Consider the following 55252-nt stretch of genomic DNA (forward strand, 5'->3'; position numbering starts at 1 on the left):
CGATGGCGGCTACCTTGTCGATCCGGTGACCTCGGAGACGGTGAAATCCGTGCTCGAGAGTGCCGCGTCGATCCGCGCAATTGCCGCCGTGGTGACGGTCGAGGCGTCGTCTTTCGACGTTCTGGTCGATCAGGGCGACACCGGCGCGGGCTGGTCCGACGAGGTCAACGATCCGGGTGAAAGCGAAACGCCCACCATCGACCGCATCCAGATCAAGCTGCACGAGCTTTCGGCCATGCCAAAGGCTTCGCAGCGGCTGCTCGACGATGTGGCCTTCGATCTCGAGGCTTGGCTGGCGGGGCGTATCGCTGACCGTTTTGCCCGCGCCGAGGCTGCGGCCTTTATCACCGGAGACGGCATCGACAAGCCCATGGGGATCCTGTCCCACGACATGGTCGACAACGAGATCTGGGAGTGGGGCAATATTGGCTACGTGCCCTCGGGCGTGGCCGGGGCGATCGGCGACGGCGATGCGATCATCGATCTCGTCTACGCGCTGGGCGCCGAGTACCGGGCCAAGGGCGCCTTCGTGATGAACTCCAAGACGGCCGGTGCACTGCGCAAGCTCAAGGATGCCGACGGGCGGCACCTGTGGTCGGACGGGCTGGCGGCGGGCCAGCCGGCGCGGCTGATGGGCTACCCGGTGCTGATCGCCGAGGACATGCCGGACATCGCCGCCGACAGCACGCCCATCGCCTTTGGCGATTTCGGCGCGGGCTACACGATCGCTGAACGCCCGGACCTGCGCGTGCTGCGCGATCCCTACAGCGCCAAACCGCACGTGCTGTTCTACGCCACCAAGCGCGTCGGCGGCGACATCAGCGATTTCGCGGCGATCAAGCTGCTGCGCTGCGCGACGAGCTGAACGGGCTGAGGGCGGCGGCGGCCCGCCGCTCTCATGCCCAGCGGGCACAGGTACGGCAGGGACAAGCGGAGAGTCCTGATGATGGTGATCGAAGAAACCCAGGTGCCCGATGCGGCGCTGCCCCTAGCGGCGCTGAAGCGGCAGCTGCGGATGGGCAGCGGCTTCGAGGAGGACGGGCTCCAGGATGATGTTCTCTTTTCGTTCCTGCGCGCGGCGCTGGCCGCCATCGAGGCGCGCACCGGCAAGGCGCTGCTCACCCGGGGCTTCCTCTGGACGCATCACGGCTGGCGCGACGCCGAAGCGGCAGTGCTTCCGCTCGCGCCTGTCGTGGCGGTCTCGCGGTTGACCCTGGTGGACCGCTACGGCGTGGCTCAGGACGTGGCGCCGGAGCGATACCGGCTGGAGACCGACGCCTTCGCGCCCATGCTGCGCCCGCAGCGTGGCACGCTGCCCGACGTGCCGAGGGGCGGCTCTGCCGAGGTCCGTTTCACCGCAGGCTACGGCGAAGGCTTCGACGAGCTGCCACCCGATCTGGCTCAGGCGGTGCTGTTGCTCGCCGCGCATTACTACGAGTACCGCGACGAGACCGCGCTGACCCAGGGCTGCATGCCCTTCGGGGTGACCGCCTTGATCGCGCGTTACCGCCCGCTGCGCCTGGGGTTCTCGGCATGAGGGGGGTGCGGCTGACGCAGAACCTCGTGCTCGAGGCGCCGCTGCAGGTGCCCGACGGCACCGGCGGCTTCACGGCCGGTTGGCGGGTGCTGGGCACGCTCTGGGCCGAGCTGACCCCGCGCTCGGGGCGTGAGGTGATGGGCGAGGCGGGGCCGATGGCGCGCGGGCGGTATCGGATCACCGTGCGCGGGGCGCCGCAGGGGGCCGCGCGCCGCCCTGTGCCGGGGCAGCGCTTCCGGCTTGGCGCGCGGGTGTTCGACATCCTCTCGGTGGCCGAGCGCGATCTCTCGGGGCGCTATCTTGCCTGCGAGGCGCAGGAAGAGGTGGCGTCATGAGCTATGCGGTTTCTGGCGCGCTTCAGGCTGCCATCTATGGCGCGCTGCAGGGGGATGCCACGCTGACGGGACTTGTGGGCAGTGCGATCTACGACGCGCCACCTTCGGGCACGCTGCCGGGGCTTTATGTCACGCTCGGCGCCGAGCGGGTGCGCGATGCCTCCGACGGCTCTGGGGCGGGGGCCTGGCACGACCTGACCGTCGCCGTGGTGACCGGGGCAGCAGGGTTCTCGGCGGCAAAGGCTGTGGCGGGCGCGGTCTCGGACCTGCTGCATCAGGCCGACCTGCCCCTGGCGCGCGGCCGGCTGGTGAGCCTGCGCTTCCGCCGCGCCGAGGCCCGGCGCGAGAGCGGCGGCCTACGCCGCATCGACCTGACATTCCGCGCCCGCGTCGAGGACGCATGAGGCGCCACAGCAAGGAGGTGCAGACATGGCTGCGCAGAACGGCAAGGATCTTCTGATCAAGCTCGACCTCACCGGCGACGGGCAATTCGAGACGCTGGCGGGGCTGCGGGCCACGCGCATCAGCTTCAACGCCGAGAGCGTCGACGTCACCTCGCTGGAAAGCGCCGGGGGCTGGCGCGAGCTGCTGGCGGGGGCCGGGGTGAAATCGGCAACTCTGTCGGGGTCGGGGGTGTTTCGCGACGCGGGCACGGACGAGCGGGCGCGCCAGATCTTCTTTGACGGTGAGACGCCGGATTTCCAGGTGGTGATCCCCGATTTCGGCACGGTCGAGGGGCCGTTCCAGCTGACCTCGATCGATTACGCGGGCAGCCATGACGGCGAGGCGACCTACGAGATCGCGCTCTCCTCGGCCGGGGCGCTGAGCTTCGTGCCGGCGGCGGCGGCGTAAATGGCCAACCCCTGGCGCGGCGAGGTGGAGCTGGTGCTTGACGGCGAGCGGCGGGTGATGCGGCTGACGCTGGGCGCGCTGGCCGAGTTGGAGGCGGCGCTCGAGGAGGGCTCGCTCGTCGATCTGGTGCGCCGTTTCGAGGGCGGCGCCTGCTCCAGCCGCGACGTGCTGGCGCTGATCGTGGCGGGGCTGCGCGGCGGCGGCTGGCAGGGCTCGGCGGCGGACCTCGTGAGCGCCGAGATAGGCGGCGGCCCGGTGGCGGCGGCAAGAGCGGCGGCGGAGCTTCTGGCGCGGGCCTTCGCGCTGCCGGGGGACACCGGGTGAGCGGGTTCGACTGGCCGTCGTTGCTGCGCGCCGGGGTGCAGGCGCTGGGGCTGCGCCCGGCGGAGTTCTGGGCCCTGACCCCTGTAGAGCTGCGGCTGATGCTGGGCGAGGATCGCGGCGCGCGCCCGATGGGGCGGTCGCGGCTCGAAGAGCTGATCGCGGCCTTCCCGGACGCGACACAGGGGGACGGCGCATGACCGATTTCGACACATTCGACGAGCTCGACCGCGCCATGGGCGCGCTGGAGATGGGGCTGGGCGGAGCCGCGAGCATGGCGGCGAGCTTCGACGCCGAACTTAAGCGCATCCACCAGACCTTTGCCAGCACCGGCAAGGGTGCGGCGAAGCTCGAGACCACGCTCAGCCGCGGGCTGGCACGAGCCTTTGACGGCATGGTCTTTGATGGGATGCGGGCCTCGGAGGCGCTGGAGCGCGTGGCGCGCGGCGTGCTCAACAGTGCGTATCGCACGGCGGTGCGCCCGGTGACCGACCAGCTGGGGGGCGCGCTGGCGGCGGGGATGTCGCAGCTTTTCGGGGCGTTCTCGCCCTTTGCTCAGGGCGGCGCCTTCAGCCAGGGCCGGGTCATGCCCTTTGCCACCGGCGGCGTGGTCAGCGGGCCAGTGCGCTTTGCCATGCGCGGCGGCACCGGGCTGATGGGCGAGGCGGGGCCCGAGGCGATACTGCCGCTCTCGCGCGGTGCCGATGGCCGCCTCGGCGTGCGTGCCGAGGGGCGCAGCCCGCCGGTGAGCGTGGTCATGAACATCCAGACGCCTGACGTGCAGGGCTTCCAGCGCAGCCGCTCGCAGATCGCCGCGCAGATGAGCCGGGCGCTCAGCCAAGGCGCGCGCAACCGTTGAGGAGGCACCATGAGCTTTCACGAGACACGCTTTCCCGCCGACCTGAGCTTCGGCGCCATGGGCGGGCCGGAGCGGCGCACCGATGTGGTCGAGCTGAGCTCGGGCCACGAGGAGCGCAACACCCCCTGGGCGCAGTCGCGGCGGCGTTTCGACGCCGGGCTCGGGCTGCGCTCGCTCGACGATATCGCGAAGCTACTGGCCTTCTTCGAGGCGCGGCGTGGGCAGCTTTACGGGTTTCGCTGGAAGGATTGGTCGGACTACAAATCCTGCCTGCCGTCGGGCACGGTGTCCGCCGGGGATCAGGTGATCGCGCATGGTGACGGGGTGACGTGCGCCTTCCAGTTGACCAAGACCTACCGATCGGGCGGCGCCAGCTATACGCGCGCCATTGCCAAGCCGGTGGCCGGGACGGTGCTGGCGGCGGTGCAGGACGTCGAGATGCGCGAGGGGGTGCATTTCACCATCGATCCAGGCACGGGGCTGCTCACCTTTGCCGAGCCGCCGCTCGCCGGCGTCGAGGTCAGCGCGGGCTTCGAGTTCGACGTGCCGGTGCGCTTTGACACCGACCGGATCAGCGTCTCTGTCGCCAGTTTCCAGGCCGGACAGGTGCCCGATGTGCCGGTTGTCGAGGTGCGGGTCTGATGGGCGCGACGGAGCTGCATACCCACCTCGCGGGCGGGCTGACCACGGTGGCGCGCTGCTGGGCGCTGACCCGGGGCGATGGCACGCGCTATGGTTTCACCGACCACGACCGGGACCTGTGCTTTGACGGGCTGGTGTTCCGCGCAGGCAGCGGGCTCAGCGCGATGGCGCTGCAGCAGGGCACCGGGCTTTCGGTCGACAACAGCGAGGCGATGGGGGCGCTGTCGGATGCGGCGCTCTCCGAGGCGGAGATCGACGCCGGGCGCTTCGACGGGGCGGCGCTGGTGGCCTGGCTGGTGAATTGGGCCGATGTCTCGCAGCGCCGGGTGATGTTCCGCGGCACGCTCGGGGAAATCCGGCGCGCAAACGGGGCTTTTCACGCTGAGCTGCGCGGGTTGACAGAGGCGCTGAACGTGCCGCTGGGGCGGGTCTACCACGCGCCCTGTTCGGCGGTGCTGGGGGATAGCGCCTGTGGTTTCGATCTCGCCACGCCTGGCTTTGTCTTCGAGGGGCCGGTGCTGGCCGCTGCAGAGGGCCGGCGCTTCCGGCTTGGACCGCTGACCGAGTTCGAGCCGGGGTGGTTCGCCCGCGGGCGGCTCGAGATGCTGGGCGGCCCGGGCAAGGGGCTCGGCGCGGCGATCAAGCGCGACCGGGACGATGGTGGGCAGCGGGTGATCGAGCTTTGGGAGCCTTTGCGCGCGGCGCTTCAGCCCGGGGACCTTTGCCGGGTCGCGGCGGGCTGCGACAGGCGCCCCGAGACCTGCCGGCTGAAATTCGACAACCTGCTGAACTTCCGGGGCTTCCCGGACATTCCCGAGGATGACTGGATGTTGGTCCACGCCAGCCGCGCGGCGGTGACCGGCGGGGGCTCGCGGCGATGAACGGGGCGCGGATCGTAGCGGCGGCGCGCAGCTGGATCGGCACGCCCTATCTGCACCAGGCCTCGGTCAAGGGGGCGGGGTGCGACTGTCTGGGCCTGTTGCGCGGTGTCTGGCGGGAGGTGATCGGCGCCGAACCAGAGGTGGTGCCGCCCTACAGCCGCGACTGGTCGGAGCCGCAGGGCGACGAGGCGCTGTTGCGCGCGGCACTGCGGCATCTGCGCGCAAAGCCGGTGCATGCCGAGGTCCCCGGCGACGTGCTGCTTTTCCGCATGCGCGAGGGGGCGGTGGCCAAGCATCTCGGGCTGCAGGCGAAAGCGGGCGAGGCGGCTTGCTTCATTCATGCCTACAGCGGTCACGGGGTGATCGAGAGCGCGCTCAGCGCGCCGTGGCGGCGCCGGCTGGTGGCGAGATTTGCCTTTCCGACGGGGAGAACCTGATGGCGACGATCCTTCTTTCCGCTGCCGGGGCGGCGCTTGGCAGCAGCCTGGGCGGCTCGGTGCTTGGGCTGTCGATGACGGCCGTGGGGCGGTTCATCGGCGCAGGCCTGGGCCGGGCGGTTGACCAGCGCCTGATGGGGGCGGGGTCCGAAACCGTCGAAACCGGCCGCATCGAACGCTTCCGTCTGGCCGGGGCAGGCGAGGGGGCGGCGATCCCGCAGGTCTGGGGCCGCATGCGCGTCGGTGGTCCGGTGATTTGGGCCACCGAGTTCACCGAACACGTCCGAAAGGAGAAGGTCGGAAGCGGCAAGGGCACCCCGAGCAGCGCGACGACGGTGAAGCAATACAGTTATTCGGTGAGCCTCGCGCTGGCGCTCTGCGAGGGCGAGATCAGCGGCGTGGGGCGGGTCTGGGCCGACGGCGCCGAGATCGCGCCGCGCGATCTGAACATGCGCGTCTACACCGGCAGCCGCGAGCAGCTGCCCGATCCCAAGATGGAGGCCGTGGAGGGCGCCGGGCAGGTTCCGGCCTATCGCGGCACTGCCTACGTGGTGATCGAGGACCTGATGCTCGAGCGGTTCGGCAACCGCGTGCCGCAGTTCAGCTTCGAGGTTACGCGGCCCGAGCTTGGCGATCCGCAGGACGTGCCGCTGGCGATCCGCGGTGTGGCAATGATCCCCGGCACCGGGGAATACGCGCTGGCGACGCGGCCGGTGTTTCTCGACGACGGCAGTGGCGGGCAGCGGGCGGTGAACCTCAACACGCCTGCCGACCTGCCGGATTTCCTCGTCTCGCTGGGCCAGCTGCGCGACGAGCTGCCCGAGTGCCGCGCTGCCTCGCTGGTGGTAAGCTGGTTTGGCGACGACCTGCGCTGCGGCGACTGTTCCATTCGTCCGAAGGTCGAACAGGGGGACTGTGACTCGGCGCAGATGCCTTGGCAGGTCTCCGGGCTGGGGCGCGGCGCGGCCCAGCTTGTGCCGCGGCTCGAAGGACGCCCGATCTATGGGGGCACCCCCGCCGATGCGTCGGTGATCGAGGCGCTGCGGGAGATGGCGGCGCGCGGGCTGGAGGTGGTCTATTACCCGTTTGTGCTCATGGACCAGATGGCGGGCAATGCGCTGCCCGACCCTTGGACCGGGGCCGAGGGGCAACCCGCGCTGCCGTGGCGGGGGCGGATCACGACGAGCCTTGCGCCCGGGGTGAGCGGGTCGCCAGACGTGACCGTGGCAGCCGAGGCCGAGGTGGCGGCGTTCTTCGGCACGGCCTCGGCGGCGGATTTCGCGGTGTCCGGCGGCGCGGTCAGCTATTCCGGCCCGGACGAATGGACGTTCCGACGCTTCATCCTGCATCAGGCGGCGCTCTGCGCGGCGGCGGGCGGGGTCTCGGGCTTCTGCATCGGCTCGGAGATGCGCGGGCTGACCCAGATCCGCGGCGCGTCGGGCTTCCCGGCGGTCGAGGCGCTGCGGGTGCTGGCGGCGGAGTGCCGGGCGCTGCTGGGGCCGGAGGTGAAGATCGGCTATGCCGCCGACTGGAGCGAGTATTTCGGCTACCACCCGCAGGACGGTTCGGGCGATGTCTATTTCCATCTCGACCCGCTGTGGAGCGACCCGCAGATCGATTTCATCGGCATCGACAACTACATGCCGTTGGCCGACTGGCGCGACGGCCAGGACCACGCGGATGCCGGGTGGGGCGCGATCTACGCGCCCGAGTACCTGACGTCCAACGTCGAGGGCGGCGAGGGATACGACTGGTACTATCCCACCGCCGAGGCCCGTGAGGCGCAGCGCCGGGTGCCGATCACCGACGGCGCGCATGGCGAGCCTTGGGTCTATCGGTACAAGGACCTGCGCGGCTGGTGGAGCAACCTGCATCACGAGCGCATCGGCGGCGTACGGCAGGCACAGCCCACAGGCTGGGTGCCGCAGAGCAAGCCCATCTGGTTTACCGAGCTCGGCTGCGCCGCGATCGACAAGGGCGCGAACCAGCCCAACAAATTCCTCGATCCGAAAAGCTCGGAGAGCCTTCTGCCGCGGTATTCCAATGGGTTGCGGGATGAGCTCATGCAGCGGCAGTACCTTCGGGCCGTGCATGCCCACTGGACCGACCCGGCGCACAACCCGCTGTCGGAGGTCTATGGCGCGCCGATGCTCGACATGTCGCGGGCGCTGGTCTGGGCCTGGGACGCGCGGCCCTACCCATGGTTCCCGGGGCTTTCGGATCTGTGGAGGGACGGCGGCAACTACCGGCGTGGGCACTGGCTGAACGGGCGCGCGTCGGGGCGGACGCTGGCCTCGGTGGTGGCGGAGGTCTGCGCCCGGGCAGGGGTGCAGGAGCTGGACGTGAGCCGCCTCTGGGGGTGGGTGCGCGGCTACCACGTCCACCGGGTGAGCGACGCACGGAGCGCGCTGCAGCCGCTTCTGCTCGCGCATGGGGTGGATGCGATCGAGCGGGACGGTGTGCTGCGCTTCCTGCCGCGGCGCGGGCGGGCTCCGTTGACGCTCGACCCTGCGGCGCTGGTGCATGACCCGTCGGAGGAGGGCGACCTGCTGCGCATCCGCGCCGCCGAGGCGGAGATGGCCGGGCGGTTGCGGCTGCGCTTCGTCGAGGCCGATGGTGATCACGCGGTTCTGGGCGAGCAGGTGGTCTTGCCGGACGCGCAGAGCCATGGCGTTGCCGAAACCGAATGGCCGATGGTGCTGACCCGCGCCGAGGCGCGCATGGTGCTCGAGCGCTTCCTGGCCGAGGCGCGGATCGCCCGCGAGACCCTGCGCTTTGCTCTGCCGCCCTCGCAGATGGCGGTCGGTGCGGGGGACATCGTCGAACTGCCCGGGGCCTCGGGACGCCTGCGCGCGCGCGTCGACCGGGTGGAGAGCGGCGCGTACCAGAAGATCGAGGCGGTGCGCATCGAGCCCGACACCTATTTGCCCGCCGACCTCGCCGACCTGGGAGAAAGCGATCCGTTGTTGCGCCCCGTGGCTGCGCCTGTCCCGGTGCTGCCGCTGTTTCTCGACCTGCCGCTGCTGAGCGGCGAAGAAGTGCCGCATGCCCCGCACCTGGCCGTGACGGCGACGCCCTGGCCGGGCAGCGTGGCGGTCTATGCCAGTGCCACGGATGCGGACTACGGGCTAAACGAGATCCTCGCCGCGCGGGCGACGGTCGGCGTCACCGAGACGCCGCTTGTCGCGGCGCCTGCCGGGCGGATCGACCGCGGCGACGGGCTGCAGATCAGCCTGCGCTCGGGCGCGCTCGAGACGGTCTCTGACGCGGCGCTGCTCGGCGGGGCGAACGTCATGGCAATCGGCGACGGCACGCCGGGAAAGTGGGAGGTGTTCCAGTTCCGCGATGCCGAGCTTCTGGAGCCCGGACGCTGGCTGCTTTCGCACCGGCTGCGCGGGCAGGCGGGCAGCGACGGGATCATGCCCGAGGTCTGGCCCGTCGGGTCCTGGGTGGTGCTGCTCGACGGGGCGCCGCAGCAGATCGCGCTGACCCCGGCGCAGCGGCGGCAGGCGCGGCACTACCGCATCGGGCCGGCCAAGCGCGGCTACGACGATGCCGCTTACGTGCACCGCGAACTGGCCTTCGACGGCAATGGCCTCCGGCCCTATCGGCCGGTGCATCTGCGCGCGGCCATGGCAGGGGGCACGGCGCGGACCCTGAGCTGGATCCGGCGCACGCGCCTCGAGGGGGACGATTGGGAACTGCCGGAGGTGCCCATTGGCGAGGAGAGCGAGCGGTATCTCCTGCGCGTCGTGCAGGGGGGCGAGGTGATCCGCGAGGTGTTTTGCGACGCCCCCGTATGGGGTTACGATTCTGCTCAGGACGGGCTCAAGGGGCTTTACGAGGTGCATGTGGCGCAGGTCTCGGCGCGCTACGGGGCGGGGCCCTTCGCGCGGCTCGTGCTCACTGCCTGAGCGTGGGGCGTGGGGGCTTTCATCTCGGGCCGCGATCCCCTAGATCACGGTTTTGCATTTCGACCCGCAGCGGCTATCTGCTAGAGTGGGCGGCAACTCACGGAGGACTCCTATGGCCAAGACCCGCGCCAAGATCGCCGAACTGGATCCCGTCTGGGCCCGCATCGTCCGCGAGGCCGAAGAGGTTGTCGCCGCCGAGCCGCTGCTCGGCGGGTCGGTGCACATCTCGATCCTGCACCACCCGACCATCGAGCGGGCGCTGGCGTATCGCATCTCGCTGAAGCTGGCGAATGGCGAGATGTCCGAGCAGATCCTGCGCGAGATCTGCGACGAGGCCTATAGCTCCGACTCCTCGCTGGCGCTGAAGGCGCGGGCCGACATCCAGGCGACCTTCGAGCGCGACCCGGCCTGCCACCGCTACCTGCAGCCCTTGCTCTACTTCAAGGGCTTCCAGGCGGTGCAGAGCCAGCGCGTGGCGCATTGGCTGTGGAACCAGGGACGGCGCGACCTGTCCTATTTCTTCCAGATGCGCTCGTCCGAGGTGTTCGGGGTCGACATCCACCCGGCGGCGAAGATCGGCAAGGGCATCATGATCGACCATGCGCATTCCATCGTCATCGGCGAGACGGCGGTGGTCGGCGACGACGTGTCGATCCTGCATTCGGTCACGCTTGGCGGCACCGGCAAGGAGGACGAGGACCGTCATCCCAAGATCGGCAACGGCGTGCTGATCGGCGCAGGCGCGAAGGTGCTCGGCAACATCAAGGTGGGCGACCGTTCGCGCATCGCGGCGGGCTCGGTGGTGCTGGCCGAGGTGCCGCCCTGCAAGACCGTCGCCGGGGTGCCGGCGAAGATCGTCGGCGAGGCGGGCTGCGATCAGCCCTCGCGCTCGATGGACCAGAAGCTCACCGGCTGCAACTGCAGCGACTGACGGCGCGATCCCCCTGACTATTGGCTGAGGCGCGGTCCCGAGGGGCCGCGCCTTTCGCCGTCTTTGGTGGGATGTGCTTCCGGCCGGGTGTGCTGCAGCGGCCCCAAAGGAAAACGGCCCCACCGCGCGGTGGGGCCGTTCTGTTTTCCAGCGATGCGCCCGGATCAGGCGAGCATCACCATCGGGTTCTCGAGGTTGTCGGCAATCGCCTGCAGCAGCTCGGCCCCGAGTGCGCCGTCGATCACCCGGTGATCGACCGAGAGCGTCACGGACATCACCGTCGCCACGGCCAGTTCGCCATCAGCACCGACGATCGGCTTCTTGACGCCCGCGCCCACGGCGAGGATCGCGCCATGCGGCGGGTTGATCACCGCGTCGAAGTTGTCGATGCCGTACATGCCGAGGTTGGAGATCGCGAAGCTGCCGCCGATGTATTCATGCGGCGCGAGCTTCTTGTTCCGGGCCCGGCCCGCAAGGTCCTTCATCTCGGCGGACAGCGCCGAGAGCGACTTCATCTCGGCATCCTTGAGTACCGGGGTGAAGAGACCGCCCTCAATGGCCACGGCCACCGCCACGTCGGACGGCTTGAGCTTGAAGATGCGATCCCCCGCCCAGACGGCATTGGCGTCCGGCACCGACTGCAGCGCCAAGGCACAGGCCTTGATGACGAAGTCGTTGACCGAGAGCTTCACGCCGCGCGCCTCGAGCTGCTTGTTCAGCTGGCTGCGGAATTTGAGCAGCGCGTCGAGCTTGATGTCCTTGCGCAGGTAGAAGTGCGGGATGGTCTGCTTGGCCTCGGTGAGGCGGCTCGCCACCGTCTTGCGCATGCCGTCGAGCTTGACCTCTTCGAACTCGCGCCCCTCGTACATCTTGCGCACCGCGTCCGAGGACGGGCCGGCGGGCATGACGGTCGCATCGGCGGCCTTCTTCTCGGCTGTTGCCGGAGCTGCGGCCTCGGACTTGGCAGCCTTGTCTGCAGGCTTGGCAGCCTCGACGTCGGCCTTGACGATGCGGCCGTGCGGGCCGGTGCCCTTGACCTGCGCGAGGTCGAGCCCCTTGTCCGCCGCGATGCGGCGCGCCAGCGGCGAAGCGAAGATACGCTTGCCGTCCTCGCCCTTGGGGGACGCGGGGGCAGGGGTTGCCGAGCCGGCTGCGGGGGTGACCGCCGCCGCCTTGGTGTCCTCATCCTTCGGCTCGGGCGCCTCGGACTTGGCTTCGGTGGGCTTTTCCTCGGACTTGGCGGAAGCGCCATCCGAGGAGCCGCTGTCGATGTCGTCGGCGCTCTCGCCCTCTTCTAGCAGGACCGCGATGGGGGTGTTGACCTTCACCCCCTCGCTGCCTTCCTCGATGAGGATCTTGCCGATCGTGCCTTCGTCGACGGCTTCGAATTCCATCGTCGCCTTGTCGGTCTCGATCTCGGCGAGGATGTCGCCGGAGCTGACCGTGTCGCCCTCTTTCACCAGCCACTTGGCCAGCGTGCCTTCCTCCATGGTGGGGGACAGCGCGGGCATCAGGATTTCCGTGGGCATGACGCTCTCCTTACCGGTAGGTGACTTGCTTCACGGCGTCGATCACCTCTGCGGTGGTGATCAGCGCGTGCTTCTCGAGGTTCGCCGCGTAGGGCATGGGCACGTCCTTGCCGGTGCAGTTGATCACCGGGGCGTCGAGCCAGTCGAAGGCGTTCTGCATGATGTAGGCCGACAGGTGGTTGCCAATGGAGCCCACCGGCCAGCCCTCTTCCACGGTCACGCAGCGGTTGGTCTTCTTCACCGACTCGATGACGGTGCCGTAGTCGATCGGGCGCAGGGTGCGTAGGTCGATCACCTCGGCCGAGATGCCCTCGTCCGCCAGCTTGTCCGCCGCCTCGAGCGCGTAGGTCATGCCGATGCCGAAGGAGACGATGGTCACATCGCTGCCCTCGCGCCAGATGCGGGCCTTGCCGAAGGGCACGGTGAAATCATCCATGACCGGCACGTCGAAGGAGCGGCCGTAGAGGATCTCGTTCTCGAGGAAGATCACCGGGTTGGGATCGCGGATGGCGCTCTTCAGCAGGCCCTTGGCGTCGGAGGCCGAGTAGGGCATCACGACTTTGAGGCCGGGCACCATGGCGTACCATGCGGCGTAGTCCTGCGAGTGCTGCGCGCCGACGCGGGCGGCGGCACCGTTCGGGCCGCGGAACACCATGGGTGCGCCCATCTGGCCGCCGGACATGTAGAGCGTCTTGGCTGCCGAGTTGATAATCTGGTCGATCGCCTGCATGGCGAAGTTGAAGGTCATGAACTCGACGATGGGCTTGAGCCCGCCGAAGGCCGCGCCGACGCCGATGCCGGCAAAGCCGTGTTCGGTGATCGGCGTGTCGATCACGCGCTTCGAGCCGAACTCGTCGAGCAGCCCCTGGGTGACCTTATAGGCACCCTGGTACTCGGCCACTTCCTCGCCCATGACGAAGACGTTGGGATCGTTGCGCATTTCCTCGGCCATGGCGTCGCGAAGCGCTTCGCGAACGGTCTGGCTCTTCATCTCGGTGCCTTCGGGCCAGTCGGGTTCAACCGCCTTGGCCTTGGGGGTTGCCGGGGCGGAGGCGGGGGCCTCCTCGACCGGTGCCGCGGGGGTCTCTTCGGTCTTCGCGGACTCGGCGTCGTCGCCGCCGCCCGAGGAGACCTCGATGTCATCGGCGCTTTCGCCTTCCTCGACCAGCACGGCGATCGGGGTGTTGACCTTCACGCCCTCGGTGCCTTCCTCGATGAGGATCTTGCCGACGATGCCTTCATCGACGGCTTCGAATTCCATCGTCGCCTTGTCGGTCTCGATCTCGGCGAGGATGTCGCCCGAGCTCACGGTGTCGCCCTCTTTGACCAGCCACTTGGCCAGCGTGCCCTCTTCCATGGTCGGCGAGAGCGCGGGCATGAGAATTTCGGTTGCCATATCCGTCTAGTCCTTCTGCCTCAGGCCTCTACCGCGTCGCCTTGCGGCACTTCGTCGGCGTAGATGTCGGTCCAGAGTTCCTCGAGCGCCGGCTCCGGGCTCTCCTTCGAGAACTCGGCCGAGGCGTTCACGATGTCCTTGATGTTCTTGTCGATCGCCTTGAGGTCATCCTCGGTGGCGTGCTTGCCCTGCAGCAGCAGGTCGCGCACGCTCTGGATCGGATCGCGCTCGTCGCGCATCTTCTGCACTTCCTCGCGGGTCCGGTACTTGGCCGGGTCCGACATGGAGTGGCCGCGGTAGCGGTAGGTCTTCACCTCGAGGATGTAGGGGCCCTTGCCGGCGCGGCAGTGGGCCACCGCCTTCTCGCCGGCTTCCTTGACCGCCAGCACGTCCATGCCGTCGACCAGCTCGCCGGGAATGCCGAAGGGCGCGCCGCGGGTGTAGATTTCCTCGGTCGAGGTGGAGCGCTTCTGCGAGGTGCCCATGGCGTACTGGTTGTTCTCGATGACGAAGATCACCGGAAGCTTCCAGATCGAGGCCATGTTGAAGGTCTCGTAGACCTGGCCCTGGTTGGCCGCGCCGTCGCCGAAGTAGGCAAAGGTCACGCGGTCGTTTTCCAGGTAACGGTCGGCAAAGGCGAGGCCGGCGCCGAGCGGTACCTGCGCGCCGACGATGCCGTGACCGCCGTAGAAATGCTTCTCGCGGCTGAACATGTGCATCGAGCCGCCCTTGCCCTTGGAATAGCCGCCCTCGCGGCCGGTGAGCTCGGCCATCACCCCGTTGGGGTCCATGCCGCAGGCGAGCATGTGCCCGTGGTCGCGGTAGGAGGTGACGCGCTTGTCGCCTTCGCTCGCCGCGGCCTCGAGGCCGACGACGACCGCTTCCTGGCCGATGTAAAGGTGGCAGAACCCGCCGATGAGCCCCATGCCATACAGCTGACCCGCCTTCTCTTCGAAGCGGCGGATGAGCAGCATGTCATGATAGTATTGCTTGAGCTCCTCGGGCGAGACGTTCGGCTTGGCGGATGGTTTCCGAGCGGCCATGGGGACTCCTCCCAACTAGTTTAGTGTTAAACTTTCTCCCACAGTAAATCGGCGGCGACTGAGTGTCAAAGGGCCGGGGCGGGAGTTTCGCTAAAAAGTGGCGCGGCGGGACGTTAGGGCAAGCCACCGGCAGAACCCCGCCGCTCCGCGCCCTGGCGCCAAGGCGCCCGGGAGGCGCTCAGAAGCGGATCGGCCTCAGAGGGGCGGCAGCGCTCAGCGGAACCTTGGATGGCGCGCGGTCGGCGCGCTGCGGCACTGCGCGCGTTCAGCCCACGCCGCATTGCACGCGCTTAGCGCGTTGCGATACTGCGCGCGCTCAGCGCACGACGATCTCGTCCGAGCGGATCATCCCCAGAACGTCGCGCGCCTGCTGGTCCAGCAGGTCAAGATCGAGATAATCGTCCGACAGCCGCAGGGTGACGTTTTCCATATGCGCGACCTCGGCGTTGATCCCGTCGAGCTCGGCGGCCAGCCGGTCGGCCTCCACCTCGATCTCGGCGCGGCGGAAGAGCCCGTAGTCGCCCTGCACGGCGGCAAAGGTGAAATAGCCCGACAAGCTCAGCGTGATCACCGCGAAGACGAGGCCGCCGAGGGCCGGTTTGCGTCTGCCAGTCATATGCGTGGGTCCTGATGCCTGTATGCCGTTTGGTCTGCTCTGCGCCGCGCTCCCTCATTGGGTGGGGAGCCGTCCGACGTCGGGGAAACCATGCCACAGGGCAGGGGGCATGGAAATCCCCCGTAGCCTAGGTCGCTGAAAAATCGGTGCGATTGCGCGCCGATTGTGGCCGATCGGCCCGACGAGGGGCCGATCGGCTTGTGGGGGCTCAGCCGAGCGCCGCGACGCCGGGCAGGGTCTTGCCTTCCATCCACTCGAGGAAGGCGCCGCCGGCAGTCGAGATATAGGTGAAGTCGTCCGCCGCCCCGGCCTTGTTGAGCGCCGCCACCGTGTCGCCGCCGCCGGCGACCGAAACCAGCTCGCCATGCGCGGTGCGCTTGGCGGCAAACTTGGCGGCCGCGTTGGTGGCGGCATCGAAGGGGGCGATCTCGAAGGCGCCGAGCGGCCCGTTCCAGATCAGCGTCGCGGCGCGGGAGATGGCCTGTTCCACATGCGCCACGCTGTCGGGGCCGGCGTCGAGGATCATCGCGTCGGCCGGGCAGGATTCGGCCGGGACCACTTCCGAGGGCGCGTTCTCGCGGAACTCGCGCGCCACAACCACGTCGCGCGGCAGCAGAATCTCGCAGCCCGCGGCGGCGGCCTTCTCGGCGATCTGGCGGGCGGTGCCGGTCATCTCGTGCTCGCAGAGCGACTTGCCCACGTCGACGCCCTGCGCCGCGAGGAAGGTGTTGGCCATGCCGCCACCGATCACCAGCATGTCAACCTTCTCGACGAGGTTGCCCAAAAGGTCGAGCTTGGTCGAGACCTTGGCGCCGCCGACCACCGCCAGCACCGGGCGCTTGGGCGCGCCGAGCGCCGCCTCCAGCGCCTCGAGCTCGGCCTGCATCAGCCGGCCCGCGCAGGCGGGCAGCAGCTGCGCCAGCGCGGCGGTGGAGGCATGGGCGCGGTGCGCCGCCGAGAAGGCGTCGTTGCAATAGATATCACCAAGCGCGGCGTAGCGCTTTGCGAGCTCGGCGTCGTTCTTTTCCTCGCCGGGCTCGAAGCGGGTGTTCTCGAGCAGCACGACCTGGCCCTCGGCGCAGCCGCCTATCACCGCCTCGGCCTCGTCCAGCGTGGCGAAATTGACCTTGGTGCCGAAGGCGGCCTCGAGCGCGGGCACCAGCATCTTGAGCGACATCTCGGGCACGACCTTGCCCTTGGGACGGCCGAAGTGGGCCAGCAGGACAGGGGTGCCGCCGCGCGACAGGATGTCCTGCACGGTGGGTGCCACGCGCTCGATCCGGGTTGCGTCGGTGACCACGCCGCCGTCCACTGGCACGTTGATGTCGACACGGGTGAGCACGCGCTTGCCGGCGAGTTCCATGTCGTCGAGGGTCTTCCAGGCCATCTCGGTCCTCCTGATCCTTGGGTTGCTCAATGGTCTGCCCCGAGCCGGGCGCAAGGTCAATGCGGCAGCGGTCCGCGCTCAGGGCCAGAGGGACGCGCATCTTGGCATTCGGGCGCAGGCGGACTAAATCTCGCGCAACGAACGCCATAGGGAGTATCGACATGGCCGAGATCAAGGACCCCGAAAACACCATCCTCATCGAGCTGAAGGGCGGCACTGTCACCATCGAGCTGCTGCCCGACGTGGCGCCGAAGCACGCCGAGCGGATGAAGGAGCTGGCGCGTGCGGGAGAATATGACAACGTCTGCTTCCACCGCGTGATCGACGGTTTCATGGCGCAGACCGGCGACGTCGAGCATGGTGACATGGAAGACGGCTTCAACCTGCGCCGCGCCGGAACCGGCGGCTCGCAGTTGCCCGACCTGCCCGCGGAATTCTCGCGCCTGCCGCACGACCGCGGCACGCTCGGGGCGGCCCGTTCGATGAATCCGAACTCGGCCAACTCGCAGTTCTTCATCAACTTCAAGGACAACCATTTCCTCAACGGCCAGTACACCGTCTACGGCCGGGTCATCGAGGGCATGGAGCATGTCGATGCGATCACCCGCGGCGAGCCGCCTGCCGAGCCCGACCGGATGATTTCGGTGAAGGTGGCTGCAGATGCGTAAGCTGGCGCTGTTGCTCTCCGTCATGGCTTCGCCTGCACTGGCGGCGGGGCTTGACGTCGAGGTCGCGGGCGAGGGCGCCAACGGCACCTTCCACATCGAGCTCTTCGACGATGTCGCGCCGCAGCACGCCGCGCGGCTGACCGAGCTGGCGGAGAAGGGCGAGTATGACGGCGTGGTCTTCCACCGCGTGATCGACGGCTTCATGGCGCAGACCGGCGACGTGCAGTTCGGCCGCGAGGGCCACGACATGCGCATGGCGGGGACCGGCGGCTCGGACCTGCCGGATCTCGCGGCGGAATTCTCCGAGAAGGATTTCGCGCGCGGCGTCGTCGGCATGGCGCGCTCGCAGAGCCCGGACTCGGCGAACTCGCAGTTCTTCATCATGTTCGCCCCGGCGCCGCATCTGAACGGCGCCTACACGGCGGTGGGCGAGGTGACCTCGGGCATGGAGGTCGTCGACGCGATCAAGCGCGGCACCGGGCCGAACGGCGCGGTGGTCGGCAAGCCCGACATGATGGTCAAGGTGACGCCGACCGAGTGAGCGGCGCAGCTGCGGCGGCCGGGGGAGGGGCGCAGCCCCTCGGCGCGGCGCATCTCGCCGCAGGATACTTGCACAAACAAGAAGGGGCTGGGCACCGTCAGGTGGCCAGCCCTTTTGGCAGGCGGCGGGCGAGCGGCGCAAGCGCGCGACTGCGCAGCCATGTGCCCGCCAGCCGGTGCGCGCGCGCGCCGGTGCCAAGCTTGAAGCGGGTGACGCCCGGCGCGTCGTCGCCGTTGAGCATGCCGAGATCGAGCTGCTCATGCCCGCGCTCTGCCAGCCAGCGCATCGCCTCCCAGAGCAGCAGGTTCATCGCGTTGGCGGCGCGTCCCTGCGGCGTCGAGACGCCGGTGGTCCAGCTCGCCATGCGCCCGTGCCGGAGCACCGCGATGGCGGCGAGCGCCGCGCCGCCCCGCCGCGCCTCCCAGATCAGCGCGGCTTCGGGCGTGGCGCGGGCATAGGCGACAAGGAAGCCCGGCGGCAGGTTGCGGTAGCGGCGGGCGCGGGCCTGCGCCAGCTCGGCCTTCAGCAGCCAGTGCCCGCCATGCAGCGGCAGGCGGCGCAGGCTCAGCCCTGCGCCCTCGGCACGGGTGAGCCGGTTGCGCCATTTCTGCCGCAGCGCCCTGCGCATCTGTTCCGGGGGGCCAAGCGGCAGCAGGGCAAGCGTCGCCGGGGTCAGCAGCGGCCAGAAGCCCGCGCCGCGCAGCGCCCCGGCCGAGACACCCTCGGCATTGAGCAGCAGCGGCCCGGGGGTGTGCAGCTCCCGCAGCCAGGCCTCGGCCGCCGCGAGCGTCGCGGTCACCGGCCCGCGCGAGAGCAGGCTGACCTCGCCCAGCAGCGGCAGCCGGCGCGCCTGCACCTGCCAGCGCAGCGCCGCGCCCCCGTCAAGAATCGCTTCCCCAGACCGGCAGGGCACTCCCAGCGCGGCGCAGGCGCGGGCGTATTCCGGCGATTGCGGCAGGGGCAGGAGCGGCGGCGGCAGCAGTGGAGGGGTCATGCCCGCCATTAACGCGCCCGAAAGTGTGCGCGTGGTTAATTGCCCTCATGACCGCCCCGCGCCGCCGTTTGCCCGTCCTTGCCCCGCGCCCCAGGCCGACCCGTGCCGCGGCGCTGCTGGTCGCGCTGCTCCTCTCGGTGCCCTTCGTCCTCATCGCCCTGGCCGAAGCCGTTCTCGGTGCGCGCCCTTAGCCTCTGTCTTCAGGGCGCAAATACCCCGGGGAAGCTTGCGGGCCGTGGGCGGAGCTTGCGCTTCTGCGCTGCCCGGGCCGCAGCCCTCGCGGCGAAGGTCCGAGGGGCCTTTCCCCCGCCGATCATCCGTGCAATAGGGACGTGCCAACCGATACCCTCCCAAGGAGCCGCCCCCATGGAGATTCGCGAGGCCTTCACCTTCGACGATGTTCTGCTGCTTCCCGCAGCTTCCAGCGTTCTGCCGTCCACGGCCGACACGCGCACCCGGGTCACCAAGAGCATTGCGCTCAACATCCCGCTGCTGTCTTCGGCCATGGACACGGTCACCGAGGCGCGCATGGCGATCACCATGGCGCAGGCCGGCGGCATCGGGGTGATCCACAAGAACCTCGACATCGAACGTCAGGCTCAGGAAGTGCGCCGGGTGAAACGCTTCGAGAGCGGCATCGTCTACAACCCGGTCACCCTCACCCCCGACCAGACGCTGGCCGACGCGCAAGCGCTGACCGAGCGTTACGGCTTCACCGGCTTCCCGGTGGTCGACGAGCAGCACCGCGTTGTCGGCATCGTCACCAACCGCGACATGCGCTTCGCGCAGAAGCCGGACACGCCCGTGCGGGTGATGATGACCTCCGAGAACCTTGCCATCCTGCGCGAGCCTGCCGACCGCGAGGAGGCGATCAGCCTGATGAGGGCGCGCCGGATCGAGAAGCTGCTGGTCACCGATGCGCAGGGCAAGCTCACCGGCCTGCTGACGCTCAAGGACACCGAGAAGGCCGTGCTCAACCCCACCGCATGCAAGGACGAGCTGGGCCGGCTGCGCGTTGCCGCCGCGACCGGGGTGGGCGAGTCGGGCTTCGAGCGCACCGAGGCGCTGATCGACGCGGGGGTCGACATCGTGGTGATCGACACTGCCCATGGCCACAGCGCCGGGGTGATCGACGCGGTGGCGCGCGCCAAGGCGCTGTCGAACGAGGTGCAGGTCATCGCCGGCAACGTTGCCACCGGCGATGCCACCCGCGCGCTGATCGATGCGGGCGCCGATGCGGTCAAGGTCGGCATCGGCCCGGGCTCGATCTGCACCACGCGGATGGTCGCCGGCGTCGGCGTGCCGCAGCTCACCGCGATCATGGACTGCGCCAAGGCGGCCGGTGACGTGCCGGTGATCGCCGACGGCGGCATCAAGTTCTCGGGTGATTTCGCCAAGGCCATCGCCGCGGGTGCCTCCTGCGCCATGGTCGGCTCGATGATCGCCGGGACGGATGAAAGCCCGGGCGAGGTGATCCTCTACCAGGGTCGCTCGTTCAAGGCCTATCGTGGCATGGGCAGCCTTGGCGCCATGGCGCGCGGCTCGGCGGATCGCTATTTCCAGAAGGATGCGGCGAGCGACAAGCTCGTGCCCGAGGGCATCGAGGGGCAGGTGCCCTACAAGGGGTCGGCCGGCGCGGTGATCCACCAGCTGGTCGGCGGCCTGCGCGCCGCCATGGGCTACACCGGCAACGCCACGGTCGAAGAGATGCGCAAGAACTGCAATTTCGTGCGCATCACCAACGCCGGCCTGTCAGAGAGCCACGTGCACGACGTGCAGATCACCCGCGAGTCGCCGAACTACCGCATTGGCTGAGCGTGCGATCTGCGAGAAAATGGGGGGCCGGTCCGCGAGGACCGGCCCTTTTCGTTTCGGGGCGGACGCCGGGAAAGCGCTGGACGCGGCGCGGCGCGCGCGGGTAGAGGGGCGGGCGACAGCGGCAGGAGCACGAGACCAGATGCAGCACGATATTCCGATGATCCGCGCTTCGGGGATGCAGTCATGACCCCCGGCGCACGGCTGCAGGCCGCCGCCGAGGTGCTCGACCGCATCGCCGCCGGAACGCCCGCCGAGCAGGCGTTGCTCGGCTGGTCGCGCGGCGCGCGCTACGCCGGGTCCAAGGACCGCGCCGCGGTGCGTGACCATGTCTTCGACGTGCTGCGCCGCTGGCGCTCCACCGCCGCGCAGGGCGGCGGCGAGAGCGGGCGGGCGCGGCTCATCGGCCTGCTGCGTCAGCAGCAGGTTGCCCCCGACAGCCTTTTCACCGGGGACGGCCACGCCCCCGCGGCTCTGACCGCCGAGGAGCAGGCTGGAGGACGCCTGCCCGAGGGGGCCGAGGCCCGCGATCTTCCCGACTGGATCGACGCGCTGCTGACCGACAGCCTTGGCGAAGAGGCCGCCGCCGCCGCCGAGGCGCTGCGCGAGCGCGCCCCGGTGTTCCTGCGGGTGAACGGCCTGCGCGGCGATCTTGCCGCGGCGCAGGATGCGCTGGCGGGCGAGGGGATCGAGACCCGGACGCATCCGCTGGCCTCCGGAGCGCTCGAGGTCACCGAGGGCGCCCGCCGCATTGCGCAGAGCCAGGCTTTCGCCGAGGGGCTGGTCGAGCTGCAAGACGTTGCCAGCCAGGCGGTGGTCGAGGCGCTGCCGCTGGCGCCAGGGCTTCGGGTCCTGGACTATTGCGCCGGCGGCGGCGGCAAGGCGCTGGCCATGGCCGCGCGCACCGGCGGCGAGGTCGCGGCGCATGATGCAGACCCGCGCCGCATGTCCGACCTTCCCGCGCGCGCCAAGCGCGCCGGGGCGCGCATCCAGGCCGTCGCCACCCCCAAGGGAGTCTACGACCTGGTGCTCTGCGACGTGCCCTGTTCCGGCAGTGGCGCCTGGCGGCGCGCGCCCGAGGGCAAGTGGCGGCTGACGCCCGAGCGGCTGGACGAGTTGACCAAGGTGCAGGCCGGGATCCTCGACATCGCCGCGCGGCTCGTGACACCCGGCGGGCTGCTCGCCTATGCCACCTGCTCGATGCTCGCGGTGGAAAACGCGGCGCAGATCGAGGCCTTCCTCGCCCGGCATCCGGGCTGGACCCTCGAGCGGCAGCGCCAGTTCCTGCCCGGCGACGGCGGCGACGGCTTCTTCTCGGCGCAGCTGCGCCGGCCCGCCTGATCGGCGCGGCTGCCGCGGATGACCCATGGGAATGTGAAAAGTTAACCTTTGGTTAATCATACACATGCCACATGGTGAATGGGGATATGGAAGGAAAAGGATGACCCCGTGACGCGATCCGCGTTTTACGAGGAAGGGCGCGGGCGCAGTTGGCTTTCTCAGGCTCTGCCGGGGATCGCGCTCACCGCTGCCGGCCTGGTGTGCCTGGCGTTCAGCGCGCTGCTCGAGGGCAGGGAGGCGCAGCTCGCGGCGCAGGCCGCGGCGGGGGCCTTTCTGGCGATCAGCGGTCTGCTGGCCGTCTGGCATGTGATGGGGCGGCGGCGCCTGCGGGGGGAGCTGTCGGGGCTGCGCAAACTGGTCGAGGCCGATCCCGCGCCGGCGCTGCTTGAGGATCGACACGGGCGGACGGTGCTTTCCAATCGCGCCGCGCAGCAGCGGTTCGTTCTCGCTGCCGGGCAGAATCTCGGCGATCTGCTGACCCAGATGGGGGTGGATGCCGAGGCCCTGAAACTGCGGCTGCGGCGGCGCGCCGAGGGGCGCGGCGGCGCGAGCGAGGACATCCTGTCACTCGCCGGGCCGCACCGGCTTGCGCTGGCGGAAGTCGGGGGGCTGAGCTACTGGCGGCTCGAACGGCTGCCGGATCCCGACTTTTCGGGCATCGCCACGGTGGCGGAGGCGGAGGATCGCGCGCTCGAAGCACGGGACGCGGCGCAGGTGCCGGTGCTGACCGTCGGGCGCAGCGGCGCGGTGCTTTATATGAACGCCGCCGCGCGGAGGTTGATCGGGCGGCGGATCAAGCATCTCGAGGAGGTGCTGGAGCTGCCGCTGCGCGTCGGCAAGGTGCAGCAGATCAGCTCTCCGGAAGGCGAGCGCAGCGTGCTGATCCGCTGCTCGGATGCCGGTTTCGGGCGGCAGGAAGTGGTGCTGCATCCGGTGGATGCGGCAGGGTCGCCGGAAGTGCGGGACGGGGTCGACAACCTGCCGGTGCCGCTTTTGCGGCTCGCGCCCGACGGGCGCATCCTGCGTGCCAATGCCGAAGCCTGCCGCATGCTCGAGGTAGCCAGCGCCGACGGCACCTCGATCGAGGCACACATGGAGGGGCTGGGCCGGTCGATCACCGACTGGCTCACCGAGGCGGCGGCAGGCCGCGGGCTGCACCGGTCGGAATTCCTGCGCCTCGTACGCCCCGAGCGCGAGGTCTTCGTGCAGGTCACGCTGAACCGGGTGCTCAAGGCGGGGCGGGCCGAGCTGATCGCGGTTCTCAACGACGCGACCGAGCTCAAATCGCTCGAGGCGCAATTCGTCCAGAGCCAGAAGATGCAGGCCATCGGCCAGCTCGCGGGCGGGGTTGCGCATGATTTCAACAACCTGCTCACCGCGATCTCGGGCCATTGCGACCTGCTGCTGCTGCGCCACGACCAGGGCGATGCGGATTATGCGGATCTGCTGCAGATCAACCAGAACGCCAACCGCGCCGCCTCGCTCGTGGGCCAGCTCCTCGCCTTCTCGCGCAAGCAGACGCTGAGCGTCGAGAAGCTCGACCTGCGCGACACGCTGTCGGATCTGACGCACCTGCTGAACCGGCTGGTGGGGGAGCGGGTGAACCTCAGGCTGAACCACGATCCGGTGCTGCCCCCGATCCGCGGCGACCGCCGCCAACTCGAGCAGGTGATGATGAACCTCGTGGTGAACGCCCGCGACGCCATGCCCGAGGGCGGCGAGATCGAGATCGCCACCAGCCGCTGCGTGATGCACGAGGCGCTGATCCGCGACCGTGCCCGGGTCGAGCCCGGGCTCTACGCCAGCGTCAAGGTCATCGACCGGGGCTTCGGGATCCCGCAGGACAAGCTGCAGAAGGTCTTCGAGCCCTTCTTCACCACCAAGCGCACGGGTGAGGGCACCGGGCTCGGCCTTTCGACCGTCTATGGCATCGTCAAGCAGACGGGGGGTTCATCTTCGTCGACAGCGTGGTCGGCAAGGGGAGCTGCTTCACCCTGCTTTTCCCCGCCTTCGAGGAGACCAGCATGGCCGAGCCGCCCGCGCCCGAGCCGGAGCGCGGCAGCGCGCCGCTGCTGGGCAGCGTCGTCCTGCTGGTCGAGGACGAGGCCCCGGTGCGCGCCTTTGCGGCCCGGGCGCTGCGCCTGCGCGGTTTCACGGTGATCGAGGCCGAGACCGCCGAGCAGGCGCTCGAGGTGCTGCAGGACCCGGCGCTGACGGTGGATGTCTTCGTCACCGACGTGGTGATGCCCGGGATGGATGGGCCGAGCTGGGTGCGCCAGGCGCTCGAGATGCGGCCCGGAACGCGGGTGGTCTTCGTGTCGGGCTACGCCGAGGAGTCGCTCGACAAGAGCCGCGTGGCCGTGCCCAACTCGGTGTTCCTGCCCAAGCCCTTCTCGCTGACCGAGCTGACCGAGACAGTGCAGCAGCAGCTCGCTTGAGATCTCAGCGCGCCCGCTGCCAGAGCGCGAAATCCGCGGCGCATTTGCGCCGCAGTTTCGCCTCGGCCCCGGGCGAGAGCGCCAGGTCGGCGCGCGGCGAGATATTCTCGCGCGGCAGCTCGAGCCTGAGCCCCAGCCGCTCTTCCAGGAAGCCGGTGATCTGCGCCTGGTGCTCGTATCTGAACAGATGCTTGACCCCGGTGCCGTTCGGCCGCGGCTCGACGAATTTCGCCTGGCTGCCGACATTGGCAAAGGGCGGGCGCGCGCCGCTGGCATAGGCCTCGACGAAGTCCTCGAAGCTGAGCCCGCGGGTCGAGGTGGGCTTGCCGTCCAGGAAGTCGCGCTGGCGGTATCGGTACCACGAGCCGAGCCAGGAGACAGGCTCGCGCACCACGGCCATCAGCTCCATATGCTCCTCGCCCATCTTCTCGAACATCGGCCGGAAGAAGCGGTTGTAGCGGTAGACCGGCGCGTGCTTCAGCTCGGGTGGGTCGAGCACGCTCATCGAGGCATGCGGGCCCAGGGCAGTTTCATAAGCAGAGGTTCCCGTCTTGGGGACCGCCAGCAGCACCAGCCGCGCCTTCCAGAAAACCAGCATACCCCTGCCTCTCACCGTGGTCTTTTGGTCGATAAACCACTCTTTAACGCTGTTTCGCAACAGTGAGAACAGATGGTGCTTGAAATGTTCCTGTTTTGGTCTCATAACCTCGAGTGAGAACAAGAGGCGAACGAAAGCAGCGATTGCCGCCCCGGACGCGGTATGAAATAAGGATCGGAAATCATGGCAACGGCAGATCTTCTGACAATGGACAGCAAGCGAAACGCGGACCGGCAAAAGGCACTCGACTCGGCGCTGGCCCAGATCGAGCGGCAGTTCGGCAAAGGCTCGATCATGAAACTGGGCGGCGACAACGCCCTGCGCGACATCGAGGCGACCTCGACCGGCTCGCTCGGGCTCGACATCGCCCTCGGCATCGGCGGCCTGCCCAAGGGCCGGATCGTCGAGATCTACGGCCCGGAAAGCTCGGGCAAGACCACGCTGACGCTGCATGTCGTCGCCGAGGAACAGAAGAAGGGTGGCGTCTGCGCCTTCGTCGATGCCGAACACGCGCTGGACCCGCAATACGCCAAGAAGCTGGGCGTCGACCTCGACGAGCTGCTGATCTCGCAGCCCGACACCGGCGAACAGGCGCTGGAGATCACCGACACGCTGGTGCGCTCCGGCGCGGTCAGCCTGGTGGTGGTCGATTCCGTCGCCGCGCTGACCCCCAAGAGCGAGCTCGAGGGCGACATGGGCGACAGTTCGGTCGGCGTGCACGCGCGCCTGATGAGCCAGGCGATGCGCAAGCTCACCGCCTCGATCAGCCGCTCGAACTGCATGGTGATCTTCATCAACCAGATCCGCATGAAGATCGGCGTAATGTTCGGCTCGCCCGAGACCACCACCGGCGGCAACGCGCTGAAATTCTACAGCTCCGTGCGTCTCGACATCCGCCGCATCGGCGCGATCAAGGACCGCGACGAGGTGGTCGGCAACCAGACCCGCGTCAAGGTGGTGAAGAACAAGGTCGCCCCGCCGTTCAAGCAGGTCGAGTTCGACATCATGTACGGCGAGGGCATTTCCAAGACCGGCGAGCTGCTGGATCTCGGGGTGAAGGCCGGTGTGGTCGACAAGTCCGGCGCCTGGTATTCCTACGGCGACGAGCGCATCGGCCAGGGCCGCGAGAATGCCAAGAACTTCCTCAAGGAAAACAGCCAGATCGCCAACGAGATCGAAGATAAGATCCGCGCGGCGCATGGGCTCGATTTCCACATGTCCGAGGAAGACGGGGACGTGACCGAGGATTGACCGCTCGGGGCAGGGGCGCTGCCCCTCCTGACCGGTGGCCAACGCACCCCGGGCTATATTGACCTAGAAGAAAGGCGCATCTTGTAGGGTGCGCCTTTCTTGTTTTCGGACAATGAGTTGCGGCTGGATGTGGAACCGTTGCGAGATCCTGTTCGGCGCGCGGCGGACAGCAAAAAGGCCGCGACGTCTGCGCGGCCCTTCGCATGTCGCGGCAGCGGCGGCTTACATCGAGAAGCTGGTGCCGCAGCCGCAGGAACTGGTGGCATTGGGATTCTCGATGGTGAAACGCGCGCCGATCAGCTCTTCGGAGAAGTCGATCACCGCGTCGGCGAGGAAGGGCAGCGAGACGCTGTCGACCACCACGCGCTCCCCCTTGCGCTCGAGCACGAGATCGTCCTCGGCGGCGTCGTCGAGCTTGATGTCATACTGAAAACCCGAGCAGCCGCCGCCCTCGACGGCCACGCGCAGCGCCTTGCCCTGGGCGCCAGCGCCGATCTCGGCGAGTCGCTCGTAGGCGCGGTCAGTCACTTTCGGGGGCAGGTTCATGGGTCGCCTCAAAGGTTTATCTCCCGGTTGGTCCATAATATAGGGATCCCCGAGAGCAGCGGCAACCATCCGGCATGCATTGGAAGGGCCGCGCGTTGAGGCACGTGAAAGGCAGACGACAGATGGCGATCTATTCCTGCGATCCCGAGGGGGCACGTCCCCGCCGCGTGGCGGAAGAGGAGAGCGCGTTCCGCTCTTGTTTCCAGCGCGACCGTGACCGGATCATCCACAGCTCAGCCTTCCGGCGCCTCAAGCACAAGACCCAGGTCTTCGTCGAGCACGAGGGAGATTTCTACCGCACGCGGCTCACCCACAGCATCGAGGTCGCGCAGGTCGCGCGCACCATGGCCAATGCGCTGGGGCTGAACACCGACCTGACCGAGGCGGTGGCGCTCGCGCATGATCTTGGCCACACGCCCTTTGGCCACACCGGCGAAGATGCGATGCACGAATTGATGGCGCCTTATGGCGGCTTCGATCACAACGCCCAGACCCTGCGCATCGTCACCCGGCTCGAATGCCATTACGCCGAGTTCGACGGGCTCAATCTCACCTGGGACACACTCGAGGGGATCGCCAAGCACAATGGGCCGCTGCTGCCGCTGAAAGCGGGCGAGACGCTGCCGCTGGCGCTGGCCGAATACAACGCCGAGCATGATCTCGAGCTTGAGACCCATGCCAGTGGCGAGGCGCAGGTCGCGGCGATCGCCGACGACGTGGCCTACAACAATCATGACCTGCAGGACGGGCTGCGCGCCGGGCTCTTCACCGAGGAAGAGATCGCCGACCTGCCGCTGATCAAGCCCGCCTATGCCGAGGTCGACCGGCTCTACCCGCATCTCGACGCCTATCGCCGTCGCCACGAGGCGCTGCGCCGGGTCTTCGGCTATATGGTCAGCGACGTGATCGACACGAGCCGGGCGCGCCTCGCGGCGGCAGAGCCGCAAAGCTGCGACGACATCCGCCGGCTCGGGCATCCGGTCGTTGCCTTCTCGGACGAGATGTACCGCGAGCTCAAGCAGGTGCGGCATTTCCTCTTCACCCGCATGTACCGCGCCCCCTCGGTGGTGGTGATCCGCGAGAAGGTGACCCAAGCGGTGATGGAACTTTTCCCGATCTACATGGACAACCCGCTGCTGCTGCCGGCTCGCTGGCGCGCGACCGATCCCAAGAGCGAGACCGAGCTGGCGCGCATGGTGGCCGATTACGTCGCCGGGATGACCGACCGCTTCGCGCTGCAGCAGCACGCCAAGCTGACCGGGACCGACATCCTGCACGACGCGCGCTGAAGCGCCAATCGCGCGCCAAGCCCTTTATCGCACTGGACAGATCGAGGCCGCAGGCCAGATCATGAGCGCGGCACAGGCCGTGGTTGCGTGAAAGGGCCCTGACATGACCGGACCGGAAACTGGCGGCATCGATCCGCTGCTGGGATTTGCCCTTGTGGGCGCGCTCGGCGTCGGCTCGCAATGGCTGGCCTGGCGGATGAAGCTCCCGGCGATCGTGGTCATGCTGGTCGCGGGGCTTGCCATCGGGCCGGGCCTTGGCGTGCTCGATCCGCACCAGGACTTCGGCGCGCTGATGGAGCCGATGCTGGCCATCGCCGTGGCGATCATCCTTTTCGAGGGCGGGCTGACGCTGAATTTCCAGGGGCTGCGCGACGCGCGGCTCGGGGTCCGGCGGCTGATCTTTGTGGGCGCGCCGCTCGGCTGGCTCGCCTCGGCGGCGGCGCTACACTGGGTGGCGGGGCTGAGCTGGGAAAGCGCGGCGGTCTTCGGCGGCATCATGATCGTCACCGGACCCACGGTGATCGCGCCGCTCTTGCGACAGGCGCGGCTCAAGCACCGCCCGGCGGCCCTGCTGCAGTGGGAGGCCATCGTCAACGACCCGGTCGGCGCTCTGGCGGCGGTGCTCGCCTTCGAGGTGGTCTCGGTGCTCGTGGACGGCGCCTCGATGGGCGAGGCACTGGTCGAGATGATTGTCGGCATCCTCGCGGCCTCGGCGCTCGGCGTGCTTGGGGGCTGGGGGCTGGCGCAGGCGTTCAAGCGCGGCAAGGTGCCGGAATACATGAAGGTGCCGGTGCTTTTCGTCTCCATGCTGGTGGTCTTCGCCCTGGCCGACTCGGTGCTGCATGAAAGCGGGCTTCTGGCGGTGACTCTGATGGGCGTGTGGATCGCCAACGCCGGCCTGCCGAGCTACGAGGAGATGCGCCGCTTCAAGGAACACGCGACGATCCTGTTGGTCTCGGGGGTGTTCATCCTGCTGGCGGCCAACATGAGCCGCGAGATGCTGGTCTCGCTCGACTGGCAGGCGCTGGCCTTCGTGCTTTCGGTGATCCTGCTGGCGCGACCGGTGCCGGTACTGATCTCCTTGATCGGCACCAACGTGCCGTGGAAGGAACGGCTGATGGTTGCCTTCACCGGCCCGCGCGGCGTGGTTCTGGTGGCAGTGGCGGGGCTTTTTGCCCAGCGGCTGGTGGCGCTCGGGGTCGAGGATGCGGCGCGGATCCCGGCGCTGGCCTTCGCGCTGGTGGCGGCGACGGTGGTGCTGCATGGCTTTACGCTGGCGCCCATGGCGCGGGCGCTGGGACAGACCGCGACCGAAACACCCGGTGTGCTGATCACCGGCGGCTCGGACTGGTCGGTGGCATTGGGGCTGGCGTTGAAGAAGCTCGAGCTGCCGGTGCTGATCGCCGATCCCAACCATGCCCACCTCCGCGAGGCGCGCGACGCGGGGCTCGACACGTTCTTCGGCGATATCCTGTCGGAGGCGGCGGAGCACCGTCTCGATCTGGTCAGCTACGAGAGCCTCATCGCCGCCACGGACAACGACGCCTACAACACGCTGGTGGCCACCGACCTTGCGCCGGACTTCGGCCGCGAGCATGTCTTCCAGCTCAAGCGGGCGCGCGACACGTCGACACGCCACGCGCTGCCGGCGACCCTTGGTGGCCGGCCATTCGGGCCGGACGAGAGCTACGATGAAGCCAATGCGCGCATGGCGCAGGGCTGGGAGTTCCGCATCTCGCGGCTGACCGAGGAATTCACCATGGAGCACTGGCGTGAGAAAAACCCCGATGCGATGGTCGTCGGGGATCTCGGGCCGAACGGCACCTTCCGGCTGCTCGGGCCGGATGAGGCCCCGAAGGAAGCCGATGGGGTTCGGCTGGTGGTGCTTGCCCCGAGGCGCGAGGAGCGCTCGGAAGGTCGGCGGGATGACAGGGGCAATGACACGCTGAAAGGCGCCAGGGCGGAGTAGGGCGCTTTCCGTCTGGTTCCGCGCATCTCGGCATTTGACCCCGCGGGACAAGATGGTAGAGGAGCATCCGACCGTATGGAGACAGACTGATGAACCTCTTCACCGACATTCGCGCGCTTGTCCTTCAGGCGATCGAAGCGCTGCAGGCCGAAGGCGCGCTGCCCGAGGGCCTCGCCACCGCCGCCGTGACGGTGGAGCCGCCGCGAGACGCCTCGCATGGGGACATGGCGACCAATGCCGCGATGGTGCTGGCAAAGCCCGCCAAGCAAAAGCCGCGCGACATCGCCGAGGCGCTTGCCGCCAAGCTGTCTGAGGATCCGCGCGTCGCCCTCGCGGAGGTCGCCGGCCCCGGCTTTCTGAACCTGCGCCTCGACCCCTCGGTCTGGCAGGCGCTGCCCGCGGCCGTGCTGACCTCGGGCACCGACTACGGCCGCTCGGACATGGGGCAGGGGCTCAAGGTCAACGTCGAATATGTCTCGGCCAACCCCACGGGCCCGATGCACGTCGGCCACACGCGCGGCGCGGTCTTCGGCGATGCGCTGGCCTCGCTGCTGGCCTATGCTGGCTATGACGTCACGCGCGAGTATTACATCAACGACGGCGGCGCCCAGGTCGACGTCCTGGCGCGGTCGGTCTACCTGCGCTACCTCGAAGCGCATGGCCGCAGCGTCGAGTTCGAGGCGGGCACCTATCCCGGCGAGTACCTGATCGAGGTCGGCGCGAAGCTGAAGGCTCAGGTTGGTGACAAATATGTCGACCAGCCCGAGTCCGAATGGCTCGAGTCGGTGCGCGAGTTCGCCACCGAGGAGATGATGGGCATGATCCGCGAGGATCTGGCGCTGCTCGGCGTGAAGATGGATCACTTCTTCTCGGAAAAATCGCTCTACGGCACCGGCAAGATCGAGGCCGCCATCGAGTCGCTGACCGAGAAGGGGCTGATCTACCGCGGCGTGCTCGAGCCGCCGAAGGGCAAGAAGCCCGAGGATTGGGAGCCGCGCGAACAGACGCTGTTCAAGTCGACCGACCACGGCGACGACGTCGACCGCCCGATCATGAAGTCGGACGGCAGCTGGACGTATTTCGCCCCCGACATCGCCTATCACTATGACAAGGTGAGCCGCGGCTTCGACATGCTGATCGACGTCTTCGGCGCCGACCACGGCGGCTACGTCAAGCGCATGAAGGCGGCGGTCTCGGCGCTCTCGGACGGCAAGGTGCCGCTCGACGTCAAGCTGATCCAGCTGGTCAAGCTGTTCAAGAACGGCGAGGAATTCAAGATGTCCAAGCGGGCAGGGACCTTCGTGACCCTGCGCGACGTGGTCGAGGAGGTTGGCCCCGACGTCACCCGCTTCGTCATGCTGACCCGCAAGAACGACGCCACGCTCGATTTCGACTTCGCCAAGGCTGTGGAGCAGAGCCGGGAGAACCCGGTGTTCTACGTGCAATACGCCCATGCGCGTGTGTGCTCGGTGCTGCGCAAGGCCACCGAGGCCGGAATTGACGTGTCGGACGAGGCCCTTGCTGGGGCCGACCTGTCGGGCATGACCCATGAGGCCGAGCTTGCACTGGCCAAGAAGGTGGCCGAATGGCCGCGCATCGTCGAGATCGCGGCCAAGGGCCACGAGCCGCATAAGGTCGCCATCTGGCTCAACGAGCTGGCCTCGGACCTGCACGGCCTCTGGAACCGCGGCCACGACGAGCCGGGCCTGCGCTTCGTGCAGGACGATCCTGCTGTCAGCCAAGGCAAAATCGCGCTGGCCCGGGCCGTCGCGGTTGTCATTTCGGCCGGTCTTGGTATCTTGGGCGTGACCCCGGCAGAAGAGATGCGTTGACCCAAAGGCGCCTCGGGGCAAATGAGCAGAGCAAGATGGCCGGCGGGGAGACCCCGTGCCGGCCCGACAGGCAGACCGAGGCAAACATGGCGGATTACCCCTACGACGGGCCGGAAACTCCGGCCCCGACCGGGCGGAGAGCAGCATCCCTGGCAAACTGGGCCGGCGCAGCGGTGTCGCTTGCGCTGGTTGTTGGCGTCGGGATGTGGGGCTACGAGCTTCTCATGCGCGACGTGAACGGCATCCCCGTGGTGCAGGCGATGGACGGTCCGATGCGGATCGCCCCCGAGGATCCGGGCGGCTCCACGGCCGATCATATCGGGCTGGCGGTCAATGCCGTTGCGGGCACCGGCCTTGCCGAGCCCGGCGCCGACCGGCTGCTGCTGGCGCCGCAGGGCATCGGCCTGTCGGACGATGACATGCCGCAGAAGGAGCTTGCTGCGCTGCGCGAGAAATCCGCGCAGATCGGCGCCGCCTCGCTCTCGCAGGACGGGGCAGGCGCCGAGGGCGCGGCTGAGGGTGAAGACCTCGATCCGATCCAGGCGCTTGCCGACCAGATCGCCGCGAACGCCCGCCCGCTCAGCGAGCTCTCTTCCGAGGAGGGCGAAGGCGAGTTGGTGGCCAGCGTCACCGGCGCCGCCCCCGCGGGCGCGCTGATCCGCTCGCTGCGCCCGTCGACCCGCCCCGGAGACCTGCTCAACCAGCCTGTCGCGCTGGCGCCCGCCCCCGAAGAGCCCGCCGGTCCCGCGGAAATCAACCCAGAGACGCTGCCCGCAGGCACCCGCCTCGCGCAACTCGGGGCCTATGCCAGCGAAGACGTCGCCCGCCAGGAGTGGGACCGCTTCAGCGCCCGCTTCGGCGAATTCATGGACGGCAAGGACCGGGTGATCGAACGCGCCAGTTCCGGCGGGCGCACCTTCTACCGTCTGCGCGCCGCGGGCTTTGCCGATCTCGCCGACGCCCGCCGCTTCTGCGCCGCCTTCGTCGCCGAGAACGCCGACTGCATCCCGGTAACCACGCGATGACCCGTTTCGGAGCCACCATCCTCGCCCCGCTCGGCCTGACGCTGAGCGCAGAGGAGAAACGCTTCTTCGCCGAGGCCAACCCCTTTGGCTTCATCCTCTTCGCCCGCAACGTCGAGAGCGCCGAGCAGCTCCGGGCGCTGACATCCGACCTGCGCGCCGCCGTCGGCTGGCACGCCCCTGTCTTCACCGACCAGGAGGGAGGCCGGGTGCAGCGCCTGCGCGCGCCGCTGGCCACCGAGTTCCTGCCGCCGCTCGACGAGGTGGCGCAGGCCGGCGAGACCGCGGCCCGCGCCATGGAACTGCGCTTCCGCATCATCGCCGCCGAGCTGCGGGCGGTGGGCATCGACGGCAACTGCGCGCCGATGCTCGACGTGGCGCGCCCGGGCACCCATGCCTTCTTGCGCAATCGCTGCTACGCCGAAGACGTCGAGACCGTCGTCGTGATGGGGCAGGCCGTGGTGAAGGGGCTGACCGACGGCGGCGTGCTGCCGGTGATGAAGCACCTGCCGGGCCATGGGCTTGCGCAGATCGACAGCCATAAGGATCTGCCGCGCGTCTCCGCGCCGCGCGAAGAGCTCGAGGACATCGACTTCGCCGCTTTCCGCCCCTTCGCCGATCTGCCGCTCGCGATGACAGCGCATCTGGTTTACGAGGGGCTCAACACCCGCCCCGCCACGGTCGATCCCGAGATGATCGCCCTGATCCGCGAGAACATCGGGTTCCAGGGTCTTTTGATGAGTGACGATTTGTCGATGGAGGCGCTTTCGGGCACCATCGGGGAGCGCAGCGCGGCCACCGTGGCCGCGGGCTGCGACGTGGTGCTGCATTGCAACGGCAAGATGGACGACATGCGGCCGGTGGTCGAGGCCGCGGGCCAGATGACCGAAGCCGCGCAGTCCCGGGCCGAGGCGGCGCTTGCCGCCCGTACCATCCCTGCCGAGATTGACATCGCGGCGCTCAAGGCGGAGCATGAGGCCTTGCTGGCCGGGCCCCGCTGATCACCGATGCAGGACGATGCGCAACTGGAGTTCGAGACGCTCAGCGTCGCCGACCGCCTTGCGGCCGAGGCGCTGATCGTCGACGTCGAGGGCTACGAAGGGCCTCTCGACCTGTTGCTGTCGCTCTCGCGCACGCAAAAGGTGGACCTGCGCAAGGTGTCCATCCTCGAGCTGGCGCGGCAATACCTCGGCTTTGTCGAAAAGGCGAAAGAGCTGCGCATCGAGCTGGCCGCGGACTACCTCGTCATGGCCGCCTGGCTTGCCTTCCTGAAATCGCGCTTGTTGTTGCCGCCCGATCCCACCGAAGAGGGGCCGTCGGGCGAGGAGTTGGCGGCACATCTGGCGTTCCAGTTGCACCGCTTGCAGGCGATGCGCGACGTGGCGGCGCGGTTGATGGCCCGCGACCGGCTGGGCCGAGATTTTTTTGCCCGAGGCGTTCCCGAGGACATGCAGCGCCTGCGGAAGGTGAAATACACCGCGTCGCTGCTCGACCTGATGCAGGGCTATGCCCGCACCCGCACCCGCGACGATTTCCGCCCCTTCGTCATGGACCGGCAAGATGTCTTTACCATGGAGCAGGCGCTTGACCGTATGCGCAGCATGATCGGCTATGCCGGTGACTGGACCGACATTTCCCGTTGGCTGCCGGACGGCTGGTCCGGCGATCCCCAGCGATGGCGTTCCGCCACGGCTGCGACCTTTGCCGCTTCGCTTGAGCTGGTGAAGGAGGGCAAGGCCGAGATCCGCCAGACCGACACCTTCGCGCCCATCGAGATGCGCAAGAGAGAGAACCCGCGTGAGTGACGATATCGAGTTGACGCGCGCCGAGCGGCGCGCGGCGCAGGACAGCAGCGAAAGCCTCTTCGAAGCGCCGCCCATGGGCGATCAAGAGCGCATGGTCGAAGCGATCCTTTTCGCCTCTGCCGAGCCGGTGACCGTGCGCGAACTGCAAGAGCGCATGCCGCATGGCTGCGATCCCGCCGAGGCGCTGGCTTACCTGCGCAAGCGCTACGAGGGGCGGGGCGTGCAGGTTGTGCGCGTCGGTGACGCCTGGGCGATCCGTACCGCGCCCGACCTCGGCTTTTTGATGCAAAAGGAGACGGTCGAGACCCGCAAGCTGTCGCGCGCGGCGATCGAGACGCTGGCGATCATCGCCTATCACCAGCCAGTGACCCGCGCCGAGATCGAAGAAATCCGCGGCGTGAGCGTCTCGCGCGGCACCGTCGACCAGTTGCTCGAGATGGGATGGATCCGCTTTGGCCGCCGCAAGATGACCCCGGGGCGGCCGGTGACCTTCGTGGTGACCGAAGAGTTCCTCGACCACTTCGGCCTCGAGAGCGCCCGCGATCTGCCGGGGCTCAAGGAGCTTCGCGCCGCGGGCCTTCTCGACAACCGCCCGCCGCCGGGACTCGTGCCGCTCAGCGATCCTGAGCCCGAGGACGACGAGGAGGCCCCGGGCCAATCCGAACTCTTCGAGGATTGATCGCTACGAACCAACGCAAAAAAGGCCCCGAGAACGGGGCCTTTTCTACATCATAACAGTTAATTAGCGCACAATCTTCACGATACGGCGGGTCTCGGGATCGATCACCACCGGCTGCTGGTTGACGTTCAGATAGGCGTAGTCGCTTTCCGGGACCTGGTAGACCTCGATCTCCTGCGGGATACCGGCGCCCACGGCGATTTCACCGTCGAGATAGACCGGCTCAACCGGGTTCGACTGAATATAGGTGACCGTCTTTTCCTCGACATTGTTGGCGGCACCGGCAACGGCGCCAATCACCGCACCGGCGGCCACGGCGGCGGGACCACCGACAATCAGCGAGCCCACGGCAGCGCCCCAGGCCCCGCCCACACCGGCACCGGCGGCGGCATTGCTGGTGTCGTCATAAGTCACGGTGTTCACTTCAACGCGGTCGCGGTTCTCATAGATGACGACGGGTTCGTCTTCGACCGGCGTGGTCAGATAGGCCGAGTATGCCCAGCCCGAGGTGCCCTGGTAGCTCACTTCGCACCATTCGGCGTCGGCGAGGCAGCCCATCACGTCGACTTCTTCGGTCGAGGGGATCACGCTCTCGACGGAGTATTGCGGGCCAGGACCCGAGCGCAGGTTCAGCTCGGTGGTGGCGGAGGCGGTCATCGCGGCCGAAACCGGGGCAGCTGCGAGGCCGACAAGCGGAAGCGAGAGAAGGAGCGTTTTCTTGGTGTTCATGATCAAGTCCTTTCAAGTCTTTGGCGGCCCGCGCTGCGATCCGCCTCATGGCTCCACAACACCACATCCCGGCGGATGTTCCGGGGGAAGATAAGAAAGCGACCGGAAGTTACTGATTTCAAGGGGTTTGCGCGAAGTTCTGCGCGCGGCCGGCCATGCCGGGAACCAATGCTAGGGAGTGGGGGTTCTCTTGCCTTCGCGCGCGCAGCAGCGCCCGAGGCAAGGTCAGCGGAGCCGCGCGACAAGGAGATATCGATGCGAGTTTTTGCCAAATTTTCCGTAACTCGCCGTGAGAGCGACCCGGATCGCCGCGCAATTTAGGGCGAGGTTAATCGGCCCATGCGACTCTCAATCTCCCCGCCGCAGGATGATGGAGGTGCAAATTGTGGATCACGGTGCAAGTTTTCGCGCCCTCAGGGCGAGCGACGGCTTATTCCTGAGCCCCGCCCATCCCAGCCTGCGCCCGCTCGCCTGGACGCGAAAGGTCTGTCTGGTGCTGGCCGGAGCGCTGCTGATTGTCGCCGCGGAGGGCCATCTTTACGGGATCTCGCGGCTCTACGCGCCGAGCGGCGACAGCGCGCTTTCCGTGCCCACCCTGCTGGCGGGCACCGGGGCGCTGGCCGCAACCTTGATGCAAAGGCCGCTGCGGCGCTCGGACCCGCGCGAAACGCTGATCTGGATGCTGGTGATCGCGCTGTGCCTGCTGACCGGCCTCGGCTACCGGAACGGGATCGATTTCGGCGCCGGCCGCATGGGGGGCAATACGGCGGTCTCCTTCGTGTTGCTGGCCGGGGGACAGCTCTGCTTCCGGCGCCTGCCGGTCTCCTCTGTTGGCCTGTCATTCATGGCGCCGGGCCTGCCCTTCGTGGCGGCGATCGGATACCTCAACAACGCGCCAATGCTTTTCGGAGAGATGTCGCTCTCGACTTCGGTGATGCTGCTGGCGCTCGGCGTGGCCAACGCGGCGCGCCACGCCAGGCGCCCGATCTTGCGCCCGCTGGTCAGCAGCTCGCGGGCCGGGCGCGCGGTGCGGACGATCCTTCTTTCCTGGCTGATCCTGGTGGCGGCGCAGGCGGTCGCCGCCCGCTTCGTGCCCCAGCACTGGGGCGCCACCTGGGGCGTCGCGGTGATGGTGGTCGATGCGCTGGCCTTGCTTGCGGTGATCCTCTTTCTGGGCATGAGATACGACGGCAGTGCGACGCGGCTGCGGCTGACGGAATGGCGGCTTTATAACGCCGCGCTGCGCGACCCCTCGACCGGGATGCGCAGCCGCGCTTCGGCCGAGCTCTTCAGCGCCACCTTCGGGCCGATCACCAGCCATGGGCTTGTGCTGATCGAGATAGAGGGGATCGCCGATCTGGCGCATCGCTCGGGGCCAGAGGCCGCGGAACGGCTGCTGCGGCTGGTCGCGTCCAAGTTGCAGCGAGTATTGCGTCCCGAGGAGCTTCTGTGCCGCGAAGAAGAGCTCAGCCTCCTGCTCTTGGTCCGGAACTGCACGCTCGATCAGCTGGGCGAACGCGCGGCAGAGCTCTGTGCGCTCGTCGCCGAGCTCCGCGACCCCGATCGCGAGATGAGCCGCATCCAGCTTTCGGCGGCGGTGGTCATGGCGCGCCGCGGCGACGATGATCCGGCGCCGTCAATCCGTCGCGCTCGCGAAGCGCTGCGCAGCGCCGAGCCGGGGAACACGCGCAGGATATTGCTCTGCGAAGCGGCCTGAAGCGGCGCGCTCAGCTTCGGAAATGCTTGGAGAGCTTGAGCCCTTGGCCCTGATAGTTCGACGCAATGCCGGCGCCATAGAGTTGCCCAGGCGTCTCATCCATGCGCTCGTAGACCAGCCGCCCGACGATCTGCCCGTGCTCCAACACGAAGGGCGCCTCGTGGCAGCGGACTTCGAGCACCCCGCGCGAGCCTGTGCCCCCGGCGGCGGAATGGCCGAAGCCCGGGTCGAAGAAGCCCGCGTAATGCACGCGGAACTCGCCCACCATGGCAAGATAGGGCGCCATTTCGGCAGCGAAGCGCGGCGGAATGTGCACCGCCTCGCGGCTGACGAGGATATAGAAGGCATCGGGATCAAGGATCAGCTGCCCGCGCGAGGCCTGCAGGGGATCCCAGAACTCGGCCGGGTCGTAGTGGCCGATGCGGTCGAGATCGATCACCCCGGTGTGCGGCTTGGCCCGCCAGCCCACCAGATCGGTTCCCTCGGGGCGCAGGTCCACCGAGAAGCCGAGCCCTTCACCGATCACCGCCGGGCCACCGGTCACCAGCGTCTCGGCGGCATGCAGCTCGGTCAACTCGGCATCGCTGAGGATCGACTGGCCGCGGCGGAAACGAATCTGGTTGAGGCGCATCCCGGTGCGGGCCAGCACCGAGAAGGAGCGGGGGCAGATCTCGGCATAGAGGGGTCCGCTGTAGCCGCCTACGATGCGGTCGAACTCGGTGCCGCCATCGGTGATGGTGCGGGTCAGCAGGTCAAGCCGGCCGGTGGAGCTCTTGGCATTGGCGACCGCGGTCAGCCCGGCGGGCAGGTCGAGGCTCTCGAGCAGCGGCACCACGTAGACGCAGCCCTTCTCCAGCACGGCGCCTTCGGTCAGATCGACCCGGTGCATCTCGAATTCGTCGATCCGCGAGGCCAGCGTGCGACCCTCGCCTGCAAGGAAGGAGGCGCGAACCCGGATCGCCTCGGTGCCGAGCCGCAGGTCAAGGCTGGCAGGCTGGATCTGCCCGTCGACAAGGGGGGACTCAAGGCGGATCGCCCCGCTCTCGACAAGCGCCGAAATCTGCTGGCTGGCGAGCACCCCTGTCATGGTCACATTCCCTCGTATTGCGTTGATCGTGCTTAGCAAGCGACGGGGGCGAAGGGAACGAGGAATGCGGCGCTCCGGCCCTGTGGTTGGTCGCCTGTGCGCGGTTGGTGACGCAGCGCAAGGACCTGCACGAGATGCCGCGCGCGGTTCAGTGTCGTTTCGCAATGGTGGAAATTTATGTTTTGTCGCCAGCGGTTTGGCGGGGCCGTTCCCTCACCCCTGGGCGGAGGTGGACAAGTCAGAAACGGCGGTGGGGAGTATTTGGTCGGGCTAGCAGGACTCGAACCTGCGACCTTCCGTCCCCCAGACGGACGCGCTACCAGGCTGCGCTATAGCCCGACTTGTGAGGCCGTTTCATATCGGTTTTCACCGCACGCGCAACCCCCAAGATGAAAGTTTTTTCCCGGGTCTCCCTAGGTCATCCTGGCGCCCCGGCGCGCGGCCACCAGGGCCTGCAGCGCGGCGACATGCGGCGCCAGTTCGGCAGCCTTGGCGGCGTCGATCCGGGTCAGCCCGGAGAGCTGCGAGAGCGCGCCCGGCGCAGGCCGTGGAAGGGCCGACAGATCGGGCACATCGGGGAGCGCAGGGGGCGGGGTTTCCGCGGCGCGCGCCTCGAGGGATTCGGTGATGAACCCAGGCAGCTCCGCGGTCCCGGGCGCGGGCTCTGCGGCCGGAGCGGCCTCGGGGCCCTCGGCCCAAGGCGCGCCTTCGTCGGCGGCATGGGGCTCGGGGTCGTCGGTCTGGGGGAAGAGCGGTGTGGCTGCGGCGTAGCTCGGCATCTCCTCCGGAGGCTCGACAGACGCAGGCTCCGGAGCGTCTTCTGAGGCCTCTGCGAGGTCGGCTGACTCTGCGGGCGCAGCCTGGGCGAAGGGCAGCACCGTGGCGCTTTCCTGCGGCTCGAAGGCGGGCACGGGCTCGACCGAGGGGGGCTCAGCCTCGGAGACGTCGTCGAGCAGCTCGGCCGGCGGGGCAATGCCGGCGACATGTTTCACCCCCTGTTCGCGCAGCACCTTCTGCACGCCCTTGATGGTCAGCCCATCGTCGTGCAGCAGCTGGCGGATCCCGGCAAGAAGGGCGACGTCATTGGGCCGGTAGTAGCGTCGCCCCCCGGCGCGCTTGACCGGTTTCACCTGGGTGAATTTGGTTTCCCAGAAGCGTAGGACGTGCGCCGGCGTGTCCAGAAGCTCCGCCACCTCGGAGATGGTGCGGAATGCGTCGCGCGACTTGCTCATGCGGTGGTACCCCCTGCTGCGCGGGGCCGCCGGGCGGGCGCGCAGGCTTCAGATATGTCTTGGACCCGTCAGCGGCGCAGTGCCGGGACGTTCCGGGACCGCGAGGGCGCCGTGGCGGATCAGGATTTGTTGCCGTCGGCAACCCGTTCCTTCATCAGGTGCGACGGGCGGAAGGTCAGGACGCGGCGGGGCTGGATCGGGACCTCTTCGCCGGTCTTGGGATTGCGGCCGATGCGCGCCGCCTTGTCGCGTACGGAGAAGGTGCCGAAGGACGAGATCTTCACCTGCTCGCCACGGACCAGCGCGTCGGACATGTGCTGCAGCACCGACTCGACGAGTTCGGCGCTTTCATTGCGCGACAGCCCGACCTCGCGAAACACCGCTTCGCTGAGATCCATGCGCGTCAAAGTCTTGTCACTCATTTGGCAGCCTCCCAAGGTTGCGCCACAGCATAGGGGGGAGGCGGATTCCGAGTCAAGCAGCCCTTGCGGGCGTGGAGCCTGCAAGGGCCGGATTTTGCCGGATTTTTGCGCTCACCAGCGCAGGACGACAGCGCCCCAGGCCAAACCGCCGCCGATGGCCTCGGTGACCACCACGTCGCCTTGCTTGATCTTGCCCTCGGCCTTGCCGACCGACAGGGCCAGCGGAATCGAGGCGGCAGAGGTGTTGCCATGGTCCTGGACTGTCACCACGACGCGCTCCATCGGCAGGCCGAGCTTCTTGGCGGTGCCGTTGATGATGCGGATGTTGGCCTGATGCGGCACGACCCAATCGACCTCTTCCGAGGTGATCCCGGCCTTTTCCATCGCCGTGGTCGCGGTCTGGGCGAGCTTTTCCACTGCGTGGCGGAAGACTTCCTTGCCCTCCATGCGCAGATGGCCGGTGGACTGGGTGGACACCCCGCCGTCAACGTAGAGCAGGTCGCGGAACTGGCCGTCGGAATGCAGATCGACCGACAGGATGCCGCGGTCGGCGGAGGTGCCCGCGCCCTCGGCAGCCTCGAGGATCAGCGCCCCGGCGCCGTCACCGAAGAGCACGCAGGTCCCCCGGTCGGTCCAATCCATGATTCGCGAGAAGGTCTCGGCGCCGATCACCATGACGCGCTTGGCCTGGCCAGAGACGATCATCGCATTGGCGGTCGACAGGGCGTAGACGAAACCGGCGCAGACCGCCTGTACGTCGAAGGCGAAGCCGCCGGTCATGCCGATGCGGTCCTGCACCATGGTCGCAGCAGAGGGGAAGGTCAGGTCGGGCGTCGAGGTGGCGACGATCAGCGCGTCGATCTGGGAAGGTTCGAGCCCTGCATCCTTCAGCGCGGCCTCGGCGGCGTTGGCGGCGAGCATCGAGGTGGTCTCGCCCTCGGCGGCGAAATGGCGGCGTTCGATGCCAGAGCGCGAGCGGATCCATTCGTCGGAGGTGTCGAGGGTCTTCTCGAATTCCGCGTTGGGGACCACACGCTGAGGCAGGTAATGCCCGATGCCCGCGACCTTCGCCCTGATGCTCATTTGCCTGTTCCGTTTTTCTTTGTATCTGTGCCGTCCGGCGCCTCTGGGGCGGGGTCGGCGGCGGCCGCAGCGGCGCTCGCCACGCGGGCGGCCAGCCTGTCGCCGAAGCCGGACTGCGCGAGGTCATAGGCCAGTTCCACCGCCGCGGCCACCCCGGTGGCATCGGCAGCGCCGTGGGATTTCACCACAGTGCCGTTGAGGCCGAGGAAGACGCCGCCGTTCTTGCGGCGCGGATCTACGCGCGCCTGCAACCGCTTGAGCGAACTCAGAGCGAGCAGCGCGGCGAGGCGCGACAGCGGCGAGTAGGTGAAAGCCTCGCGGAGAAGTGAATTGATCAGCGAGGCAGTGCCTTCGCCGGTCTTCAGCGCGATATTCCCGGTGAAGCCGTCGGTGACGATCACGTCGCAGCGCTTGCCGGGGATGTCTCCGCCCTCGACGAAGCCGACGTAATCGAAGCCGCCGGTCTCGGCATTGGCGGCGATGAGGTCATGCGCGGCCTTCAGCTCCGCGCGGCCCTTGTGCTCTTCGGTGCCGACGTTCAGCAAGCCGATGCGCGGGCGCTCGAGGTTGAGACCGTTGCGGGCGTAGGATGCGCCCATCATCGCATATTTCAGCAGGTCGTCGGCATCGGCGCGGATGTCGGCGCCGACGTCGAGCATGACGTTGTAGCCCTGCGGGTTGCGTGAGGGCCAGAGCACGGCGATGGCAGGGCGGTTCACCCCGGGCAGCTTGCGCAGCCGCACCATCGAGAGCAGCATGAGCGCGCCGGTGTTGCCGCAGGAAACGGCAACCGTGGCCTCGCCATTGCGAACGGCGTCGAGCGTGGACCACATCGAGGTGTCCTGCCCGTTGCGCATCACGTGGCTCGGCTTGTCTTCCATCGCCACGACGCCGGAGGCATCGCGAATCTCGACCTGGGCAGACAAACCTTTTTGCTTGTCCACCAGGGGGCGCAACTCGGCCTCGGGTCCGTGCAGCAGGAAATGGACATCGCGGTGCTTCCGCGCAAAGGCGGAAAGACCGGCAACAATCGTTGCCGGCCCGCGATCGCCACCCATGGCGTCGATGGAGAGGACCAGAGGCCCGTGCGCCTGACGGTTATCCGTTGCGGATGTCATGCGACGATCGGGCCTATCCGCAACTTATGCTGCGTCTTCGTCCAGGTCGATCTCGTCAGCCATGGCGACGACCTCACGGTCGGCGTAGTGGCCGCAGGACGGGCAGACGTGGTGCGGGCGCTTGAGTTCGCCGCAGTTGCTGCACTCGTTGGGGTTGGCCGCGACCAGCGCGTCATGGGCGCGACGGTTGTTGCGGCGCGATTTCGATACTTTGTTCTGTTGGACGGCCATGTCTCAACCTCGATTGTTCGCGTGTGGGGGCTATACGGGTGCCCGATAACGTTCGGGCGTGCCCGGCCTCATAGTCTTAACCCATGGAGGCGTGCAACCCGGAATTCCGATGAAGGCGCGAAAATAGGTATTTCTTGCCAAACCGCAAGAGAGATTTCGCGCCCCAGCGGCTCAGTCTTCGTCTTTTTCGTCCTTCGAGAGCTGATCGCGCAGCCCCGCGAGCCCGGCAAATGGGTTCGGGCGAGATTCGGAAGGGTCCTCCTCGGGCGCGTCCGGCGCCGCTTCGGCCATCTCGAGCGCCGCCTGGCTGCGCGGGTAGGGCGGCAGCGCCAAGGACAGGGCTTCGGAGAGAATCCGGCGCAGGTCGATCACGTCGGGCAGGGGCTCTTCCTCGTCTTCGGGCACCTCGACCTCGGAGCCGGGATCGGGGTCGGCGATTTGCTGCGCCGGCCGGAACAGCAAGGAGATCTCCTCGTCGATCCGGGTGGTCACCGGATCGAGGGTGACGACGCAGGGCTGCACCACCGTTGCGCCGAGATCGGCGGTCAGCCGGTAGGCGCCGCCGGCCTCGGGGGTCAGCTTGCCCATGAGGCGGGCCTTGCGCAGACTTAGCAGGCCGAGGTCCTTGGCCAAGGCCGAACGTTCCTCGGCCTCGGGCCTGATGTCGAAGTCTGTGGCCACGTCGCGGCGCAGTGTCGAGACGCGCAGCCGCGCGGGGTTTCCGCCTCTGTCCATGGGCTCGCCTTTCCTTTGCTTGAAGCGCTTGGCTGGGTTGTGTAATGCGGGATAGAAGGCCCTCCGGGGCATGGCAAGGGGCAGGACTGCGTCCATGGTATCACGGGTGAGAATAGCGCTTTTGGCTGCAAGCGCCGCACTGGGACTGTCCGCCTGCTCGGCTCAGTACCAGACGCATGGCTACGTGCCACGCGAAGACGACCTTCAGCAGATCGTGCCCGGGATCGATACGCGCGCGACGGTGGAGGACGTGATCGGCGTGCCCGCCGCCTCGGGCGTGCGCGACGCGGGCGGCTATTACTACATTGAATCGCAAGTGCGAAGCTTCGCCTGGCAGGAGCCCGAGGTCATCGATCGCGAGGTGCTGGCGATCACCTTCGACGGGCAGGGCGTGGTCAACAATATCTCGCGCTACGGCCTCGAGGACGGCAACGTCGTGCCGATCACCCGCCGGATCACCCGCACCAACGATGGCGAGATGGGCTTCATCCGCAAGCTCTTCGGCAATATCGGCGGCCTGACCCTCGGCGATCTCGACCAGCAATGAGGCGCTGACCATGTCCTCCCGCGTGCAGGATGATGCTTCGGGGGAGGACGGTCTGATCCTGTCCCGTGGCCGATTCCAGGCACGCTCCGCCGCGGGTGCCGAAGACGTGAAGGCGGCGCAGGCGTTGCGCGGGCTGGCGTTTTTCGGCCCCGGCAAGGGCCCCGATGCCGACGCGCTGGACGGCCGTTGCCGCCATGTTCTGGTCGAGGATGAGACCGGCCAGTTGCTCGCCTGCTTCCGCTACCTCTGGCTCGAGACCAGCGCCGAGATCGGCCGCAGCTATTCGGCGCAATACTACGATCTTTCCCGGCTCGAGGGCTACGGCGGGCCACTGATCGAACTCGGGCGCTTCTGTACCCGGCCGGGGCTGGTCGATCCCGATGTGTTGCGGCTGGCCTGGGGCGCGATCGCCGCCCTCGTCGATCGGGGCGGCGCGCGGCTGCTCTTCGGCTGCGCCAGCTTCACCGGCACCGACGCGGCGCGCTACGATCCGGCCTTCGGCGTCCTGCGTGCCCGCCACGCCGCCCCGGCGCGCTGGCAGATCGGTGTCAAGGCGGCCGAGGTGGTGCGCTTCTCCCCGGCCACCAGCGAGGCGCGTGGGGCCCTCAAGCTGATCCCGCCGCTCCTGCGCACTTACCTCGGGATGGGAGGCTGGGTGAGCGATCACGCCGTGGTGGACCGGCAGATGAACACGCTGCATGTCTTCACCGGTGTCGAAACCGCGGCGATCCCGCCGGCTCGCACCCGGGCATTGCGGGCGATCGCGGGGTAGCGGCGGTGTGACGGGGCTCTGTCCCGAGCCGCTGCGCACCTTTCCCCCGGGATATCTGGACCTAGAAGATAGACCCAAAACTCTAGACGCAAGACCAGGAGAGGCGGCGGTGGCGACCTTCATCGGCTCGGAAATCTATCGCGGCTCGCGCTACGGGCGGCTGCACCCGCTGTCGATCGAACGGGTGCCGGCGGTGATCGACCTCTGTCGGGCGCTCGGCTGGCTCCCCGAGGCGCAGTGGCGGGTCTCGCCGCGGGCCAAGCCCGCGGCCCTCACCGGCTTCCATGCACCGCGCTACGTGGCGGCGCTGCAGGCGGCTGAGGCCGCGGGGACGGTGAGCGAGGAGGTGCGCCAGCGCCACGGGCTCGGCACCCTGTCGAACCCGGTCTTTCCCGAGATGTACCGGCGTCCCGCCACGGCGGTGGGCGGCGGTCTGCTGGCCGCCGAGATCGTCGGAGCGCAGGGCGGCACGGTGTTCAATCCCGGCGGCGGGACGCATCACGCGCTGGCTGATCGGGCCAGCGGTTTTTGCTTTCTCAACGAGCCGGTGCTGACCATTCGCCACCTGCTGAGCCTCGGGATGCGCCGGGTGGCCTATGTCGACATCGACGCCCATCACGGCGACGGGGTGGAGATCGCCTTCGACGGCTCGGAGCAGGTGCGGGTGATTTCGGTGCACGAGGCGCGGCGCTGGCCGTTCACCGGCGCGCTGGCCGACCGGGCCGGGGGGGCGGCCTTCAACATGCCGGTGCCGCGGGAGTTCAACGACACGGAATTCGCGCTGGTGCTCGAGGAGATGATTCTGCCCGCCGTGGCGGCCTTTCAGCCCGATGCGATCTTCCTGCAGTGCGGGGCGGATGCGGTGCTCGAGGATCCGCTGGCGCGGCTGGCGCTGTCGAACCGTTCGCATGCGCGGGCCGCGGCGGCGCTGCGCGGGCTGGCCCCGGCGCTGATCGTCTCGGGCGGCGGCGGCTACAACCCCTGGAGCGCGCCGCGCTGCTGGTCGCTGGTCTGGGCGACGCTCTCGGGCCGCGCGGTGCCCGAGCGGCTTCCCGAAGCGGCGCAGGCGGTGCTGCGTCGGCAAGTCTGGGCGCGCAAGGGGCGGCCCTCGGAGGCGCTGCTCACCACGCTGCGGGATGCGCCGCGCGAAGGGCCGGTGCGGGGCGACGTGCGCGAGGGCGTGCGGCTGCTGCGCGAGCGGCTGCGGGCGGAGCATTGACGGCCCACGGCACGACGCGTCTGGGGGACCTGCGCAAAACCCGGAATTTTCGGAGGAGTTGGAGCGGGTAGCGGGAATCGAACCCGCGCGTTCAGCTTGGGAAGCTGACAGGCTACCATTACATCATACCCGCGCTCTGAAGGCTGATCTACGCGGGCGACGCGGGCGCGTCAAGCGGGCGCGGCGCAGATTTCTCGCGGTCCGGCGGCGCGGGGCTGGCAACAGCAAGCTGGCGGCCGCGCGCTGCTGCGGCTGGCCGACGTGCCGCGCTCTCGGCCGTCGTCTAGCGCCGCCTGCGGCGGGGGCCCTCGGTGTTGAACGATGGCTCGGGCAGGGGCGTGGCGCGGCGAGTCTCGGCGAAGGGAGCGCTGGCATGGGGGATCGCGCTCGCGGCAACGAAATGCTCCTGGAAGCGCGGTTCGATGGCGGTTTCGACCTTGGTGATCTGCCGCACAAGCACTTCGATACGGCGCCGGGCCGCGAGGCTGCAGAGCGCGATGCGCGCGCCCGTGCCGGCGGCATTGCCTGCCGAGGTGACGCGCGCCAGCGGCACGTCGGGGATCATCCCCAGCACCAGCGCGTGCCGCGGCGAGATATGCGCACCGAAGGCCCCGGCCAGCACGACCCTGTCGACCTTGTCCACGCCCATTTCGTCCATCAGCAGCCGCGCACCCGCGTAAAGCGCGGCTTTCGCCAGCTGGATGGCGCGGATGTCGGCCTGGGTGACGGTGATCACGGGGCCTCCCGCGGCGCTGCCTTCGTGGATGAGATAGGCATGCGTGCGGCCTTCGGGGAGCATGCGCGGGGTGCCGGTCTGCTGCGCCGAGCCGATGAGCCCCCCCGCGTCCACCAGCCCGGCCATGCGCATTTCCGCCACCGCCTCGATGATGCCCGAGCCGCAAAGCCCGGTGACGCCGCTGCGCGCGGTGGCCTCGGCAAAGCCCGGCGCGTCGGACCACAGGTCGCAGCCGATGACCCGGAAGAGCGGCTCCTTGGTGTCGGGGTCGATGCGGATCGCCTCGATGGCGCCCGGGGCGGCGCGCTGGCCGGAGCTGATCTGCGCGCCTTCGAACGCGGGTCCGGTGGGCGAGGAGCAGGCGAGCACCCGCTGCCTGTTGCCGAGAAGGATCTCGGCGTTGGTGCCGACGTCGACGGTGAGCACCAGATCTTCGGACCGGTCGGGCGCCGCCGAGAGCGCGACGGCGGCGGCATCGGCGCCCACGTGGCCGGCGATGAGCGGCAGCAGGTAGGCTTGCGCGCCGGGCGGCAGAGCGGTGAGACCGAGGTCGCGCGCCGGCAGGTTCTGCGCCGAGGAAGTGGCCAGCGCAAAAGGGGCCTGTCCCAGCTCCACCGGGTCGAGGCCGAGCAGCAGGTGGTGCATTACCGGGTTCCCGACGAGGGTCAGATCAAGGATCCGGCCCGTCTCGATGTCTGCTTTGGCGGCGATGTCCTGCACCAGGGAGTTCAGCCCGGCGCGCACGGCGGCGGTCATTTCGGCCGCGCCGCCGGGGTTCATCATCGCGTAGGAGACGCGTGACATGAGATCCTCGCCAAAGCGGATCTGCGGGTTCATTGTTCCGGCAGAGGCGAGGACATCGCCGCTGCGCAGCGAGACGAGATGTGCGGCGATGGTGGTCGAGCCAAGGTCGATGGCCAGCCCGAGCAGATCGCCCTCCAGCAGCCCCGGCCAGAGCGCGGTGATGCGCGGCGCGGTCTCGGCGGAGCTCCGGTGCAGCGCGGCGGTGACGGTCCAGTTGCCCTCGCGCAGGGTGGTCTGCAGGCTGGCGAGCAGCGCAGGCTCTATCGTGGCACCCTCTATGTCCCATTGCGCGCGCAGCGCCTCGGTGAGCCGTTCGAGATCGCCCGACGGCGCATGCATGTCCGGTGGCGCGACCTCGACGAGACAGAGGCGCAGCGCCGGGTCCATTTCGACCGGGCGGGCCTCGGCGTCCTTGCGAATGACCTGCCGGTGTAGCTGGCTCTCGGGGGGCACGTCGATCACCACGTCCGAAAGGATCCGCGCCTGGCAGCCGAGCCGCCGTCCGGGGGCAAGGCCGCGTTTCTCGGCGTAGCGGGCCTCGGTTGCGTTCCAGTCGGAGAGCGCGGTCTCGGTGGAGGTGATGCCATGCTTGGCGAACTGACCGAAAGCGGGGGCGATCTGGCAGCGCGAGCAGATCCCACGCCCGCCGCAGACCGAGTCGAGATCAACGCCGAGCCGCCGAGCCGCCTCGAGCACCGGCGTTCCGACGGGCACGCGGCCGCGCTTGCCGGAGGGCATGAAGACGACGAGGGGGGCGTGGGGCTCGGTCATGGGCTCAGGATGCGCGCGCGGGACGGCGGCGACATGTCCGAAAGCGGCAGGCTGTGCGGTGGCGGCGTCGTGCCGGGGCCAAGACGGCCCGAAGTTGCCGGGCGAGCGCGTGCGCGTCCGGCGCGTGTGGCTCGGCGCGCCGGACGCAGAAAGGGCGGCACCCTCCGGCACCGCCCCTCCGAGACTCGGCTCTGAAGGCCTTAGCCCAATTTCACCAGCGCGTGGCGCTTCTTGCCCGCCGAAAGCTTCACCGGCGCAGAGAGCGCGGCGGCGTCGAGCATCAGACCGGCGTCGGTCAGCGGCTGGTCGTCGAGCCGCGCGCCGTTCTCCGTGATCAGCCGCTTGGCTTCCTTGCCCGACTTGGCGAGACCCGCGCGGACGATCACCTGCACGATGGAGATGCCCTCTCCGATCTCGTCTGCGGTCAGCTCCAGCGTCGGCAGATCGTCGCCCACGCCGCCCTTCTCGAAGACCTCGCGCGCGGTCGCCTCGGCCGCCGCAGCCGCCTCGGCGCCGTGGCAGAGCGTGGTGACCTCGTTGGCGAGGATGATCTTCGCCTCGTTGATCTCGGAGCCCTGCAGCGATCCGAGCCGCTCGCATTCCTCGACCGGCAGTTCGGTGTAGAGCTTCAGGAACCGGCCGGTGTCGGCGTCGGTGGTGTTGCGCCAGAACTGCCAGAACTCGTAGGGGCTCAGCATGTCGGCGTTGAGCCACATGGCGCCGCCCTGGCTCTTGCCCATCTTGCGGCCGTCCGAGGTGGTCAGCAGCGGCGAGGTGAGCCCGTAGATCTCGTGGTCGAGCACGCGGCGGGTCAGATCGATGCCGTTGACGATGTTGCCCCACTGGTCCGAGCCGCCCATCTGCAGCACGCAGCCGTAGCGGCGGTTCAGCTCGAGGAAGTCATAGGCCTGAAGGATCATGTAGTTGAACTCGAGGAACGACAGCGACTGCTCGCGGTCGAGGCGCGATTTTACCGATTCAAACGAGAGCATCCGGTTCACCGAGAAGTGCCGCCCGATGTCGCGCAGGAACTCGAGGTAGTTGAGCCCGTCGAGCCACTCGGCGTTGTTGAGCATCAGCGCATCGGTCTCTTCGCCGCCATAGCTGAGGTACTTGGCAAAGACCTGCTTCATGCCCGCGATGTTGGCGTCGATCTGCTCCGGCCCGAGCAGCGGGCGCTCGTCCGAGCGGAACGAGGGGTCGCCCACCTTGGTGGTGCCGCCGCCCATCAGGGTGATCGGCTTGTGGCCGGTCTTCTGCAGCCAGCGCAGCATCATGATGTTGAGCAGGTGACCCACGTGCAGCGACTTCGCCGTCGCGTCATAGCCGATATAGGCGGTGACCACGCCCTTGCACAGCGCCTCGTCGAGGCCCTGATAATCGGTGCAATCGGCAAGGTAGCCGCGCTCGATCATGACGCGCATGAAGTCCGATTTGGGATGGTAGGTCATCGTGGATCCCTCTTATAGTCCGAAAGTTCCTATAAGCGCGGGGAAGGCGAAGGTGAAGGGCAAGTTGGGTGCACGCTCCGTTTGGGCACTGGGGTGTATGTCGGGAACCTCTCTCGACGGGGTGGACGCGGCGCTGATCCGCACCGACGGGGCAGAGATCAACGAATTCGGGCGCTCTGGCTACCGGCCCTATACCGAGGCCGAGCGCCGGGTGCTCAAGGCCGCGCTGGGGCGCTGGCCCGATGACGGCAAAACGCCGGGCCTCCAAGAGGCGCTCAAGGTCGTGCAGCGCGCCCATGCCGAGCTGCTCGCCGAGTTCCCCGAGGCCGAACTGGTGGGCTTTCACGGCCAGACGCTGGCGCATGAGCCACACGGTCGCGGCACGCATCAGCTTGGGGACGGCGCGGCGCTGGCCGAGGCGCTCGGGCGCGACGTGGTCTGGGATTTCCGCTCCGCCGACGTGGCTCTCGGGGGCGAGGGCGCACCCTTGGCGCCCTTCTATCATTTCGCCTGCGCGCGGAAGATGGGGGCCGAGGCGCCCGTGGCCTTCCTCAACCTCGGCGGGGTCGGCAACCTCACCTGGGTGGACCCGCGCAAACCTGCGCCCGAGGCGCCCGGCGCGCTGCTGGCCTTCGACACCGGGCCCGCCAATGCGCCGATCAACGATCTGGTGGGAGAGCGGCTCGGTCTCGACTGCGATCGCGACGGCGCGCTGGCGGCGCGGGGCCAGGTGGTCGACGGGGCTTTGGAGCTTTTCCTCGAAGAGGGCTTCTTCCGCCGCATGCCGCCGAAATCCCTCGATCGGGATGATTTCTCGCTGATGCTGGACCTCGTGCGCGAGCTTTCCGACCCCGATGCCGCCGCCACGATGACCGCCATGGCCGCTGCTGCGGTGATGCAGGGCATGGAGCATTGCCCGATCCCGCCCGAGAGGCTGCTGGTCACCGGCGGCGGGCGACACAACCCGGTGATGATGGCGATGTTGCAGGCCGGGCTTGACTGCCCGGTGGTGCCGGTCGAAGAGGCCGGGCTCGACGGCGACATGCTCGAGGCGCAGGCGTTCGGATTCCTTGCCGTGCGCGTGGCGCAGGGCTGGCCGACCTCGGGGCCCTCGACCACGGGTGTGGCCGCGCCGGTCGGCGGCGGCCAGGTGTCGCGGGTCGGCTCGCTGGTGCGCTGAGGACGCGCTGCGCTGCCTCGCACGCGGCGCGGCTGGCCCGGCTCAGCCCTCGCGCGCCTCACCTTCGACGCGCAGCGCGTCGAGACGGCGGCGGAAGCGCGGCGCGTTCAGCCGGGCGGTGACATTGGCGCAGAGCCATTCGGCCAGCAAGGGCCGGTTTTCGACGTCGAGCCGCGACAGCAGCCGCCGCAGATAGGGGGTATGGTTGCGCCGCGCGCGCAGCAGCCGGGCCATCTCGGCACGGTCCAGCCGGTCGTCGGCGGCGGCTGCGAGGATCGGGTGCACGAGGTCGAGCTCCAGCAGGTCGCCTTGTAGCGCGTCGCCCATGTAGGGCAGGCGGAACCGGCTCACGTTGCGCCGCTCGAACAGCGCGGCATGCATGGCGTCCATCCGCTCCTGCGGGTCGTAGAGCACATAGGCCGCCTGCGCGGCGTCGATCATGTCGGGCGCGTAGCCGAAGCGCGAGGCGAAATCGACGCGGCGCATCTCGGGAAAACGGTCGTCCCATTCCGCGATCCGTGGATCGAGCGTTGCCTGCGGCTGAAGCAACACCACCCGCGCACCGGGTGCGGCGACAGAATAGGCGGCGGCGGCATAGCCGCAGGGGCCGGCGCCGTAGAAGATCACCTTCTCGAAGGCGTCGAAGAAGCCATCGTCCAGAAGCTGGTCGAAGAAGCGGATCACCTCGGCGTCGCGGAACCAGGTGTCGGCGGTGCAGATCAGCGAAAGGCTCGACCAGCCCTCGATCGCCTGCATCTCCCAGCCGAGCGGGGTGGCGGTCTGGCTATAGGACGAGATCCCGGGCATCGACTCAAAGCTCACCAGAAGGGTGTCGCCATCCTCGACGAAGACCGCATGGTGCCGCTTGCCCAGCGGTTCGGCGAACCCGTGCTGCTCGCCGATCTCGGAGATGGCCGCGATCCAGTTGCAGCCGCTGTGCATGCTGAGGTCAACATCGGTGAGATCGAGCTCGTCGTCGGAGACGATCTCGTGCCTGAGCTGATCCGTGTTGTCCTTCATGATACCTGCCATTGTCCTGTCGCGTCCGGTCGGGCCCGTGCTGGGGCGGCTGTTTTCCCCCACGGTAGCACCGCTCTCGGATGTTGCCAGACTGGGAGCGGAATGGGGCGGAAATATGTGGCTTTAGGGGTAATACGGCGGTGGTGAGGCGGCAAGAAAAATCACGGTGAGGGAGATGGTTGCACGAAATCCCGGGCCTTGCCTGCTTGCCGGGCGCGGGTCGCGGCGGCGACTAAGGGCGCGCGCCAGTTCTGGCTTCAACGGGCGCGAGGGCGGGGTCACCAGCCGCCGCCCCATGAGCGCGCGATAGGGCTCCTCTCCCATGAGCGCGGCAAAGCGCGCCTTGCGCCCGCGCACCGCGGCGGCGGGCAGCCCGGCGCGCACCGGATCCGCCGCGAGGTGGCTGTCGAGCGCATGCAGCGCGTCATGGTTGAGCGTGGCAAAGCGCCGGGCACCCGCTGCGGGGAACCTGCGCATCTCCCTTGACCAGCGGACTACTGCCGGGCAGCAATCAAAGCAGGAGGAGACCCACATGCAAGACCCCAGTTCGATCGACGCGGTGCAGGAGCTTCTGTCGCGCACCGGCTATGTCTGTCCGCGCCCGCTCGCCACGGTGCTGTTCCTGGCGCTTCGGCTCGGGCGGCCGCTGTTCCTCGAGGGAGAGGCGGGCGTCGGCAAGACTGAGATCGCCAAGGCGCTGAGCCTCGCCACCGGGCGCCGTCTCATTCGCCTGCAATGCTACGAGGGGCTGGACGCGGGCTCGGCGGTCTACGAGTGGAACTTCGCTGCCCAGATGATCGCCATCCGCGCCGCCGAGGCGGCCGGTGAGGCCGATCGCGGCCAGTTGCAACACGACCTTTTCGGCCCCGACTACCTGATCGAGCGTCCGCTGCTGCAGGCCATGCGCCCGGACGAGAACGGCGCACCGATCCTGCTGATCGACGAACTCGACCGCACCGACGAGCCCTTCGAGGCCTTCCTGCTCGAAGCGCTGAGCGACTTCCAGGTGACCATCCCCGAACTCGGCACGATCACCGCGCCCGAGCCGCCGACGGTCATCCTCACCTCGAACCGCACGCGCGAGGTGCATGACGCGCTGAAGCGCCGCTGCCTCTACCACTGGGTCGACTATCCCGACTTTCCCCGCGAGCTTGAAATCCTGCACGCCCGCGCGCCAGAGGTGGCCGAGGCGCTGTCGCGTCAGATCGTCGCCTTCGTGCAGCGGCTGCGCACCGAGGATCTTTTCAAGAAGCCCGGCGTCGCCGAGACCATCGACTGGGCCAAGTGCCTGCTGGCGCTCGACGTGATCGACCTCTCGCCCGAGGTGATCTCGGACACGCTCGGCGCAATCCTGAAATACCAGGACGACATCGCCAGGATTCAGGGCAGCGAGGCCAAGCGCCTGCTCGACGAGGCGAAAGCCTCCCTCGAGCCCGCCTGATGTGTTTTTCAGGACCCAATATCCCCGGGGTCGCGGGGCAGAGCCGCCGGTGGTCTGATGCCTGCCGGAGGCGGCCCCTAAGGCCACGCCCGCCAGACGCGCGGCATCCGTGATGGCCGAGCAGATCCCCCTCACGCTCCCCGAGCATCCGCGGCTCGCGCAGAACATCCTGCATTTCGCCCGCGCCCTGCGCCGCGCCGGGTTGCCGGTGGGACCGGGGCGGGTGGTCGACGCGGTGCGCGCGGTAGAGGCCGCGGGCTTTACCGACCGGATGGATTTTTACTGGACGTTGCACGCCTGCTTCGTTTCGCGCCCCGAGCAGCGGCTGCTCTTCGCGCAGGTCTTCAGGCTCTACTGGCGCGACCCGCGCTACCTCGAGCACATGATGTCGATGATGCTGCCTGCCATCCGCGGCGTTCAGGAAGAAAAGCTGGCGCAGTCCGCCGAGAAGCGCGCCGCGCAGGCGTTGCTTGGTGACCAGATGCCCGAGATCCCCGTCTCCGAGCAGGAGGAGGAGGCGACGAAGATCGAGGTCGACGCCTCCTTCACCGTCTCGCGCGAGGAACGGCTCAAGTCCCTCGACTTCGAGCAGATGTCGCTCGAAGAGATCGCCGAGGCGAAACGCATGCTGGCCCGGCTCGAACTGCCGGTGAAACCCTTGCCGTCGCGACGCGGAAAGGCTTCGGTGCTGGGCCGCCGGCTCGACCGGCGGCGCACACTGCGCGCGGCGATGAAGCAGGGCGGCGAAATCCGGTCCCTCGCGCATCTCGAGCCGCGCGAGAAATGGCCCAATCTGGTCGTGCTCTGCGATATCTCCGGCTCGATGAGCCAGTATTCGCGGATGGTGCTGCATTTCCTGCACGCGGTGGCCAACCGCCGCGGCGCGGGCTGGGCCAAGGTACATGCTTTCACCTTCGGCACGCGGCTCACCAACATCACCCGCCATCTTGCCACCCGTGACGTCGATGCCGCGCTCAGGGCGGCCGGGGCCGAGGCGCAGGACTGGGAGGGAGGAACCCGCATCGGTCAGTGCCTGCACGCCTTCAACCGCGACTGGAGCCGGCGTGTCATGGGGCAGGGCGCGGTGGTGCTGCTGATCACCGACGGGCTCGACCGTGACGACGCGGGGCTGCTCGCGCGTGAGGTTCAGCGCCTGCAGCTGTCGGCGCGTCGCCTCATCTGGCTAAACCCGCTGCTGCGCTGGGACGGTTTCGCGCCAAGGGCCACCGGGATTCGCGCCATGCTGCCGCATGTGGACAGCTTCCGCGCGGGGCACAGCATTGCCTCGCTGGAGGATTTGGCAGCGGTGATCTCCAGCGCGCGCGACAGCGGCGAGAAGGCGCGTCTCATGGCGCTGTTGCAAGGGGACTAGCGCGGCGCAAGCATTTTTCCGCTTGTTTATTATGCAGATTAAATGAACTTTTTCCCGGCACTTTCGTTGCCTTCCCACGCCGCGCTTTGCGGAACAGGAGAAGGACGTAACGAATGA

The 55252-nt window shown here is 68.4% G+C and carries 53 protein-coding genes, 2 tRNA genes and 1 pseudogene (2 of these 56 only partly in view); 34 read left to right on the forward strand and 22 right to left on the reverse strand.

What is annotated here, in order from left to right; all coding sequences use genetic code 11:
• The 13 genes from CEW88_RS06430 to cysE form a co-directional block, all read left to right on the forward strand.
• A protein-coding gene (locus tag CEW88_RS06430; protein ID WP_108965218.1) for a phage major capsid protein crosses the window boundary here: on the forward strand, nucleotides 1-865 show its 3' portion. It extends 320 nt beyond the left edge of the window; 865 of the gene's 1185 nt are visible here — the last part of the coding sequence; its start codon lies off the left edge, out of view; it ends in the stop codon at nucleotides 863-865.
• Between the two features lie 78 nt (nucleotides 866-943).
• Nucleotides 944-1537 carry a head-tail connector protein gene (locus CEW88_RS06435; protein ID WP_108965219.1) on the forward strand — a complete coding sequence of 198 codons (594 nt, stop codon included), beginning with the start codon at nucleotides 944-946 and terminating at the stop codon, nucleotides 1535-1537.
• Nucleotides 1534-1872 (forward strand): head-tail adaptor protein, encoded by a 339-nt coding sequence (locus CEW88_RS06440; protein ID WP_108965220.1) that lies wholly within the window; start codon nucleotides 1534-1536, stop codon nucleotides 1870-1872. The genes CEW88_RS06435 and CEW88_RS06440 overlap by 4 nt, the downstream gene beginning before the upstream one ends.
• Nucleotides 1869-2276, forward strand: coding sequence for a DUF3168 domain-containing protein (locus CEW88_RS06445; protein WP_108965221.1), 408 nt, complete (start codon nucleotides 1869-1871; stop codon nucleotides 2274-2276). The genes CEW88_RS06440 and CEW88_RS06445 overlap by 4 nt, the downstream gene beginning before the upstream one ends.
• Before the next feature lie 25 nt (nucleotides 2277-2301).
• Complete coding sequence (locus CEW88_RS06450) at nucleotides 2302-2724, forward strand: phage major tail protein, TP901-1 family (protein WP_108965222.1); 423 nt, start codon at nucleotides 2302-2304, stop codon at nucleotides 2722-2724.
• The gene (locus tag CEW88_RS06455; protein WP_108965223.1) at nucleotides 2725-3048 is read left to right on the forward strand and encodes a gene transfer agent family protein; all 324 of its coding nucleotides are present in this window, start codon (nucleotides 2725-2727) and stop codon (nucleotides 3046-3048) included.
• Entirely contained in the window at nucleotides 3045-3245 is a 201-nt protein-coding gene (locus CEW88_RS06460; protein WP_108965224.1) for a rcc01693 family protein, read from the forward strand. Before CEW88_RS06455 ends, CEW88_RS06460 begins: the two co-directional genes overlap by 4 nt.
• On the forward strand, nucleotides 3242-3904 hold the full coding sequence (locus tag CEW88_RS06465; RefSeq protein WP_108965225.1) for a phage tail tape measure protein: 663 nt from the start codon (nucleotides 3242-3244) through the stop codon (nucleotides 3902-3904). The genes CEW88_RS06460 and CEW88_RS06465 overlap by 4 nt, the downstream gene beginning before the upstream one ends.
• Nucleotides 3905-3913: 9 nt before the next feature.
• Nucleotides 3914-4546: a DUF2460 domain-containing protein gene (locus CEW88_RS06470; protein WP_108965226.1), complete on the forward strand. Its 633-nt coding sequence runs from the start codon at nucleotides 3914-3916 to the stop codon at nucleotides 4544-4546.
• Nucleotides 4546-5427: a DUF2163 domain-containing protein gene (locus tag CEW88_RS06475; RefSeq protein WP_108965227.1), complete on the forward strand. Its 882-nt coding sequence runs from the start codon at nucleotides 4546-4548 to the stop codon at nucleotides 5425-5427. Before CEW88_RS06470 ends, CEW88_RS06475 begins: the two co-directional genes overlap by 1 nt.
• Entirely contained in the window at nucleotides 5424-5864 is a 441-nt protein-coding gene (locus CEW88_RS06480) for an NlpC/P60 family protein (protein ID WP_108965228.1), read from the forward strand. The genes CEW88_RS06475 and CEW88_RS06480 overlap by 4 nt, the downstream gene beginning before the upstream one ends.
• On the forward strand, nucleotides 5864-9778 hold the full coding sequence (locus CEW88_RS06485; RefSeq protein WP_108965229.1) for a baseplate multidomain protein megatron: 3915 nt from the start codon (nucleotides 5864-5866) through the stop codon (nucleotides 9776-9778). The genes CEW88_RS06480 and CEW88_RS06485 overlap by 1 nt, the downstream gene beginning before the upstream one ends.
• A gap of 112 nt (nucleotides 9779-9890) precedes the next feature.
• Nucleotides 9891-10709, forward strand: coding sequence for a serine O-acetyltransferase (gene cysE, locus CEW88_RS06490; protein WP_108965230.1), 819 nt, complete (start codon nucleotides 9891-9893; stop codon nucleotides 10707-10709).
• Between the two features lie 164 nt (nucleotides 10710-10873).
• On the opposite strand, the gene CEW88_RS06495 is transcribed toward cysE, so the two are convergent.
• The 5 genes from CEW88_RS06495 to CEW88_RS06515 form a co-directional block, all read right to left on the reverse strand.
• Nucleotides 10874-12238 (reverse strand): pyruvate dehydrogenase complex dihydrolipoamide acetyltransferase, encoded by a 1365-nt coding sequence (locus CEW88_RS06495; RefSeq protein ID WP_108965231.1) that lies wholly within the window; start codon nucleotides 12236-12238, stop codon nucleotides 10874-10876.
• Nucleotides 12239-12248: 10 nt separating this feature from the next.
• Nucleotides 12249-13634, reverse strand: a complete 1386-nt coding sequence (locus CEW88_RS06500) for a pyruvate dehydrogenase complex E1 component subunit beta (protein WP_108965232.1) — start codon at nucleotides 13632-13634, stop codon at nucleotides 12249-12251.
• 20 nt (nucleotides 13635-13654) lie between these two features.
• Nucleotides 13655-14677, reverse strand: coding sequence for a pyruvate dehydrogenase (acetyl-transferring) E1 component subunit alpha (gene pdhA, locus CEW88_RS06505; protein WP_108965233.1), 1023 nt, complete (start codon nucleotides 14675-14677; stop codon nucleotides 13655-13657).
• Nucleotides 14678-14993: 316 nt separating this feature from the next.
• On the reverse strand, nucleotides 14994-15293 hold the full coding sequence (locus tag CEW88_RS06510) for an FtsB family cell division protein (protein ID WP_108965234.1): 300 nt from the start codon (nucleotides 15291-15293) through the stop codon (nucleotides 14994-14996).
• Nucleotides 15294-15501: 208 nt separating this feature from the next.
• Entirely contained in the window at nucleotides 15502-16680 is a 1179-nt protein-coding gene (locus CEW88_RS06515) for a phosphoglycerate kinase (protein ID WP_108965235.1), read from the reverse strand.
• A gap of 161 nt (nucleotides 16681-16841) precedes the next feature.
• On the opposite strand from CEW88_RS06515, the gene CEW88_RS06520 reads away from it, so the two are divergent.
• Complete coding sequence (locus CEW88_RS06520; protein ID WP_108965236.1) at nucleotides 16842-17348, forward strand: peptidylprolyl isomerase; 507 nt, start codon at nucleotides 16842-16844, stop codon at nucleotides 17346-17348.
• A complete protein-coding gene (locus CEW88_RS06525; protein ID WP_108965237.1) occupies nucleotides 17341-17889 on the forward strand; it encodes a peptidylprolyl isomerase in 549 nt (182 codons plus the stop codon). Before CEW88_RS06520 ends, CEW88_RS06525 begins: the two co-directional genes overlap by 8 nt.
• A 97-nt stretch (nucleotides 17890-17986) precedes the next feature.
• Here CEW88_RS06525 and CEW88_RS06530 read toward each other — a convergent pair whose 3' ends face one another.
• Nucleotides 17987-18883: a GNAT family N-acetyltransferase gene (locus CEW88_RS06530; RefSeq protein WP_108967592.1), complete on the reverse strand. Its 897-nt coding sequence runs from the start codon at nucleotides 18881-18883 to the stop codon at nucleotides 17987-17989.
• A gap of 366 nt (nucleotides 18884-19249) precedes the next feature.
• Here CEW88_RS06530 and guaB point away from each other — a divergent pair, with 366 nt between their 5' ends.
• The 3 genes and pseudogenes from guaB to CEW88_RS06545 all read left to right on the forward strand — a co-directional run bounded on the left by guaB (nucleotide 19250) and on the right by CEW88_RS06545 (nucleotide 24477).
• On the forward strand, nucleotides 19250-20698 hold the full coding sequence (guaB, locus tag CEW88_RS06535) for an IMP dehydrogenase (protein WP_108965238.1): 1449 nt from the start codon (nucleotides 19250-19252) through the stop codon (nucleotides 20696-20698).
• Nucleotides 20699-20884: 186 nt separating this feature from the next.
• Entirely contained in the window at nucleotides 20885-22039 is a 1155-nt protein-coding gene (locus CEW88_RS06540) for an RsmB/NOP family class I SAM-dependent RNA methyltransferase (protein ID WP_108965239.1), read from the forward strand.
• 195 nt (nucleotides 22040-22234) lie between these two features.
• A pseudogene (locus CEW88_RS06545) lies at nucleotides 22235-24477 on the forward strand (ATP-binding response regulator).
• Between the two features lie 4 nt (nucleotides 24478-24481).
• On the opposite strand, the gene CEW88_RS06550 reads toward CEW88_RS06545, so the two are convergent.
• Nucleotides 24482-25075 (reverse strand): gamma-glutamyl kinase, encoded by a 594-nt coding sequence (locus CEW88_RS06550; protein ID WP_108965240.1) that lies wholly within the window; start codon nucleotides 25073-25075, stop codon nucleotides 24482-24484.
• A 183-nt stretch (nucleotides 25076-25258) separates the two neighbouring features.
• On the opposite strand from CEW88_RS06550, the gene recA reads away from it, so the two are divergent.
• Complete coding sequence (gene recA, locus CEW88_RS06555; protein WP_108965241.1) at nucleotides 25259-26326, forward strand: recombinase RecA; 1068 nt, start codon at nucleotides 25259-25261, stop codon at nucleotides 26324-26326.
• Between the two features lie 222 nt (nucleotides 26327-26548).
• Here recA and CEW88_RS06560 read toward each other — a convergent pair whose 3' ends face one another.
• Entirely contained in the window at nucleotides 26549-26872 is a 324-nt protein-coding gene (locus tag CEW88_RS06560; RefSeq protein ID WP_108965242.1) for a HesB/IscA family protein, read from the reverse strand.
• A gap of 122 nt (nucleotides 26873-26994) precedes the next feature.
• On the opposite strand from CEW88_RS06560, the gene CEW88_RS06565 reads away from it, so the two are divergent.
• The 7 genes from CEW88_RS06565 (at nucleotide 26995) to scpB (ending at nucleotide 35468) form a co-directional block, all read left to right on the forward strand.
• Complete coding sequence (locus CEW88_RS06565; RefSeq protein ID WP_108965243.1) at nucleotides 26995-28161, forward strand: deoxyguanosinetriphosphate triphosphohydrolase; 1167 nt, start codon at nucleotides 26995-26997, stop codon at nucleotides 28159-28161.
• A gap of 103 nt (nucleotides 28162-28264) precedes the next feature.
• Nucleotides 28265-30130, forward strand: a complete 1866-nt coding sequence (locus tag CEW88_RS06570) for a cation:proton antiporter (RefSeq protein ID WP_108965245.1) — start codon at nucleotides 28265-28267, stop codon at nucleotides 30128-30130.
• Nucleotides 30131-30219: 89 nt separating this feature from the next.
• Nucleotides 30220-31962 (forward strand): arginine--tRNA ligase, encoded by a 1743-nt coding sequence (gene argS / locus CEW88_RS06575; protein ID WP_108965247.1) that lies wholly within the window; start codon nucleotides 30220-30222, stop codon nucleotides 31960-31962.
• 86 nt (nucleotides 31963-32048) lie between these two features.
• Nucleotides 32049-32987: an SPOR domain-containing protein gene (locus CEW88_RS06580; protein WP_108967594.1), complete on the forward strand. Its 939-nt coding sequence runs from the start codon at nucleotides 32049-32051 to the stop codon at nucleotides 32985-32987.
• Nucleotides 32984-33985, forward strand: coding sequence for a beta-N-acetylhexosaminidase (nagZ, locus tag CEW88_RS06585; protein ID WP_108965249.1), 1002 nt, complete (start codon nucleotides 32984-32986; stop codon nucleotides 33983-33985). The genes CEW88_RS06580 and nagZ overlap by 4 nt, the downstream gene beginning before the upstream one ends.
• Nucleotides 33986-33991: 6 nt before the next feature.
• A complete protein-coding gene (locus CEW88_RS06590) occupies nucleotides 33992-34789 on the forward strand; it encodes a segregation and condensation protein A (RefSeq protein WP_108965251.1) in 798 nt (265 codons plus the stop codon).
• 73 nt (nucleotides 34790-34862) lie between these two features.
• Complete coding sequence (gene scpB, locus CEW88_RS06595) at nucleotides 34863-35468, forward strand: SMC-Scp complex subunit ScpB (protein ID WP_108967596.1); 606 nt, start codon at nucleotides 34863-34865, stop codon at nucleotides 35466-35468.
• Between the two features lie 63 nt (nucleotides 35469-35531).
• Here scpB and CEW88_RS06600 read toward each other — a convergent pair whose 3' ends face one another.
• Entirely contained in the window at nucleotides 35532-36197 is a 666-nt protein-coding gene (locus CEW88_RS06600; protein WP_108965252.1) for a DUF1236 domain-containing protein, read from the reverse strand.
• A 493-nt stretch (nucleotides 36198-36690) separates the two neighbouring features.
• On the opposite strand from CEW88_RS06600, the gene CEW88_RS06605 reads away from it, so the two are divergent.
• Nucleotides 36691-37914: a GGDEF domain-containing protein gene (locus CEW88_RS06605; RefSeq protein WP_159099567.1), complete on the forward strand. Its 1224-nt coding sequence runs from the start codon at nucleotides 36691-36693 to the stop codon at nucleotides 37912-37914.
• Between the two features lie 10 nt (nucleotides 37915-37924).
• On the opposite strand, the gene CEW88_RS06610 is transcribed toward CEW88_RS06605, so the two are convergent.
• The 8 genes from CEW88_RS06610 to CEW88_RS06645 form a co-directional block, all read right to left on the reverse strand.
• Nucleotides 37925-39001, reverse strand: a complete 1077-nt coding sequence (locus CEW88_RS06610; RefSeq protein WP_108965256.1) for a 2'-deoxycytidine 5'-triphosphate deaminase — start codon at nucleotides 38999-39001, stop codon at nucleotides 37925-37927.
• A gap of 262 nt (nucleotides 39002-39263) precedes the next feature.
• Nucleotides 39264-39340, reverse strand: a tRNA-Pro gene (locus tag CEW88_RS06615).
• A 74-nt stretch (nucleotides 39341-39414) separates the two neighbouring features.
• Nucleotides 39415-40233, reverse strand: coding sequence for a MerR family transcriptional regulator (locus CEW88_RS06620; RefSeq protein WP_108965258.1), 819 nt, complete (start codon nucleotides 40231-40233; stop codon nucleotides 39415-39417).
• 119 nt (nucleotides 40234-40352) lie between these two features.
• Nucleotides 40353-40655: an integration host factor subunit alpha gene (ihfA, locus tag CEW88_RS06625; protein WP_095881078.1), complete on the reverse strand. Its 303-nt coding sequence runs from the start codon at nucleotides 40653-40655 to the stop codon at nucleotides 40353-40355.
• A 111-nt stretch (nucleotides 40656-40766) separates the two neighbouring features.
• Complete coding sequence (locus CEW88_RS06630) at nucleotides 40767-41738, reverse strand: beta-ketoacyl-ACP synthase III (protein WP_108965260.1); 972 nt, start codon at nucleotides 41736-41738, stop codon at nucleotides 40767-40769.
• The gene (plsX, locus tag CEW88_RS06635) at nucleotides 41735-42856 is read right to left on the reverse strand and encodes a phosphate acyltransferase PlsX (RefSeq protein ID WP_108965262.1); all 1122 of its coding nucleotides are present in this window, start codon (nucleotides 42854-42856) and stop codon (nucleotides 41735-41737) included. Before plsX ends, CEW88_RS06630 begins: the two co-directional genes overlap by 4 nt.
• Nucleotides 42857-42880: 24 nt before the next feature.
• Nucleotides 42881-43087 carry a 50S ribosomal protein L32 gene (rpmF, locus tag CEW88_RS06640; RefSeq protein WP_066106415.1) on the reverse strand — a complete coding sequence of 69 codons (207 nt, stop codon included), beginning with the start codon at nucleotides 43085-43087 and terminating at the stop codon, nucleotides 42881-42883.
• A 171-nt stretch (nucleotides 43088-43258) separates the two neighbouring features.
• A complete protein-coding gene (locus tag CEW88_RS06645; protein ID WP_108965265.1) occupies nucleotides 43259-43822 on the reverse strand; it encodes a YceD family protein in 564 nt (187 codons plus the stop codon).
• A 121-nt stretch (nucleotides 43823-43943) separates the two neighbouring features.
• Between CEW88_RS06645 and CEW88_RS06650 the strand changes: the two genes are divergently transcribed.
• The 3 genes from CEW88_RS06650 (at nucleotide 43944) to CEW88_RS06660 (ending at nucleotide 46360) form a co-directional block, all read left to right on the forward strand.
• Nucleotides 43944-44369, forward strand: coding sequence for an outer membrane protein assembly factor BamE (locus CEW88_RS06650; RefSeq protein WP_370457284.1), 426 nt, complete (start codon nucleotides 43944-43946; stop codon nucleotides 44367-44369).
• 10 nt (nucleotides 44370-44379) lie between these two features.
• Entirely contained in the window at nucleotides 44380-45141 is a 762-nt protein-coding gene (locus tag CEW88_RS06655) for a GNAT family N-acetyltransferase (protein ID WP_108965269.1), read from the forward strand.
• Between the two features lie 109 nt (nucleotides 45142-45250).
• Nucleotides 45251-46360 (forward strand): acetoin utilization protein AcuC, encoded by a 1110-nt coding sequence (locus CEW88_RS06660; protein WP_254694362.1) that lies wholly within the window; start codon nucleotides 45251-45253, stop codon nucleotides 46358-46360.
• Nucleotides 46361-46419: 59 nt separating this feature from the next.
• On the opposite strand, the gene CEW88_RS06665 is transcribed toward CEW88_RS06660, so the two are convergent.
• The 3 genes from CEW88_RS06665 to tyrS form a co-directional block, all read right to left on the reverse strand.
• A tRNA-Gly gene (locus CEW88_RS06665) sits at nucleotides 46420-46493 on the reverse strand.
• A gap of 150 nt (nucleotides 46494-46643) precedes the next feature.
• Complete coding sequence (locus tag CEW88_RS06670) at nucleotides 46644-48671, reverse strand: ASKHA domain-containing protein (RefSeq protein WP_108965273.1); 2028 nt, start codon at nucleotides 48669-48671, stop codon at nucleotides 46644-46646.
• Nucleotides 48672-48871: 200 nt separating this feature from the next.
• Nucleotides 48872-50122, reverse strand: a complete 1251-nt coding sequence (gene tyrS, locus CEW88_RS06675; RefSeq protein ID WP_108965275.1) for a tyrosine--tRNA ligase — start codon at nucleotides 50120-50122, stop codon at nucleotides 48872-48874.
• A 97-nt stretch (nucleotides 50123-50219) separates the two neighbouring features.
• On the opposite strand from tyrS, the gene CEW88_RS06680 reads away from it, so the two are divergent.
• Entirely contained in the window at nucleotides 50220-51302 is a 1083-nt protein-coding gene (locus CEW88_RS06680; RefSeq protein ID WP_254694363.1) for an anhydro-N-acetylmuramic acid kinase, read from the forward strand.
• 42 nt (nucleotides 51303-51344) lie between these two features.
• Here CEW88_RS06680 and CEW88_RS06685 read toward each other — a convergent pair whose 3' ends face one another.
• Together CEW88_RS06685 and CEW88_RS06690 are read right to left on the reverse strand one after the other, a co-directional pair.
• Nucleotides 51345-52322 (reverse strand): phosphoadenosine phosphosulfate reductase, encoded by a 978-nt coding sequence (locus tag CEW88_RS06685; protein WP_438839462.1) that lies wholly within the window; start codon nucleotides 52320-52322, stop codon nucleotides 51345-51347.
• Between the two features lie 123 nt (nucleotides 52323-52445).
• On the reverse strand, nucleotides 52446-52799 hold the full coding sequence (locus tag CEW88_RS06690; RefSeq protein ID WP_193989017.1) for a hypothetical protein: 354 nt from the start codon (nucleotides 52797-52799) through the stop codon (nucleotides 52446-52448).
• A 55-nt stretch (nucleotides 52800-52854) separates the two neighbouring features.
• Here CEW88_RS06690 and CEW88_RS06695 point away from each other — a divergent pair, with 55 nt between their 5' ends.
• The 3 genes from CEW88_RS06695 to CEW88_RS06705 all read left to right on the forward strand — a co-directional run.
• Nucleotides 52855-53763, forward strand: a complete 909-nt coding sequence (locus CEW88_RS06695) for an AAA family ATPase (protein ID WP_108965279.1) — start codon at nucleotides 52855-52857, stop codon at nucleotides 53761-53763.
• 112 nt (nucleotides 53764-53875) lie between these two features.
• Nucleotides 53876-55135, forward strand: coding sequence for a vWA domain-containing protein (locus tag CEW88_RS06700; protein ID WP_108965281.1), 1260 nt, complete (start codon nucleotides 53876-53878; stop codon nucleotides 55133-55135).
• Nucleotides 55136-55248: 113 nt separating this feature from the next.
• Nucleotides 55249-55252 carry the 5' end (the start) of an OmpA family protein gene (locus CEW88_RS06705; RefSeq protein ID WP_108965283.1) on the forward strand. Its footprint extends 2165 nt past the window's final position, so only the first 4 of its 2169 coding nucleotides appear in the window; the start codon lies at nucleotides 55249-55251; its stop codon lies off the right edge, out of view.

The sequence above is a fragment of the Alloyangia pacifica genome (genome assembly GCF_003111685.1).
In the GTDB taxonomy this organism is placed as follows: Bacteria; Pseudomonadota; Alphaproteobacteria; order Rhodobacterales; family Rhodobacteraceae; genus Salipiger; species Salipiger pacificus_A.

Bases quoted from the DNA above. Each gene is read 5' to 3' on its own strand.
- CEW88_RS06435 (WP_108965219.1), top strand. From the start codon at position 944: ATGATGGTGATCGAAGAAACCCAGGTGCCCGATGCGGCGCTGCCCCTA.
- CEW88_RS06440 (WP_108965220.1), top strand. From the start codon at position 1,534: ATGAGGGGGGTGCGGCTGACGCAGAACCTCGTGCTCGAGGCGCCGCTG.
- CEW88_RS06445 (WP_108965221.1), top strand. From the start codon at position 1,869: ATGAGCTATGCGGTTTCTGGCGCGCTTCAGGCTGCCATCTATGGCGCG.
- CEW88_RS06450 (WP_108965222.1), top strand. From the start codon at position 2,302: ATGGCTGCGCAGAACGGCAAGGATCTTCTGATCAAGCTCGACCTCACC.
- CEW88_RS06455 (WP_108965223.1), top strand. From the start codon at position 2,725: ATGGCCAACCCCTGGCGCGGCGAGGTGGAGCTGGTGCTTGACGGCGAG.
- CEW88_RS06465 (WP_108965225.1), top strand. From the start codon at position 3,242: ATGACCGATTTCGACACATTCGACGAGCTCGACCGCGCCATGGGCGCG.
- CEW88_RS06470 (WP_108965226.1), top strand. From the start codon at position 3,914: ATGAGCTTTCACGAGACACGCTTTCCCGCCGACCTGAGCTTCGGCGCC.
- CEW88_RS06475 (WP_108965227.1), top strand. From the start codon at position 4,546: ATGGGCGCGACGGAGCTGCATACCCACCTCGCGGGCGGGCTGACCACG.
- CEW88_RS06480 (WP_108965228.1), top strand. From the start codon at position 5,424: ATGAACGGGGCGCGGATCGTAGCGGCGGCGCGCAGCTGGATCGGCACG.
- CEW88_RS06485 (WP_108965229.1), top strand. From the start codon at position 5,864: ATGGCGACGATCCTTCTTTCCGCTGCCGGGGCGGCGCTTGGCAGCAGC.
- cysE (WP_108965230.1), top strand. From the start codon at position 9,891: ATGGCCAAGACCCGCGCCAAGATCGCCGAACTGGATCCCGTCTGGGCC.
- CEW88_RS06495 (WP_108965231.1), bottom strand. From the start codon at position 12,238: ATGCCCACGGAAATCCTGATGCCCGCGCTGTCCCCCACCATGGAGGAA.
- CEW88_RS06500 (WP_108965232.1), bottom strand. From the start codon at position 13,634: ATGGCAACCGAAATTCTCATGCCCGCGCTCTCGCCGACCATGGAAGAG.
- pdhA (WP_108965233.1), bottom strand. From the start codon at position 14,677: ATGGCCGCTCGGAAACCATCCGCCAAGCCGAACGTCTCGCCCGAGGAG.
- CEW88_RS06510 (WP_108965234.1), bottom strand. From the start codon at position 15,293: ATGACTGGCAGACGCAAACCGGCCCTCGGCGGCCTCGTCTTCGCGGTG.
- CEW88_RS06515 (WP_108965235.1), bottom strand. From the start codon at position 16,680: ATGGCCTGGAAGACCCTCGACGACATGGAACTCGCCGGCAAGCGCGTG.
- CEW88_RS06520 (WP_108965236.1), top strand. From the start codon at position 16,842: ATGGCCGAGATCAAGGACCCCGAAAACACCATCCTCATCGAGCTGAAG.
- CEW88_RS06525 (WP_108965237.1), top strand. From the start codon at position 17,341: ATGCGTAAGCTGGCGCTGTTGCTCTCCGTCATGGCTTCGCCTGCACTG.
- CEW88_RS06530 (WP_108967592.1), bottom strand. From the start codon at position 18,883: ATGACCCCTCCACTGCTGCCGCCGCCGCTCCTGCCCCTGCCGCAATCG.
- guaB (WP_108965238.1), top strand. From the start codon at position 19,250: ATGGAGATTCGCGAGGCCTTCACCTTCGACGATGTTCTGCTGCTTCCC.
- CEW88_RS06540 (WP_108965239.1), top strand. From the start codon at position 20,885: ATGACCCCCGGCGCACGGCTGCAGGCCGCCGCCGAGGTGCTCGACCGC.
- CEW88_RS06550 (WP_108965240.1), bottom strand. From the start codon at position 25,075: ATGCTGGTTTTCTGGAAGGCGCGGCTGGTGCTGCTGGCGGTCCCCAAG.
- recA (WP_108965241.1), top strand. From the start codon at position 25,259: ATGGCAACGGCAGATCTTCTGACAATGGACAGCAAGCGAAACGCGGAC.
- CEW88_RS06560 (WP_108965242.1), bottom strand. From the start codon at position 26,872: ATGAACCTGCCCCCGAAAGTGACTGACCGCGCCTACGAGCGACTCGCC.
- CEW88_RS06565 (WP_108965243.1), top strand. From the start codon at position 26,995: ATGGCGATCTATTCCTGCGATCCCGAGGGGGCACGTCCCCGCCGCGTG.
- CEW88_RS06570 (WP_108965245.1), top strand. From the start codon at position 28,265: ATGACCGGACCGGAAACTGGCGGCATCGATCCGCTGCTGGGATTTGCC.
- argS (WP_108965247.1), top strand. From the start codon at position 30,220: ATGAACCTCTTCACCGACATTCGCGCGCTTGTCCTTCAGGCGATCGAA.
- CEW88_RS06580 (WP_108967594.1), top strand. From the start codon at position 32,049: ATGGCGGATTACCCCTACGACGGGCCGGAAACTCCGGCCCCGACCGGG.
- nagZ (WP_108965249.1), top strand. From the start codon at position 32,984: ATGACCCGTTTCGGAGCCACCATCCTCGCCCCGCTCGGCCTGACGCTG.
- CEW88_RS06590 (WP_108965251.1), top strand. From the start codon at position 33,992: ATGCAGGACGATGCGCAACTGGAGTTCGAGACGCTCAGCGTCGCCGAC.
- scpB (WP_108967596.1), top strand. From the start codon at position 34,863: ATGGGCGATCAAGAGCGCATGGTCGAAGCGATCCTTTTCGCCTCTGCC.
- CEW88_RS06600 (WP_108965252.1), bottom strand. From the start codon at position 36,197: ATGAACACCAAGAAAACGCTCCTTCTCTCGCTTCCGCTTGTCGGCCTC.
- CEW88_RS06610 (WP_108965256.1), bottom strand. From the start codon at position 39,001: ATGACAGGGGTGCTCGCCAGCCAGCAGATTTCGGCGCTTGTCGAGAGC.
- CEW88_RS06620 (WP_108965258.1), bottom strand. From the start codon at position 40,233: ATGAGCAAGTCGCGCGACGCATTCCGCACCATCTCCGAGGTGGCGGAG.
- ihfA (WP_095881078.1), bottom strand. From the start codon at position 40,655: ATGAGTGACAAGACTTTGACGCGCATGGATCTCAGCGAAGCGGTGTTT.
- CEW88_RS06630 (WP_108965260.1), bottom strand. From the start codon at position 41,738: ATGAGCATCAGGGCGAAGGTCGCGGGCATCGGGCATTACCTGCCTCAG.
- plsX (WP_108965262.1), bottom strand. From the start codon at position 42,856: ATGACATCCGCAACGGATAACCGTCAGGCGCACGGGCCTCTGGTCCTC.
- rpmF (WP_066106415.1), bottom strand. From the start codon at position 43,087: ATGGCCGTCCAACAGAACAAAGTATCGAAATCGCGCCGCAACAACCGT.
- CEW88_RS06645 (WP_108965265.1), bottom strand. From the start codon at position 43,822: ATGGACAGAGGCGGAAACCCCGCGCGGCTGCGCGTCTCGACACTGCGC.
- CEW88_RS06655 (WP_108965269.1), top strand. From the start codon at position 44,380: ATGTCCTCCCGCGTGCAGGATGATGCTTCGGGGGAGGACGGTCTGATC.
- CEW88_RS06670 (WP_108965273.1), bottom strand. From the start codon at position 48,671: ATGACCGAGCCCCACGCCCCCCTCGTCGTCTTCATGCCCTCCGGCAAG.
- tyrS (WP_108965275.1), bottom strand. From the start codon at position 50,122: ATGACCTACCATCCCAAATCGGACTTCATGCGCGTCATGATCGAGCGC.
- CEW88_RS06680 (WP_254694363.1), top strand. From the start codon at position 50,220: ATGTCGGGAACCTCTCTCGACGGGGTGGACGCGGCGCTGATCCGCACC.
- CEW88_RS06685 (WP_438839462.1), bottom strand. From the start codon at position 52,322: ATGAAGGACAACACGGATCAGCTCAGGCACGAGATCGTCTCCGACGAC.
- CEW88_RS06690 (WP_193989017.1), bottom strand. From the start codon at position 52,799: ATGCGCAGGTTCCCCGCAGCGGGTGCCCGGCGCTTTGCCACGCTCAAC.
- CEW88_RS06695 (WP_108965279.1), top strand. From the start codon at position 52,855: ATGCAAGACCCCAGTTCGATCGACGCGGTGCAGGAGCTTCTGTCGCGC.
- CEW88_RS06700 (WP_108965281.1), top strand. From the start codon at position 53,876: ATGGCCGAGCAGATCCCCCTCACGCTCCCCGAGCATCCGCGGCTCGCG.